This window comes from Paenibacillus sp. GM2 (genome assembly GCF_900069005.2).
In the GTDB taxonomy this organism is placed as follows: domain Bacteria; phylum Bacillota; class Bacilli; order Paenibacillales; family Paenibacillaceae; genus Fontibacillus.
The window spans coordinates 558,243-612,869 of the sequence record NZ_LN831279.1; the positions used below are offsets into that span (position 1 = coordinate 558,243).

Below are 54,627 nucleotides of genomic sequence, written 5' to 3' on the forward strand. Positions count from 1 at the left end.
GGAGAAGAGTAAGCAGAAGCCTTCTTACAGGGAGGGGACGCCGCAGATTGAGAGCGTCTCTACGAAACTCAGACTGCTGAAGTTCACTCCGGAGCAGTTCCTTGAACCGCCTGTTTCACCAGAACGGGAATTAGGCAGTAGGGGATACCGGTTACGAGCCGTTATTCGTTAAAGTGAGAGCATTATTGCTGTAACAGTGATACGCCTGGAGCGTGTGCTGCACGCTGTAGGCTCTAACAAGGGTGGTACCACGGTCTTTTCGTCCCTTTTCGGGAGAAGAGGCTTTTTTTGTTTGCACCAACATGATTTTTAATGTTTAGGGAGGATAAGTTCATGAAAGAACGTTTGGAAGCACTCAAGCAGGATGCATTGGAACAGCTTCACAAGGTTGCAGATGGAAATCATCTGAATGAGCTGCGTGTTAAATATTTGGGCAAGAAGGGTGCGCTTACGGAAATTTTGCGCGGTATGGGAGCTTTAAGCGCCGAGGAACGTCCGGTTATCGGTCAAGTGGCCAACGAAGTTCGCGGGGCTATTGAAGCGCTTGTGGAGGAGAAGAGCGACCTCTTTCAACGTCAAGCAACTGAGCAGCGTCTGGCAGCCGAGCAGATAGATGTGACCTTGCCTGGCCGTCCGATGAAGCAAGGCGCGGTTCATCCGCTGAATCAGGTGATTCAGGACATTGAAGATATCTTCATCGGAATGGGCTATCGGATTGCTGAAGGTCCTGAGGTGGAGACCGATTATTATAACTTCGAAGCGTTGAATTTGCCGAAGGATCATCCAACTCGCGATATGCAGGATTCTTTCTATTTAACGGAAGAGCTGCTGATGCGTACGCAGACTTCTCCGGTCCAGGTGCACACGATGGAGCAGATGAAGGGCGAGGTGCCAATCAAGGTCATTTGCCCGGGAAGAGTATATCGCCGCGATGATGACGATGCGACTCACTCCTTCCAATTTCATCAGATCGAAGGTCTGGTCGTCGGCAAAGGGATCCGGATGAGCGATTTGAAGGGAACCTTGCTCGAATTCACGAAGAAAATGTTTGGCCCGAATACGCAAATTCGTCTGCGTCCAAGCTTCTTCCCGTTTACCGAGCCCAGTGTGGAGGTTGACGTAACCTGCGTGAAATGCGGCGGCAACGGCTGCCGGGTGTGCAAGCACACCGGATGGCTCGAAATTCTGGGCAGCGGCATGGTACACCCTCGCGTACTGGAGATGAGCGGCTATGATCCTGAGATTTATAGCGGTTTTGCATTCGGTATGGGTGTGGAACGAATCGCAATGCTGAAATATGGAGTGGATGATATTCGTCACTTCTTCAGCAATGATCTTCGTTTCTTGCAGCAGTATGCCAGAATTTAATAGCGGAAAGGGGAAAGTCAGATGAAAGTATCAGCCGAATGGTTATCTAAATATGTATCGCTTGAGAATGTAGATATTACTGAGCTTGCAGAGCAAATTACGCGCTCGGGCATTGAAATTGATTCGATCGAAGACCGCAACAAAGGGGTGACAAAGGTTGTTGTAGGTTATGTGAAGCATAAGGAGAAGCATCCGGATGCAGACAAGCTGAACGTGTGTACAGTAGATGCAGGAGAGGGTGAGGATCTGCAGATCGTCTGCGGAGCCAAGAATGTGGACGCTGGCCAGAAAGTTCCGGTTGCGCTCGTGGGCGCCGAACTGCCCGGCGGCTTGAAGATCAAGAAGGCGAAGCTTCGTGGTGTTCCTTCCCATGGTATGATCTGTTCTGCGAAAGAGCTGGGGCTGAATGATAAGCTGCTGCCGAAGGAACAGCAGGAAGGAATTCTCGTACTGCCGGAGCAAGTGGAGATCGGTACGCCGATTGCCAGGCTGCTCGGACTTGATGACCAGATCCTCGACTTTGATCTGACGCCGAACCGTTCCGATTGCTTGAGTATGCTGGGTGCAGCCTACGAGGTAGGCGCGATTCTCGGAAGAGAAGTCAAGCTGCCAACGCCGGAGAAGGAACTGGTAGAAGTGCGGAAGCCAGCCAGTGAATATATCGCTGTGAAGATCGATGCTCCGGCAATGTGCGATCGCTATGCGGTTCGCTATATGACAGGCGTTCAGATTGCCCCTTCACCGCTATGGATGCAGAATCGGCTGATGGCTGCGGGAGTTCGCCCGATCAACAATATCGTTGATATAACGAACTACGTAATGCTGGAATATGGTCAACCTCTGCACGCTTTCGATGCCGACAAAATCGCTGGCGGTGTGATCGGCGTTCGTGAAGCCAAAGCAGGGGAGAGCCTAGTTACGTTGGATGGACAGGAGCGCAAACTGGAAGCGGGAACGCTCTTGATTGTGGATGGCGAAGATCATCCGATCGCTCTGGCCGGTGTCATGGGTGGGCTTAACTCGGAAGTAACCGAACAGACGACGAATATTGTGCTGGAATCGGCCAAATTCAGCGGCAGCTCGGTCAGAGTGACGTCTCGTCATTTAGGACTTCGTTCAGAGGCGTCCCTCCGATTTGAGAAAGAGGTGGATCCGAACGCTGTAATTCCGGCTCTGAACCGGGCGGCTGCACTTATGATGAAGCATGCTTCTGGCAGCGTTCATCAAGGCGTAGTTGAGACGGTTGTCAATCAGCCGAAGGAGCGGATTATTTCCTTGTCCCTCAGCAAGCTGAATGCTTTCCTTGGTACGGATATTTCGTCGCTTGAGACGAAGACGATTCTGAGCCGTTTGCATTTTGATTGCGGCGATGTGGCCGGTAATACTATTGAAGTGCGTGTGCCTACACGTCGTGGGGATATTACCCGCGATGTTGATCTAATCGAAGAAGTGGCCCGCTTGTATGGATATGACAATATCCCGACTACTGTAATTGAAGGGCCAACGACGGCTGGCGGTTATACGAAGCCGCAAGCTTTGCGCCGTTCCTTGCGCAAACTGCTGGTGCATGGCGGTTGGCAGGAAGCAATGGGATATTCCTTCGTGAAGGAAGGAAGCATTAAACGATTCCCACGTCTGGGCGAAGGAGAATATGAAGTGAAATTGGCAATGCCGATGAGTGAGGAACGGGGCGTGCTGCGCAGCAGCCTGCTGCCGGGGCTGACTGAGATCGCGGTATATAACCGTAATCGCAAGCAGGATAATCTGGCATTGTTCGAGATCGGCAACGTATTCTTATCTAAAGAGCAAAAGCTGACGAAGCAACCCCAGGAGATGTCCGTGCTTGGAATGCTGCTGGCTGGAAATCGTCATGAGAAACGCTGGAATGTGCCTCTGGAGAAGGTGGACTTCTTCGATATTAAAGGAGCGCTGGAAAGTGTATTTGAAGCGCTGGGTCTAAGTGAAAAAATCTCCTATGAAGCGAACAAGCCAGTCGGGTTCCATCCAGGACGTTCTGCTTCCGTGTATCTCGATACAGCGGAAGGAAAGCTGTGGATAGGTACTTTGGGACAGCTTCATCCAGAGCTGCAGCATGAATTGGATCTAGAGGATACGTATGCGGCAGAATTGCTGCTTGAACCGATCTACCGTCATGCAGGGGCAACGGTGGTATACCGTGATTTACCGCGTTTCCCTTCGATGCAGCGCGATATTGCTGTTGTGGTCAGTCAGGAAGTTCAAGCTGGCGACTTGATCGGGTCGATCCGTAAGACCGCTGGCGAATTGCTGGAAGCCGTTGAAGTATTCGATGTATTCACCGGCAGCAAGCTGGGAGATGACAAGAAGAGTGTGGCCTTGTCACTTGTGTACCGTCATAAGGAGCGGACATTGACGGATGAAGAAATTACGGCAGTGCATGGATCTGTGGTGAGCGCGCTTGAGCAAACTTTTGCTGCTGAATTAAGAAAATAGCAGGAATTGTACAAAGTCACATCGAATCAAGTACAAGTAAACGATTCGATGTGACTTTCGTGCAAAAAAATGCATATTTCAGACACCTAGAACAAAGCGCAATAAAGGAGGCACAAAGTTTGAATACCCCTGACCGAATTAGTGTAAACGTAGATATTTACGGTACTTCTTATAAAATTGTTGGCAGTAATGAAGCGTATATGAAACAGATCGCTAAGCGCGTGGACGAGCAGATGCGTTCCATCTCCAAGGCGTATTCACATTTGGATACTCCTCGTTTGGCGGTCTTGACCGCTGTTCGGATGACCGAAGAGGCCGCCAGAGTCGATCAGCTTCAAGGTGAATTGAAGAGTTTGCAGCAGGAGAAGGCGTCCCTTGTTCAGGAGCTTGAAGTGCTCAAGACATTAAATGTCAAGCAAGAAGAGCAGCATGCCAAGCTTCAGGAGGAGTATGGCAATTTGAAGGACGACAGAAAGGCGTTGTCTGACAAGCTTGCGGCTACCGAAGCGGCGTTCAAGCAGCATGAAGCCGAAAGCGCCAAGCAAGCCAAGGAGCAAGAGGCTGAGAATCTGAGGCACAAGAACAAAGTGCAGGAGCTGGAACGTCAGCTGAGTGAACAGCGGAACAGCAACACTCAATTGCAGAATAAGCTGCGTGCTACGGAACAAAACGCACAGCGGGAGAAGAGTGAGCATGACAAGCTTAGCGCTCAATTGAAGGCTGTGCAGCAGCGTGAAGAAGCGGCTAAGGTGGATGGACAACAATTAAGAACGACCGTAGATAAGCTGGAACTGCAGAAGAAAGGTCTGCAGGAATCGCTACAAAGTGCAGAAGCAGAGGCTAAGAAGCTGCAGCAGCATGCGCAGGAAGCGAATGAGAGGGAGAACAAGCTCCGCTCCGAATTAGATGGTGTTCTGCAGAACGAGAAATCGTGGCAGAAGCTGGCTGAGAAACGTAACGAAGAGCTAAGCGTACTCGAAGCAAAGCTGCTTGCGGTATCCGAAGAACTGGAGAAGAACGAGCAGCAGCTGCAATTCGCCACGAAGGAAACGAATGCCGCTCGACAAGGTCTACAGGTTGAGCAGGACAAGTTTAAACGGGCGGCCGGTGAGTTGGAAGTGCTGCGCATGAAATTGAAGCAAGCGCTGTCTGATCGGGGAACCGCTATAATGAAAGCGGAAGCGAGCGAAGCGGAGAAGATTCGTCTGCAAGATGAGATTCAAAGCATGGGTGAACGCATAAATGAGCTGACAGAAGAGTCCAAGGGTTATGCTCAGCTAGCGGAAGCGAGCGAAATAGAGAAGAATCGTCTGCAACAAGAGATTCAAAGCCTTGTCGATCGCATTCGAGGTATGGAAGAAGAGGCTAGAAACTATGATCAGCTTGTAGAATCTGGCGAAGCAGAAAATGAACAGTTGCGGCAGAAAATCCATAATCTTGAAGATCGGATCCGGACTCTTCAGGAGGAGTCACAGGACTATGCCCTGCTTGCAGAGACGAGTGAAGCCGAGAAGAATCATCTGCAAGTGGAAGTTCAAAATCTTGAAGAACGTATCCGTGTACTGAAGGAAGAGACTCAGGTCCATGCTCAGCTTGCAGAAGCAAGTGAAGCTGAGAAGAAGCGTTTGAGTGAGAAGATAGAGAGTCTTGGTGAGAAGAATCAGAGCTTGCAGGAAGAGTCCAGGGAGTACGCTCACCTCGTTGAGGCTGGCGAAGCCGAGAAAGAGCAGCTCCAAGCGGAGATTCAGAGCCTGGAAGAACGTATCCGGGAGCTGAAGGAGCAGTCCGGGGACTATGCCCTGCTTGCAGAAGCAAGTGAAGCGGAGCAGAGCCGCTTGAACGAGGAGATTCAAAGTCTAGGCGATCGTATTCGTTCCTTAGAGGAAGAAGCCAAAGGTTATGCCCAGCTTGCGGAAGAGCAAGAACAGGCGCGCAAGGAAGCCGAGCAGCAGGAGCAGGCCTGGAGGACCCAGTTGGCTTCAGCAGAACAGGAACTGGCATCCTGGCGGGAGATCGAGGCGGATTTGCAGCGACAATTGAATACATGGCAGCAGGAATGTGCGGCCAGCTCGGAGAAGGTTGAGGACCTGAACGAGCAGCATGCTGCTCTGCTGCAAGAAAAAGAGCAGATGTCAGAGCAGCTCCGGCAAATTTCCGAAGGCTACGAAATTGTGTCACATGAGTATCATTTGTTAAAATCAGCCAGAGAGCTGGACCAAGAGAATACGCAGAAGCTTGAGCAGGAATATAAGCGGCTGAAAGAAGATTATTCGAAGCTGCAGACGGAGTATGACGAGTGGATCGAATTGATTGAGCAGGATAACAACTAGCTCTGTGAATAGTCACGGTACTGAATAAGGGTCCTTAGGCGATTCGCCCAAGGACCCTTGCTGTGCTTATTGACTAACTTCAGCTGATTCTATTCTTCTACAATAATTTTGGAGATCATGGTTGAATGTCCGGTTCCGCACATAATGGAGCAGGCCAATTCAAATTCCCCGGCTTCCTGTGGGATGATTGTCTTGGACTGGCTTTTGCCGCTTAGCTGCAGCTTGAGTCCAGGCACGAGCATGCCATGATTGCCTTCCTTGCTCTTGAAAGTGATCTTCACCGGGACGCCCTTCTTCAAATGGTACTCAGGCTGATCAAATTGATAATCAGTCGCTTCGATCGTGAGCTCGGCTTCCGGTGTAATGTTGTTATTTTCAGAACTGGTATTGGAACCGCTGCCACAAGCAGCCAAGACGAGAAGTAGCACAGATGTAGCCATAAATGCAATGGTTTTCTTCATAATCATCACCTGCAATATAGTATTATTGTGACAAATTTAAGAATATTATAGCGCAGGTTTTTAATCAAAAGAGGGGGACGGTATGAATAATTAGTGAACATTTTCCAAATTTTTCAGATTTCCGAATATACGTGTCATCGGGAAATGAGTCCATATAGAAAACTACCCCGAAGCCTCCAGTTGTTAGGGCACGGGGTAGTTCTTGCTGCATCTTGTAGCTTTTAATGAAGAAGCTTATCGAGAGCCATTATCTCGGCCTGCCTCAAAGGGCGTAGATACGGGGATGAACAAGTCGATAATCCCGATCACTAGCGCTGCCAGTAAGGCGCCGATTACAGACACGGAGACTCCGGATACGACGAATTGAGCGAGCCAGATCACGAGTGCACTGGCTAGAAAACCGACGATGCCGCGTCCAAATGGAGTAACCTTCTTGCCGAATATGCCCTCAATGGCCCAACCCAATAAGGCAATTACAAGAGCGAGCACAAGAGCGCTCCAGAACCCTCCTACACTGAATTGTGGAACGAGCCAGCCCACAACCAGCAGTACCAGGGCGGAGACGATAAAACGGACAACATGCCCAAGAAAATGCACGGTATTTGCCTCCTTTTTTAATGAAATACATGTGGCAACTCGATATTATGATGTTCATGAAAGTCGGTTCTTATGTGCCTTTATTTTTAAATTAAGGCTAAATAGCGAAATTTGAGCGGTTTCGATATAATGTAACCATAGCTCGAGAGAGGTTGTGAAGTTTCTTGGATCAGAAAATACTGCATACAATGGAATATCCCAAAATAATAAATCAATTAGCCCGTTATACGCAGACCTCACTAGGCAAGCAAATGGCGGAGGAATTACAGCCGGTGACACGCTTGGAAGATGTGAAATTGCTGCTGCAGGGGACGGAGGAATCGTTTACGGTTGACCGGCTCAAGGGTTATCCTTCCTTCGGGGGAATTGTAGATATAACGTCGGCTGTGAGACGAGCCCGCGTTGGCGGCACGCTGAATCCTCATGAACTGCTGGGAATTGCGACAACGCTTGAAGGTTCAAGGCGGATCAAACGCTATCTGTCCGCAGTGCATGAGGACAATCCGGTGGAAATCTTATTTACACTGAGCGATTCCTTGAGTGAGCAGAAGCCGTTAGAGGATGCGATCAAACGCTGCGTGGATGACAGTGCGGAGATTATAGACTCGGCAAGTGCGGAGTTATCGCAAATTCGCCGTGAACTGCGCGGTGGTGAAGTGCGGATCCGCGAGAAGCTGGATTCGATGATCCGTTCGTCGACGGTGTCGAAGATGCTGCAAGACCAGATCGTTACAATTCGCGGCGATCGCTTTGTTATCCCGGTTAAAGCGGAATACCGCTCGCATTTCGGTGGAATCGTACACGACCAGTCCGGCTCAGGGGCAACCCTGTTTATTGAACCGGAGTCGATTGTTGCGTTAAATAATAAGCTGCGCGAGACGAAGCTGCGCGAGGAGCGGGAAATCGAGGTTATTCTGCAGAAGCTAACCGCGCTTGTCGGTGAGCAGGCGGAGCTGCTGTTATATGACATCGATATTCTGGCCCAGCTTGATTTTATGTTCGCCAAGGCACGTCTGGCCCGCGAGATGAAGGCCACGCTGCCGCGAATGAATGACCGCGGCTTCATTAAGCTGCGGAGAGGACGGCACCCGCTCATTTCGATCGACAAGGTTGTTCCGATTGATGTTGAGCTTGGCAATCACTTCTCGACGATTATCGTCACCGGCCCGAACACCGGCGGTAAGACGGTTACGTTGAAGACGATCGGCCTGCTCAGCTTGATGGCAATGTCCGGGTTGTTCGTTCCGGTAGAAGAAGGCTGTCAATTATGCGTATTTGATGCAATCTATGCGGATATCGGCGATGAGCAGAGTATAGAGCAGAGCCTGAGTACCTTCTCCAGTCATATGACGAACATCATCTCCATTTTGAAAAATATGACGCCGAAGAGCCTTGTTCTACTCGATGAGGTTGGGGCGGGGACAGATCCTGCCGAAGGCTCGGCACTGGCGATCGCAATATTGGAGCATATACATTCGCTCGGCTGCAGAATGGTGGCCACAACACACTATAGCGAGCTTAAGGCTTATGCCTACGAACGTAAGGGTGTCATCAACGCCAGCATGGAGTTTGATATCAATACACTTAGCCCAACCTATCGCTTGCTGGTAGGTGTGCCTGGCCGAAGCAATGCATTTGCAATAGCTGAGCGGCTTGGGCTTCCGGCTCCGATTCTTGAATTTGCCCGGGGCGAAGTTAAGGAAGAAGACCTGCGGGTGGAGAATATGATTGCCAAGCTCGAAGAGAATCGGAATATTGCGGAGCAAGAGCGTGAGAACGCTGAGAAACTGCGCAAGGATTTGGAAAGCCTGCGCGGCAAGCATGAAGCCGAGCTGGAAAAGCTGGAGCAGCAGAAGGAACGTTATCTGGAGAAGGCAAATGAGGATGCGAGAGCGATTATCGCTAAGGCTCGCAGCGAAGCGGAGAAGATTATCGATGAGCTGCGCTTGCTTGCCATGGAAGAAGGGGCCTCGGTGAAGGAGCATAAGCTGATCGCTGCCCGCAAGCAGCTTGACGATGCTGAGCCGGCGATGCGCAAGAAGTCTGTTGCTCCTAAAGTTGCCAAGCCAAAACGTTCGATCCAGCCTGGGGATGAAGTGAAAGTGCATAGTCTGAACCAGAAGGGGCATGTTGTCGAGCTGTCCGGCGACAAGGAAGCACTTGTTCAGCTGGGAATTATGAAGATGAAGGTTGCGCTTGATGACCTCGAGCTGATTGGTTCAGCTCCCGTTACGAAGCCGGTTCAACGAACCGCGGCTAATGTGAAGCGTACGCGGGACGAGCATGTGCGGACAGAGCTGGATCTGCGTGGAGCGAATTTGGAAGAGGCGTTGATTGAGGTGGATCGCTTTATTGATGAGGCTTACCTGAGCAATCTGGGGCAAATCTACATCATCCACGGTAAAGGTACCGGTATTCTGCGCAGCGGAATATCCGACTATCTGCGCAAACATAAGCATATCAAGAGCTACCGTCTTGGAAATTACGGAGAAGGCGGCACAGGAGTTACGGTGGCGGAGCTTAAATAATTCGTTTGGAACGAATAGATCCATGTAGGGGGAGTAAGATCATGCTGAAGAAACTGGTCAGGGTTTTATTCGCAGCCGCCGTATGCTTTATTGTCGCTGGAATTATTTATCTCTGGGTGGCGTAACTCGCATTGAAGTGCATGTTTCTAAAATCAAGCGTTCAAGGGATTTTCTGATAATCTTTATATAACGAAAGGATGGGAACAATGGAGACCACGATTTGTCCATGGTGCCAGACAGAAATTGTCTGGGATGAAGAAATAGGGCCCGAGGAGTACTGCCCCTATTGCAACAATGAGTTGAAGGGATACCGGACTTTGAATATCGGAATCGATGAGATTGAGGAGGAAGAGAACGAATACGACGGGGATGAGGATCAGAAGGTTTTCTGGGAACATGAAGAGAGCGGACATCTCGATGCGATTCGTAGAGTAGAGACCTTTGCCAAGGCAGGCGGAGATTTGTTGGCTTATGACTCCGGAGTGGAGAAAGTACTGGATGGACAGGAAGAGGTCCCTGAGTGCCCTCATTGCCGTGAGTACATGTTATTTGCCGGCAGCCAACCCTTGCCGGACAGCTTCGTACCTGCAATTCCGACCGGTCTTTCGAAGCCTTTAGTGCAGAAGGCAGCGAAGCTGGATATTTATATTTGCTCAGCCTGTTTTCATGTGAGTCATTTCTTGACAGAGGATGAGAGGATGCATCTCATCCGTACTGTTACTGAAGAAGAATAAGAGCAGACTTAAGTAGAACCTTCATTTCCGTTGATCGGAATTGAAGGTTCTTTTTTATTTGTAGTAACTCTTAGCAGAATACCATTCGGAATCTAATGGTGTTCAGGAGTAGGGCGGGAGGTGCGCGTTAGAGAGAATAACTGCATGTCCGGCCGTTCAATTCCGCTGAGGATATCCGTAATCATCTCCGCGGCAATCGTGCTGCATACCGTACCGTTGCCGCCGTATCCTTCAAGAAAATAACAATGCGGATAATCAGGGTGGGTTCCGATATAAGGAAGCCCGTCATGAGTATGCCCGAACACTGCGCCCCATCTATACTCTGCTTGGATTGCAGCGGACCGCGGGAACATTTGATGTACATAATCAAGCAGCTGTTTGCTCTTGGCTAGATACCGTGCTTCCACCAGCTTGCCTCCAGGTAAAAGTTCATCCAAGCCTCCGGCAATAATTCTTCCGTCCCGGGTAGTTCGCAGATAGTAATATGGGCGGGCTGTTTCCCAGATCAGGCATTGTTCATACCAATCCCGGAAGTCCTTAAGCGGTTCAGTAACGATGACATAGGAGCTTGTTAATTCTGCACCTTTCTCGCGTTTGTATTGCTGTGTTTCATATCCGGTTGCAAAAATAACATGCTTGGCAGTGATCTGTGACTGTCCGCAGCGACAGATCACCCGGTCTTGAGTAAATTCGCAGCCGCTAATAGCAGATTCTTCATAGATCCTCGCTCCCTCCCGGGCTGAAAGTTCGATCAGGCTATGAACAAAGGCGTAAGGATTAACCTCAGCGTCCCCTTTGGTATAGATAGCAGCTGGCTTTTTGAAGGGGAAGTGGGTTGAGATTTGGTCTTCCTCCCACCACGATGCATCAAAACCATAGCGCTGCAAGGTTATATGCTCCTCTCGGAGCATATCGACATCCTCAGGCGTGCTGGCGAAATATAAGCTCCCACGGGTAAGCAGGCGTGCTTCCTCGGGAAAATCCTGACTAAGACGGATTAAATGCTGAATTGCATCACGGCAGAGTTGATAGAAATGCACGGCTTCCTGCTCCCCAAACGTATGAATCAGTGAGGTTAAGGTCTTGTCATTGGAGAATTGAAGTAAGCCTGTATTTGCCAGGGAGCTGCCGGATGCAATTTGATGACTTTCAACCAGCACAGTGTCGATATTCTTCTGGGTTAAAAGAAATGCAGTGATTGCCCCGCCCATCCCGCCTCCGACAACCAAAACATCGCAGGAAATATCCGTGTTTAGGATAGGGTATTTGTTTGGTTTGGGGGATACGGTGGGCCAGTAGTAATGACCGGAATGCAGCTTCAAATTAAGCCACTCCTTTAAAGGAAATTCAAAAAGTTTGCTTTTGATCTCGAGGTGAATCGAGAAGTAAGTCGACATCGAATCTTGAATTCAGCCGGTCCTTCCGGTGCTCACGTACCCACAACGTACGCTCCGCTCCTCAGTCCCTGGCTTCATCCAATCTTCTTGGAGCTGAAAACCGAACTTTTTGAATCTTATTTGAATGAGGAAATTCAAAAAGTTTGCTTTTGATCTCGAGGTGAATCGAGAAGTAAGTCGACATCGAATCTTGAATTCAGCCGGTCCTTCCGGTGCTCACGTACCCACAACGTACGCTCCGCTCCTCAGTCCCTGGCTTCATCCAACCTTCTTGGAGCTGAAAACCGGACTTTTTGAATACGAATTAAAATAAGAAATTCAAAAAGTTCTCGGTTGTTCACGAGAATGTCGTTAGTATGTCCAATTAGAGACATCATAAAAAATCACTTGCGGGAGCATAATAGGCAAGAAATGAATCAAAAATCAGGAGGAATAGGCATGAACAATATGCAAATGAAGCCTCTCTCAGGCAAGGAATTGGATTACATCGCCGATTCATTGTCGAATGAGAATATGCTTATCAAGCTTTGTGCGACAGCAAGAAGTGTATCGGCCAACGCGCAGATCAGCCAGGTCATAGATCAGCATCTGCAGGTTCATGAGCAGCATACGCATCAGATGATTGAAATGCTGAAGCAGCACCAGTCAATGGCACCGACACAAAGTCATTAACCCACAATTCTTTGATTAAAACATCTAGGAGGATAGGAATAATGAATCAACAACAGAATCAATCACAGGGTCAACAAATGTTGAACGAGTCCGATTACCTGAATGTTATTCTGTCCGATCTGAAGAGAACGGTGCGCGAATACACAACCGCTACGACAGAATCGGCCTGTCCTGTTGTCAGACGCATGTTCACGGATCTGACTAACAGCACGCTGCGTTTACAGGGTGAATTATTTCAGGTGATGGAGCAGAATCAAATGTATACCGCGCCTTCTCCAGCACCGCGTCAAATGATTGATAAAGAGATTCAGACCGCGCAGCAGGATCACCAGCAGGCCCATCAGATGAGCCAGCAGCACGGGATGCAATCCGATGCTTTCTACCATCAGAGCAATGTGCAAAACCACAATTCAAACGTACAGAATCCATACTTAACCTAACCGTTCAAGCGGCTGGAGAAACGATGAGTTTAATTTTCCGGCTATAGTTCAGCGACCGTCCGTCCAGGGGAGAACTCCTCCCTATGGCGGGCGGTTTTTGTTTGCAGATGCATGAAATTCATGTAATATTAGTATTAAATTTAGTTTTCGGCAGGCGGCGCGTGGAGCAGGCTTACGATCTACCGCCCTGGCATTTGCCGGAACAGCGCTGGAGGATGAAGGATGAGACAAATAAGCGAGCTTAAGCTGAAAGTGCTGGATCTTCTGAAAGAGGACGCAAGGCGTGACCCAGATTTGCTGGCGACATTGCTCGGCGTGACTTCTGAGGAGATAGCGGAGGCGATTGCGGAACTGGAAGAGGATAACGTGATCGTAAAGTACGCTACGGTGGTTAATTCCAGCAAGCTGGACGATGAGAAGGTAACGGCGTTAATCGAAGTGCAAATTACGCCGGAGCGCGGAAGAGGATTTGAGACGATCGCCGAGCGTATTTATTTGTTCCCGCAAGTAATGAGTGTCTACTTAATGTCCGGCGCATATGATCTGTTGGTTGAGGTGGAAGGCCGAAACCTGAAAGAAGTGGCAAGCTTCGTATCCGACAAGTTGTCTACACTTGAGTCCGTACTGTCTACCAAGACGCATTTTATTTTGAAGAAATATAAGCAGGACGGCATTATTTTCGAAGATCCGGAAGAGGATCGCAGGCTTTTGATATCCCCGTAAAGGAAGTAATAATATGAGTGTAAATTCACAGGATGTAGAGAACAATAGCAAATCGATGACATCTTATCTGTCTCCCGTCGTTAGGGAGATACAGCCTTCGGGTATTCGTCGTTTTTTTGATTTGGTGAGTGGAAATAAGGATATTATTACTCTAGGCGTCGGTGAACCGGATTTTATAACTCCCTGGCATGTGAGAGAAGCATGCGTATATTCGCTGGAGCGCGGGTTTACGAGCTACACCTCCAATGCAGGCATGCCTGAGCTTCGCGAGGCCATTGCAGAGTACCTATATAATAGCTATGATCTGAAATACGATCCCAAAGAGGAAATGATCGTAACGGTGGGCGGGAGCGAAGCGATTGATCTTGCTCTTAGAGCTTTGATCGAGCCGGGGGATGAGGTTCTTGTGCCGGTTCCGTGCTATATTTCTTATTCCCCGATTACTTCAATTGGCGGAGGAGTCCCGGTAGAGGTTGAGACCTTTGCCAAGGACAGCTTTAAGCTGAAGGCCGAGCATCTTCAAGCAAAGATTACGCCGAAGTCCAAGATATTAATTTTAAATTATCCGAGCAATCCGACAGGTGGTATTATGACCTATGAGGATTGGCTGCCGATTGCCAAAGTGGTGGAAGATAATGATCTGATTGTGATCGCGGACGAGATCTATTCGGAATTGACCTACGACCACAAGCATGTCAGCTTCGCATCGATCCCTGGCATGAAGGACCGTACCTTGCTCGTTAACGGCTTCTCAAAGGCTTTTGCCATGACAGGCTGGCGCATGGGATATGTATGCGGACATCCTGACCTTATCTACGCAATGCTGAAGATCCATCAATATACCGTGATGTGCGCTCCAGTGATGGGTCAAGTGGCTGCGCTCGAGGCTCTGAAGAACGGCCTTGGGGAGAAGGATCATATGGTAGAATCGTATAACCAGAGAAGACGCCTGATCGTACAGGGCTTGCGGGATATCGGCTTATCCTGCCATGATCCTCAAGGGGCATTCTACGCCTTCCCAAGCATCCAATCGACTGGACTTAGCTCCGAGGAATTCTCGCAGAGATTGCTTATGGAAGCCAAGGTAGCAGCGGTCCCTGGCAACGCCTTTGGCGGTGGCGGCGAAGGCTTCCTACGTTGTTCCTATGCGACATCGGTCAGTCAACTTAATGAAGCGCTGCACCGAATGGGCCAATTCGTCCATAAACTGAAGCAAGGCTAGGACTGGGGCTGTGCCCATCAACTATTCACCCGGGAAAATGGTTCTATTTAACATTTCTTTCATTTATTAATTGATCATTGTCCAATTAATATGGTATAATATGTTTTCGGAGGAAGGTTATAGTTTCTCAGGGAGGGATAACTTTTGGGTTGTGGTGAATACAATCTAGTATATGATATGGCGGGGCTATTGATCGCTGAAGACAATGAATCAAACAAGTGGATGGTAGAAGCGAGCCGTAATACTTCACCACAAGCAGTGACCTTGGAGGATGAAATTCATATACTTCGTAATAGAATGGAAAAGATGTTCTTGCAAGAGAAGTCTTTTACCTCGGATATTGTAATCGAAATCAGTCGTTTGCTGGATCTGAAGATTAATGAATTTATGAAGAAGCGAAGCAAAAGACAATAATCAATTAATGGCCTGACAGAGTCAGTCGATGGAAGAAGATCTTTTACAGATCTTCTTTTTTTATGTGATATGGGTCGTCGAAAAAATGCATGAAGGCTGAAATGGTCTAGTAATCATCTGGAAAAGCCCTCAGCACTGTTTTATGGTATATTGGAAATATCGAGTTCTAAGGATAGGGGGAGTTTTTCTAATGGCGATTTACACACGTACTGGTGATCAGGGGCAGACCTCAGTGATCGGCGGAAGAGTATATAAAGATGATGAGAGAGTGGAAGCTTACGGCACGATAGATGAATTGAACTCTTTTGTTGGGCAGGCCGCGAGCCTTGCGGAAGGAGAGAAATTTGCCGACCTGCGCGAGGATTTGCTGCAAATTCAACAAGAGTTGTTCGATTGCGGCTCCGATCTGGCCTACGTCAAGATCAAAGAGAGCAAATATAAAGTAACGTCCGAGCTATGGGAGAGATTGGAGCAGTGGGTAGACCGCTATGAACAGGAAAATCCTAAGCTTGAGCGTTTCATTCTGCCTGGCGGTTGCCAATTGGCCGCTGTTCTTCACGTCTGTCGTACCGTCTGCCGCCGTGCTGAACGCCGCGTAGTAACCCTGAGCCATAAGACGGACATTAACGAGGAAGCTTTGAAATATATCAATAGGTTATCTGATTTCTTCTTCACGGTGGCCAGGACAGCCAACGCGCGTCTGGCAGTTCCCGATGTAGAATATATGCGCAGTCGGAAGGTGTTCGGCAATAAATCATGACAGACTACTATGAACCGATTACTTATCAAGTAACAGAGCTGGAAGAAGGTTGGCTGGTGAAGACGGTATTGCAGCGGCGCTTAGGCGTATCGCGGAAGCTGCTGTCACGGATCAAGTTGACGGAACGCGGTGTAATGCTGAACGGGGAACGAATATATATCAGCATGCCGGTAAGAGCGGGGGATATCGTATCCATCTCCTTGGAGCAGGAGATGTCGGAGGATATTTTGCCCCAGCCGATTTCATTCGATATTGTGTATGAGGATAAAGCACTGCTGATCGTCAACAAGGAACCGGGGATTATTGTTCATCCAACACATGGTCATTATGTGAACACGCTAGCCAACGGAGTTGTGCACTACTGGGAAGCCAAAGGCGAGAAGTATCGGTTTCGTCCGATCCATCGTCTGGATCAGGAGACGAGCGGGATTATTGCAATCGCCAAAAACGCCTATATCCACCAGCATATTTCCGAGCAGCTTATAGCGGGACAAGTTTCCAAGAAGTACATCGCTCTCGTTCACGGTTGTCCGCAGCCTGCGAGCGCCTCGATTGACGGTCCGATCGATCGTGATCCTCAGGAGCCGCATCGCCGCATCGTAACCGCGGATGGATACCCTGCATTAACTCATTATGAGGTAAAGGCTTGCTATGGACAAGGAGCTCTGGTAGAGCTTGGGCTGGAGACGGGGAGAACACATCAAATCCGCGTTCATATGACCTCAATCGGTCACCCGCTGATTGGCGACAAAATGTACCGCCATTTGGGTTACGACCAGCTGGATGAGCAGGAGCGGACAAGCATGCAGGCGCTGGATGCTCTGATTGACCGGCAGGCGCTCCATGCTGCTGAACTGGGGTTGATCCATCCGTTAACAGGTGAGCAAATGATGTTCACTGCACCGCTGCCCGCAGATATGGCTTATTTGCAGAACAGGCTGACATCGCAAGCGTTTGCTTAAGATCGGCCGGCTGAATTCATTTCGATGTCGAATATGTTTTAGAGAGGAACTATATTTATGAGTACACTTACAGTTTATCATTACCCTAAATGCGGTACATGCCGCAAAGCGGTTAAATGGTTGGAGGAGCGGGGTCATCATTTGGAACTGCACAATTTGAAGGAGACAACTCCATCAAGTGAACAATTGTCAGAGATGATCGACCGCAGCGGGCTTGAGCTTAAGAAGTTCTTTAATACGAGCGGTGAGGTATATAAAGAACTGGGACTTAAGGACAAGCTGCCGGGTTTGTCGCGCGAAGAGGCGATCCAGTTGCTTGTCTCTAATGGGATGCTGATTAAGCGGCCGCTTGTGACGGACGGACATAAGGTTACCGTAGGCTTTAAAGAGGATAGCTATGAGCAGTCATGGGGAGACAAGTAGATTTTAATAGGGGAGCTTATTTACGATTATGGAACAAACAAAACAACGTTTATTATTGGTTGATGGGATGGCATTGATGTTCAGGGCTTTTTATGCTTCAGCGGCAACCGGATATATCCGGCGCACCAAGGAAGGTCTGCCTACCAATGCTGTCTATGGATTTATGCGTTATTTCTGGGATGCTGTGCAGAAGTTTGGGCCAACCCACATTGCCTGCTGCTGGGACCTAGGCAGTAAGACTTTTCGCACCGAGCAATTCTCGGCCTACAAAGGCAATCGCTCGGACGCCCCTGATGACCTGATTCCACAGTTCAGTGTGATTCGTGAAGTAATGGATAGCTTGGGGATTCCTAATGTCAGTTCGCCTGGGTTTGAGGCGGATGATTGCATCGGATCGCTGTCCGTCAAATTCAGCGAGGATATGGATGTGTTCGTCCTGACCGGTGATCATGACATGCTTCAGTTGGTGACTGACCGAATCAGCGTAATCATTATGAAAAAAGGTCATGGCAATTATATGGTATATACGCCGGAAAGTCTGATGGAGGAGAAGCAGCTAAGACCGGCGCAGATTATCGATGTAAAAGGTTTAATGGGCGACCCAAGCGACAATTATCCGGGGGTTCGCGGGATCGGCGAAAAGACTGCGATGAAGCTGGTCCAGGAATATGGCTCTGTGGACGGTATTTTGGCCAATCTGGAGGGGTTGTCCACGTCGGTTCGTACGAAAATCGAGAATGATCTGGAGATGCTTCATCTCTCCAGGCAGCTTGCCGAGATCCGTTGTGACATAGAATTGGAGTGTACGCTGGAGGGGTGCTGCTTCGAGTTGAACCCGGCGCTGGTTGTATCCAAATTTGAAGAGCTCGAAATGGCGAGCGTCTCTTCATGGATGGGATTGGCGGTAGCCAGATAGACAAACAGCTGTTATGGCTTGTGGAAATTTCCGCTGGCTTGTCGTTCACTCATGACAGCATGCGTAATTGGATTTGCCAGGGCACTAGGAGAATTCGAGCCACACTTGATGACCGCCAGCCATATACCCGGCAGAACGAAGATGCTGCTGGCGGTGATTTATATGGCGGTCGAATCCGGGGATACGAAACTCGGCTTGGCTATGGGCAGGCCTTAAGATATTAATCTCTTTCGCATTGCTAACAGTCACCAGCCCCCGTTCACAGTGAATGGGGGCCTCTATTATTTATTGTGACGTTGGTTGGCTGTTTAATCCGTAAAGTAAGGGTCTCCTACGACTTGATATAGGAAGCTGCGCATTTCCTCGCCTTCTTGTTCTTCCAGTGAGAAGATATGCTCAAGGTAGCCTTCCTCTTCGAGGTCGTCGGTACCCAGGATGGCTGTACGCCCATTTTGCAAATCGGTGACAAGCTTCTTGCCGTAGAAGCGGTTTGTCGTCGTTACAGCAAGATCAAAGCGCTTCAATGAATGCCCGATGAAGGTTACAAATCTTGTTGAAGTGCTCTCTGTACTGTCGGATAAGAAATCAAGATCATTTGAGCCAGTCATAGTATAGCCCTCCTTAAAATGCAATGTCTTTTGTCATTATATCTGAAAAAACGGCATTTGTGGGAAAACAGCATTCCTCGTTGACAGCGCTTTGAAAAATGGTACAATTAGGAATAACAGTATACGTCTAGGGGAAGCACCTCTCTTGCTATTAGCAGGGGAGGTGTTTTTTGTCGTTGTAAGCACCCTGCCGTGTTGCTGAAAACATTGAGGAGGCGAAATTGAAGGATGCGGATCGTATTTTTGAACAGCTTGGAGAGAAAAAACCAGGAGGACAGGACGGTTGAGGCGCAGATTTGGATTGGTGAAAATGAGGGTGTATGGCATATGGGCTGGAATGAGCTGGAGCAGGAGGGGCAGAAGGAGACGATCTGGTTCGAAGGGGCATCGTGGTCGGAAATGCTGCTCGTGTATCGTCATCGTCTGGCAGCCAAGCTGAGTGAAGGCTTCAGGCCGATAATCGATGGCATATGGGATGAGCAGGATCTTGCGCACGGTCGGGGAATGGCCGCACAGAGGCTGATCTGTTATAGTGAGCTGCACCCCAACGAGGAATTTTATACTGAACTGGCCTCTTGGCGTAGAAGGAAGGCGTCCATGGAACGCAAAGCCCCTTATTTGATCGCCAGCAATCGTCTGCTTAAGCTGATTAGTGTATTTTGTCCGCATAGCAAGGAGGAATTGCTGCAGCTTCCTGGTGTTGGCGAGAATAAGGCGAATGAGTATGGGGCCGAACTACTAGAGCTGTCGAACGTTCGTGAACAACCTAGAGCCTTTCCGCTTGATTGGGTGGAGGAGAGGATCGACGACGAAATATTCCGGTCCTGGGTGTACAAGCAGAAGGAGGCTAAATACCGCGCTGAAATGGAGAAGTTCAGTCTGCGTCGCAAAGTGCTGGAATGTTTGGCAGATGGACAGGATCTCAACGATATCTGTATTCATAGCGGACTCGAACGCAGGGAGGCGTTAGAGCTGCTGGAGAATTTGGAGAAGGACGGTTATCAGATGGATGAGCTGATTAAGCTGGAGCTTCAGAATATGCCCGAGCAAGAGCAATCGGCAGCATGGCAAGCGTTCGAAGAGCTGGGGGATCATCTCCTTAAGCCGGTGTTATTGCGTGTATTTGGAGCAGAGGCGGCAGAGGATGAACAAGTGGACCAACTGTATGAGCGTCTGAGACTGATTCGTCTCTCTTTCAGACGCAATGCGGGTTCGGTTCAAAGAGCGGTGTGATTTGACCTATAGTCGAGTGCAAAAAGTCAGACTTTCAGCAGCGAGAAGGTGGATGAGCGCTATAGAATCTGCACGTTATCAGCGGAAGCTGATATAATTCCAGATCACAAGAAATCTATCTTTTAATCGCGGCCGCTCATCTTCGAAGGGCTTCGATCAGGCTTGCTTATTTAAGGGTGCTTTTTGGACTACCTCTCAAAAAAACGAGGAATATTCATCAAGGGAAAACCCGTTGGTGAATATTCCTCGCTATCTGTTCAAATCCAGTCCCGCTTGCGGAAGAGATAGAACATCCCGGCCCCAAGCACGGCCATGATGCCAAGTACAACATAGTAGCTGTATTTCCAATGCAGCTCAGGCATATTGTCAAAGTTCATTCCGTAAATCCCCGTTATCAGGGTTAAGGGAATAAAGATCGTCGTAATTGCCGTAAACACGCGCATGATTTCGTTCGCCCGATTGGCGATTGAAGCCTGGTAGGCTTCTCTTAAGTTTCCGACCAGTTCGCGGAACGTATCGAAGTTTTCAGCGATTTTTACCGCGTTCTCATAGATGTCGCTAAAGTATTTTTGCAATTGATCATCGATCAGCCGCAAATCTTTTTTATTTAAAATGTTGATAACTTCTTTTTGCGGGCCAAGCACTTTCTTCAGCCATAGTATTTCGCTTCGCAGACCGATAATTTCATTCAGGTGCGAACGTTTTGTATGCATCAGTATATCTTCTTCCAAATTTTCAATCTTCACTTCGATCCGGTCGCCAACGGTAAAGTAGTTATCAACGACAAGGTCGATCAGCAGATAGAGGAACCAGTCTGGCGAACTGACCTCCTGCTCCCATAGAAGCGGCTTGACCGCGCGAAGTTCATTGATTTTCTGCTTGGTAACTGTAATGATATAATGCCGTCCAAGAAACACGTTCAGTGCACGCAGGAAAATTTCCTCATCATCGTAACGGATGCTGTTCACAACGATGAAATAGTGATTCTCATAGGTTTCAATCTTTGGCCGCTGTTCTTCTTCAGACAGGCAGTCTTCCACTGCCAGATCATGCAAAGAGAACAGGGGCTGAAGCAGAGCGAGATCCTCGGCATCTGCATCAATCCAATAGAACCCTTCCTCCGGAGGGGTTGTCGTAATTTCCACGTCTTCTATAGGTGTGAATACACCTTCCTTGACATGACGAATTTTCATATTAAGTTCACTCCCTTTTCCTGGCTGTTGCGTCAGGTAAGCTCTCTTTTAGGTCGAGCACAGGAAAAGACAGCGTCAGTTGAGCAGACATGCGAAAGAGGCGCCACTACATAAAGCTCCGTGACAAGAAAGTGCCCGCGCTAATTCCACAGGTCGCCTGCTGACCGTTTTTCCTATGCGATTGTATCCTATAACTCTGCGGACTCGGGTCGCCTTCCATCTCGGATTTTTCACCTCTTTGTTCCTGATTTTAAAACACTTGTCTAGTATAACGCTGTGCCATCAAATGTTTCAAGACAAAGTTCATTCCGAGGGCGGGGGTTCGTGATTTAATCAACTGAAAGAAATGAAAGTCTTGTGAAAATGCAGAAATGATGTATAATAAGATCAGTAAATTCAAATTTAAAACAACAGAATACAAAATACATTTTTTCTTATCAAGAGTAGGTGGAGGGACTAGCCCGATGATACCCGGCAACCGGCGAATTTTGCACGGTGCTAATTCTTGCAGGATCAAATGCCCTGTCGGCGGATGATCTCTGAGAGATGAGAGAGGTATATTCAGTCAGATATCAATGGCCTTTCTCGATTTATACGAGTGAGGCCATTTGTTGTATCTCCGGCTATTAAATGAGTGTTCAAAAAATCCGGTGTTCAGCATGGAGTAGTTGATAAAGCCAGGGTCTGAGGAGCGGAATGTACGTATTTCGTACGCGAGCACCTGAGATGTTTCCGGAGGAAACATGAATTCATAAGCCTGCGCTTAGATTCGGCTGAATTCAAGATTCGATGCAGACATGATCAAAAGCGGATTTTTGAAGTTCTCTTTGAGATGACAAATGATTTGTATTCAAATCCAATGAAATGAGGAGTGGGGAAATTATGCCAATCAAGATCCCGGATTATTTGCCGGCCAAGGAAGTATTGAATCAAGAGAACATTTTTGTGATGGATGAAAGTCGGGCATATCGTCAGGATATTCGGCCACTCCGCATTGCGATACTAAATCTTATGCCCACAAAAGAAACAACGGAGACACAAATCCTCCGCTTGCTCGGAAATACACCGCTGCAGGTCGATATCGTGCTCTTGCATCCAAGCTCCCATACGTCGAAGAATACATCGGCGGAGCATTTGGAAATGTTCTATAAAACTTTTGATGAAATCAGGCATCGCCGCTTTGACGGTTTGATTATTACAGGGGCTCCGGTCGAACAGCTCGAATTCGAAGAAGTGAACTACTGGAAGGAATTGCAGGAGATATTCGATTGGAGCAAAACACATGTTACTTCGACACTGCATATATGTTGGGCTTCACAAGCCGGTTTATATCATCATTATGGCGTGCGCAAAATACCTCTGGGCCAGAAATGCTTTGGCGTGTTCCCTCATACGGTGAATAAACCTCATGTGAAGCTGCTGCGCGGCTTCGATGAAGTGTTCCAGGTGCCACATTCCCGTCATACCGACGTATTGCGAGCTGATATTGAAGTTAGAGAGGAATTGGAAGTGCTTGCGGAATCCGAGGAGGCTGGTATTTATCTTGTAGCTACCAAGGATGGCAAGCAGATTTTCGTAACCGGTCACTCCGAATATGACCCGGACTCTTTGAAGTGGGAATATGACCGCGATGTTGCCAAAGGGCTGGAAATCGATCTTCCGCTTCATTACTATCCAAATGATGATCCATCCAAGACGCCGGTGTCTACCTGGAGATCTCATGCAAACTTATTATTCTCCAATTGGCTCAATTACTATGTGTATCAAGAGACACCTTATGACATTGATGAGGCGAAAGATTTCGTATATGAGATTTAATTTGCGATAAATAAATAATGAGGGGAAAGATCGGCATGGATAAGAAGTGGCATATTGAGAGTAAGCTGGCACAAATCGGCTCGGTGGAGGAACCGGTGACGGGAGCGGTGAATTATCCGATTTACCAAGCAACGGCGTTTCGTCATCCGCGACTTGGCCAGAGCACGGGATTCGATTATGCGCGGACAAAGAGCCCGACCCGGGCGGTGCTTGAGCAAGCGGCGGCTGAATTGGAATGCGGAGATGCCGGGTTTGCCTGTAGCTCCGGTATGGCGGCACTGCAGACGGTATTTATGATGTTCGCCCAAGGCGATCACTTGATCGTATCGCTTGATTTGTACGGGGGTACATATCGGCTGCTTGAACGGATATTGACGAAATTTGGAGTCACGGCCTCCTATGTGGACACGAATGATCTGGATGAGCTGGAGAGCGTACGTCAGCCGAATACAAAGGCTGTGTTCATCGAGACGCCGACGAATCCATTGATGATGGTGACCGATATCGGTAAGGTAGGCAGCTGGGCAAAGCAGCATCAATTGCTGACCATCGTCGATAATACGCTGCTAACGCCGTATTTCCAGCGGCCGCTTGAGCTTGGCGCAGACATTGTAGTTCATAGCGCGACAAAATATTTGGGCGGGCACAATGATGTATTGGCCGGAATTATTGTGACCAAAGGGGAGGTATTGTCTGCCGAGATGTTCTTCCTGCACAATTCTCTGGGCGCTGTGCTGAGCCCTTCTGATAGCTATCAGCTGATGAGAGGAATGAAGACGCTGGCGCTGCGGATGGATCGTCATCAGAGCAATGCGCTGGCGATCGCAAAATATTTGCAGAAGCATCCGCAGGTGGCTGAGGTATTCTATCCCGCTCTACCAGACCACCCGGGCTATGAAATTCAAAATCAGCAAAGCAGCGGAAACACGGGAATCTTTTCTTTCAAAGTGACGGATGCCCGTTATGTTGAGCCCGTGCTGCGACATCTTAAATTGATTGCCTTCGCAGAGAGCCTCGGCGGTGTTGAATCGCTGATGACCTATCCGGCGGTACAGACCCATGCTGATATTCCGGTTGAGATTCGCGAAGCGGTTGGCGTTGATGATCGACTGCTAAGATTCTCGGTAGGGATTGAGCATGTGAACGATCTGATCGAGGATTTGGACCAGGCTTTGGAGGCAGCTAGAACCGAGGTTGAGGGAGGAGAGACTCATGAGTAAATTCTTTTCAGGCGATGAACAAGATCGTAAGTTTGAGACTAAACTGATTCATTTTGGCTGTGAGGTAGATCGCAATACCGGAGCTTCGAGCGTACCGATCTATCAGGCTTCCACGTTCCATCATCATGATATTTATAATCCTCCGGAATACGATTATAGCCGTTCGGGGAATCCAACCCGCCAGGCATTAGAGGATTATATCGCGGTATTGGAAGGCGGGGTAAAGGGCTTTGCTTTTGCAAGCGGCATGGCTGCGATATCCACCACCTTCATGCTGTTCTCGGCGGGAGATCATCTGATCGTAACGGAGGATGTCTACGGAGGAACTTATCGACTGTTATCGACTGTGCTGAGCCGGATGAATATCGAGACGACTTTCGTTGATATGACGGACCCGGAGCAAGTGAAAGCGGCTTTAAGACCAAATACGAAAGCTGTATATATGGAAACCCCTTCTAATCCGACGCTGAAAATTACCGATATGGCCGAGATTGCTGCCTGGGCTAGAGAACACGGCTTGCTCAGCATTGTTGATAATACGTTTATGACCCCTTATTATCAACGCCCCATTGAGCTTGGGGTAGATATCGTGCTGCACAGCGCAACTAAATTTCTTGGCGGACACAGCGATGTGCTGGCAGGGCTCGCGGTTGCACGTGACGAGGAGCTGGCCCAGCGCCTGAAATATGTGCAGAACGGGCTTGGCACAGTCTTGGGTGCGCAGGATTCGTGGCTGCTTATGAGAGGGATGAAGACGCTGGGCGCTCGCATGGCGTACAGTGAGGTCAGCGCCCGCAAACTGGCGGATTGGCTGCAGTGCCGAAATGATATTGAAGCAGTTTACTATCCGGGGCTGGAGCAGCATCCTGGACGGGCCATTCAGGAGAAGCAATCAACAGGGTATGGCGCGGTTGTCTCCTTCGATGTCGGCTCGGGAGAACGCGCAAAAAAATTGCTCAGTGAGGTTAAGCTGCCGCTCGTCGCCGTGAGTCTTGGTGCTGTCGAGAGCATCCTGTCCTATCCGGCCATGATGTCGCATGCTTCGATGCCGCGCGAGGTCAGACTGGAACGTGGAATTGGTGATGGGTTGCTGCGCTTTTCAGTGGGGCTTGAAGACATTGATGACCTGATCGCTGATTTAGATCAAGCTCTTGGCAGCAGCAAGATTTAAGGAGTCCCAAGCTTAGCACCTGATCCTATATCGGGTGCTGTTTTTATACGCTTGAGTGTGTTAGGATAAATTTATCTGATAATTAATTACATTTGTGATTGTTTTATATTGAGATAAGGGAGGGCACTTATATGACAGCTATTGACCATATACTTGATAAAGCACTTAAAGGGGAGCGCGTTAATCTTGAAGAGACGATCGCCTTGTTCGAGTCTGAAGAAGTTGAGAAGATGGGACATGTGGCGAACATTCTGATGGAGCGTAAACATCCTGAGCCATTGACGACATTTGTCATCGGCCGCAACGTGAACTACACCAATATTTGTGATGTTTATTGCCGTTTCTGTGCATTTTATCGTCGACCTGGATCAGAAGAAGGTTATGTTCTGCCAACAGAGGCAATTCTGCAAAAAATCCAGGAAACCATTGATGTTGACGGAACGGAGATTTTAATGCAGGGGGGAACGAATCCTAACCTGCCATTCAGTTATTATACGGATCTTCTAAAAGAAATTAAAACTCATTTCCCGGATATTACAATGCATTCCTTCTCTCCAGCGGAAATTATGAAAATGAAGGAAGTTTCGGATGGACTTTCGCTTGAGGAGGTATTGCGGCAGATACATGCGGCAGGCCTGGATTCCTTGCCAGGCGGTGGCGCTGAGATTCTTGATGACCGTACCCGGCGGAAAATTAGCCGTTTGAAGGGCTCCTGGAGAGACTGGATGGATGTAATGCAGACCGCTCACAAGATCGGCATGAACACGACGGCTACAATGGTTATCGGATTTGGAGAGTCCATGGAAGAACGTGCACTTCATTTACTGCGTGTGCGTGAAGCTCAGGACGAATGCATCCAGAATCACTATCCTTCGGAGGGCTTCCTGGCCTTTATTCCTTGGACCTTCCAGCCGGATAACACAAACTTGAAGAAGGAGCGGCAAACCCCGGAAGCTTACCTGAAGACGGTAGCGATCAGCCGGATTGTCCTTGATAATATTAAGAATCTGCAGTCCTCATGGGTTACGATGGGGCCTGAGGTGGGCAAATTATCCCTGCAGTATGGCTGCAACGACTTCGGCAGTACGATGATTGAAGAGAATGTTGTCTCATCGGCAGGTGCAACGTATAAAGTAAATATTGAAGCGATTCTTTCCATTATTCGTGAAGCGGGGAAAATTCCGGCACAGCGTAATACGAAGTATGATATTCTGCGTGTATTTGATAAGGAATCTCACGTTGAACGGGATTTTGTGATGCAAAATTAGGCTGGTGCCAGGCCGCAGTTAACCAGCTCCTGACCTGGTCTAGGTAACATTGGAAAGTCTGCCTTTCATTCCATGGGCTTGATCCGTATATCCGTTTTCTCCTCACCATATACTTGTGAAGAGGAAGCGGAAGGGGGAAAGTCCATGGATTTTTTTACAATTCGGATCAATATTGACGGTACAGACTCGGGTGCCCGCTTTACAGAGTGCTTCTCAGGACAAGATCTGTATATTGACTCAGGTCAGTCAGCAATCAGCTACTCCACAGACGGAAAAATCATGGATGTTCTCGTTGGGATATCTGGTGAGACTTCACACGGACACAAGTATCCGGACCCGGAATGGGGCGAGGGATATGAACGGTTAGCAGAGGGAATCGCACGATATGTAGTTGAGGTGAAGGAGGCGGGGATTCTGTCCGCGATGTTATCCAGGAAATATTCCTTCGCTTCAGCTGAAGATTATGAAGCGGTATCGAAGCTAAGTCTACGCTTGCTTGGAACGGATGAAGCCGGTTTTTCTGCCAGACGCACGCGGATGTCCATTATTAAGAAGGAATTGAAAAATTATTTGCAGCAAAGCGCTTTTGTACATTTGGACGGTCTGATTACTTTTCGGCTAAGGGAATATAGGGACAAACTGGATGAGATTATCGATTATGCGGTGGATGAGCTTCTGCTTGATAAGCAGTATGAAGAATTTATCGGCCTGCTCCAGTATTTTGTTCATTTTCAAGAGCCATTGACCCCACTTGTCCATTTGATGCATAAGAAGGATCAGGAATTCGTTGTTTTGGATGAGAAATTTACATCGATCCATATTCCTGCTGGCGGGGGGATGGTCGCACGAATCGCTGATCAGGAGCTGGAGATGGAAAATGCCGTTGTCAGCTCTTTGATTTCTCTGGCACCGGTTCGTATTTTAATCCATACGCCATGGCCGGAAATGCAGATGATCTCAACGATCTGCCGCATTTTTGGGGAGCGGGTGGAGATCTGTTCGCAGTGCCCGCAATGCACCTTGTTCCATCAATCGGATAGATCGAGGGATCAGTGTACCTAAACCGCCAAAACCAGCCTATTTCCTTGACTGTAGGACAGGATCGCTATATAATTTACACATTAGTTGTAATTAAAGCAGGATTCAAAAAGTCGGTTTTCAGCACCGAGAAAGTTGGATGAAGCAGGGCATAAGGAGCGCAGCGTACGTGGTGTGTACGTGAGCACCGGAAGGCCCGTTGAATTCAAGATTCGATGCCGAAAAACTTCCTGACTCACTACGTGATCAAAAGTGACTTTTTGATTAACCTCTAAAAGCGATGACAAAGATATGAACCAGATTTTGAACTGTACAGAGAGAGGGAACTTGGCTGGAATTCCCTTCGGATTCATTCTTGGTTTACCCCTTTGTAGCTGCTGTTCCGAACCAAGGAAACAACGGGCTTATGGGTTGATTCAACTGTTGCCCGGTTATCCGGTATTAGGAATCGCCGGTTCATTACCGTTACACAATGCTTAATTAAGGGCTTGTCTTGTATTGGGACAGCCGAATAAGGGTGGAACCACGGGTAAATCACGCTCGTCCCTTTTACGGGACGGGTGTTTTTTGTATGTCCGCTTCCGGCGGCCAAACAACGAGAGGGAGGAAATGAAAGTGGCACTATCGATTACTTTGCCGGACGGATCGGTCCGGGAATATGCAGAAGGTAGTACTTTTGAAGACGTAGCGGCATCGATTAGCAGCGGTCTGCGCAAAAATGCGGTGGCTGGCAAGTTGAACGGGGTGGCCGTTGACCTGAACACGAAGCTGGAGGACGGCGCGAAGATAGAGATTATAACGCTGGATTCGCAGGATGGTCTGGAAATTATGCGCCACAGCTGCGCTCACTTGATGGCTCAAGCCGTAAAACGATTATTTGGCGGCAAAGAGGTTAAGCTTGGTGTTGGTCCTGTGATTGAAGACGGATTTTACTATGATATGGACCTGGAACACCCGCTGAATCCTGAAGATCTGCAGAAGATTGAGAAGGAAATGGAGCGGATTATTGGCGAGAACCTGCCGATTACACGCCGCGAAGTAAGCCGTGAGGAAGCGATTGTGATCTTCACTGAAATGGGCGATCCTTACAAGCTTGAATTGATTCGGGATCTGCCGGAAGGCGAGACGATCTCCATCTATGACCAAGGCGAATTTACCGATTTGTGCCGCGGGCCGCACGTGCCTTCCACCGGCAAGATCAAAATCTTCAAGCTTCTTAGCGTGGCTGGCGCTTACTGGCGCGGCAACAGCGACAACAAGATGCTGCAGCGCATTTATGGTACAGCATTTGTGAAGAAGGCTCAGCTCGATGAGCACTTGCATATGCTGGAGGAAGCGAAGAAGCGCGACCACCGTAAGCTGGGTAAGGAGCTTAGCATCTTTACTTTTAATAATTTGGTTGGACAAGGCCTGCCGATCTGGCTTCCAAAAGGGGCGACTCTGCGCCGCACTCTGGAGCGCTATATTGTTGATATTGAGGAACGCCTTGGCTATCAACATGTCTATACTCCTGTACTCGGTAGCACAGAGCTGTACAAAACCTCCGGACATTTGGCTCACTATGAAGAGGATATGTTCCCAAGAATGCAGGTCGATAACGAGGAATTCGTTCTTCGTCCGATGAACTGTCCGCACCACATGATGGTATTTAAAAGCGATATGCGCAGCTATCGGGATCTTCCGATCCGTATCGCAGAGTTGGGGATGCAGCACCGTTATGAAATGTCTGGGGCATTGACAGGGCTGCACCGCGTGCGTTCGATGACGCTGAATGATGCGCATATCTTCTGTCGCCTGGATCAGATCAAAAGCGAGTTCTCCCGTGTGCTTGACTTGATCAAGCAAGTATATAGCGATTTCGGCATCGGTGAATACCGCTTCCGTCTGTCCTATCGCGATCCCCAGGATACAGAGAAGTATTATCAGAATGACGAAATGTGGAACACTGCACAGCGTATGCTGCGCGAGGTTGTAGAAGAAGCAGGCTTGCCGTTCTATGAAGCAGAAGGCGAAGCGGCGTTCTATGGTCCGAAGTTGGACGTACAAATCAAAACCGCTCTGGGCAAGGAAGAGACTCTATCCACCGTTCAGATCGACTTCCTTCTGCCGGAACGCTTTGAGCTGGAATATGTTGGAGAAGATGGAGCAAAGCATCGCCCCGTGGTGCTGCACCGCGGTATTCTCGGTACAATGGAGCGGTTTACAGCGTTCCTGCTTGAGAACTTTGCTGGCAATTTGCCGCTCTGGCTGTCACCGGTACAAGCGAAGGTCATTCCGGTCTCGGCACATTTTGAGGAATATGCACGTCAGGTTGAGGATAAATTGCGGGCTGGAGGCATTCGTGCCGAGAGCGATCTGCGCAATGAGAAGCTTGGATATAAGATTCGTGAAGCTCAGCTTGAGAAGATTCCATATATGTTCGTTGTTGGCGAGAATGAGAAGAATGGCGGTACCGTCTCGGTGCGCAAACGCGGCGAAGGGGATCTGGGCGCGCAGCCATTGGAAGACGTGCTTGACTCCTTGAAAAATGATATCGCCAACCACACTATTTAATTGTTGCTTGTAGTGAGGTTAGAGACGAGAGCAATGGCTTTTTGAAAAATGAAATGTATAAATTGCGGCGCATATGGAAAACCTCTTGGAATAAGGGGGAGGTTTTTCGTATGCGCCAAATTATTTTATGGCAAAAAATTGTATTGGTAAGTATTTTGACGGGCATGCTTCTGCACGGAATTTCACTGGATCATATTCCTGCGGCAGCCAAATCGGCAAATGTGACAAATATATCGTATGCAGATCCGTACTATGAACAGAAGAAATATTTTGAGAAGATGCGTCTGCTGGACACTCAATCAAGGCAGGAATCATTTGGTAATCCAGCTGTCAAGCAGCAAACGGTCATGATACCTAAGTCGATGGAAATGATGCAAAGGCCGTTACAACCGAAGGTTGATAAGGCGGAAAAGGCCGAATCAGTCAAGAAGAAAGTGAAGACGGTCAAGGTGATGGCTACGGGGTATACCGCTGGTTATGAATCGACTGGCAAAAAGCCCAACCATCCGGAATATGGCATCACGTACTCCGGAGTCAAGGTACGCCGCGATAAAAATACAGTCTCTACGATTGCGGCGGATCTGAAGGTATTCCCGCTTGGAACGATTCTGTACATTCCTGGCTATGGCTATGGGGTTGTAGCGGATAAGGGCTCGGCGATCAAAGGCAAGAAGATTGATCTGTATTTTAAAACGACGAAGCAGGTTTATAAAGAATGGGGCAAAAAGGAAGTTGAGGTTCAGGTCATCCGCAATGGTAACGGTAAGTTGACGGAGGCTATGCTGCGTGAACTGGGCGAGGCGATGGAGGTTGGTAAGGAGATCCCCGAAGACCTCTGGAACAAAGCCGTATAGAGGTCGTTCAAAAATTCGCTTTTGATCACGAAGCAGCACTGAGTGCATATTCAGCATCGAATCTTGAATTCAGCTGGGTCTTCCGGTGCTCACGTACCCAAACCGTACGCTGCGCTCCTCGGCCCCTGGCAGTGAGTTATGAGGTAGTTTTAACCTGTTTGAAAGTGCATAGTTTCCCTGAGGTCCTTGCATAATAAGGTTGGTTCGTTCTGAAAGAACGTGCCGTTAAGTCGATAATAAAGACTTCTTATCGCGAAAGTGCAAGGGAGGTGAAATCTGTGCCAAATCAAAATAAAAACAAAGCAGCTTCTCCCGGCTATAAGACTCCTAACGAGAAGTTTAATGCCGAGTTTGCTGAGGAGAACTTGACAACAGCTACGGCTAAAAAAGTTTCCCGTAATGTCAAACATAAACAAGGTTCTCATGTGCAATAACTGAGAGATACAACGAGATCTACAGGGCGCCCGTTCGGGTTGCCCTTTTTTGTATAAGCTGCCTGCTGGTTGCTTTAGAATTCCTATCCAGTCCTATCTCAAAGGATTCGCTTGGCAAAGTTTCAAATTAGTCTGTAAGAAAAAGTAAAACGACTCGGTCTCGAGACTGATAGCATGTTCCATCCCGCGCCGCTGTTGCTTGTCATTGAAATGCGTTACACTGTTGATACAGTAGATGACGAGTAAATGGAGGGGAATGAAAATGAAACATAACTACATAGGTCGCTTGATCGGCGGTCTTGTATTAATATCAATCGGCAGTATCTTTATAATGAATATGATGGGCTACACCGATATCAGTATAGGCTATTTGTTCGGAACATTTTGGCCGGTATTTCTTATTCTTGGCGGTATCGCGAGTTTTGCTAATGGAGACAGACGTGGAGGCAGCTTGATCGGCAGTGTTATTCTGATTGTGATCGGCGGTTATTTCCTGGCCAGGAATTTGGACTTGGTACAGGTTGACCCCGGGCAGTTCTTCAAGTTTTTTGTCCCACTAGCATTGATTATCGCCGGTATAAATCTGCTGTTCAAGCCGCGTTCTCCGCGGTTCAAGCAGCCTCCGTTCCCGCCTCCGGCACCTCCAAAGCCGCCGGTTCCTCCCATTTCGGAGATGGAATCGTCGCTGGACTCGATCTTTGAAGCGATGGAGAAGCCTAAGAAAGAGAAGAAAATGGGACCGGGCAACTTCGATTACAATCATTTTGGCGACAGTCCATTCGATAAGAAGCAGCAAGGAAATGGAATGCATGGATCCTACGATTCAGAGGAAATGGATAACAAATCAGGTTGGAAGGAACAGTTCCATAAGAAGTTCAACGATTTTGGTTCTAAAGAGACGCTTAACAAATCAGGTTTCGTTGGCGATGTTCATATGGGCCAGGAATATTTCCAGCTGCAGCCGATGAACATCTCCCATTTTATCGGAGATACCATTATCGATTTAACCAAGGCCCAGATTCCTTACGGTGAGACAAAGATTAATATTTCAGCATTTATTGGCGATGTGAAAATTTTTGTGCCTGACGATATGGATGTCGCCGTTGTAGCTGTGTCGAGTGCATTTATCGGCGACCTGTCTGTCTTCTCCCAGAAGCAGGGCGGTTTCATGAGCAATATCAAGGCGCAGACTCCATATTATAATGAGGCTAACAAGAAAGTGAAGCTGATCATCAGTGTATTTATCGGGGATGTCAAAGTAAATATGGTGGGTTGATAATATGATCGTTCAACGGATTCTAAAAAATACAAAATGGGAGCTGCTCGGATTCTTTCTGCTGACAGGCAGTTTGGCGGCCATTGCTTCCTATATCGGCGTTAGGGCGGGGATCATCATCATTGGTGATCCCCATGTCTGGTTCTATGAGACGATAACGATCGTCGTATTAACACTAATCATTGGCTATATCGCTGGCCGTCGTATTCAGGGACGGATTGATCTGCTGCATCTAAATATGCTTCAGGCCGCCAAGGGGAATTTATCCATACGAATGCCCGAAACACTGGATCAATCCTTTGCCGGGGTATATCAAGAGTTCAACAATATGACGGATGCGGTGGAAAAGAAGATGAAGCTCCTGCAGCAGCTTGGCGAGCAGGAGGTTGTCGAGAAGGAGCAAGCAGCTGAGCTTGCGGTACTGGAGGAACGGCGCCGACTGGCCCGTGACCTGCACGATACGGTCAGCCAGCAGCTATTTGCCATTCATATGGCCGCCTCCTCGCTTCCCAAGGTGTTGGAGATTAATGAAGCCCAGGCACAGACCGTGATGGAGCAGCTGATTCTAATGTCGAATACGGCGCAGAAGCAGATGCGCGCACTCATCGCCCAGCTTCGCCCGATGGAGCTTGTTGGCAAGTCGCTTGCAGAAGCGCTTGATCAGTGGTTTCCTGATTATTGCCGACAGAACGGGCTGAAAGGGATGAAAGACCTTGATATTCAAGGAGGCATATCGGAAGCCAAGGAACATCAATTGTTCCTGATTATTCAAGAAGCAATGGCCAACATTGTCAAGCATGCCGGTGCAAAAGTAGTCAGCATGTCGCTCAAGGAAGGTCCAAGACAGGTCATTCTCAGTGTTAGCGACGACGGCCAGGGGTTCAGCAGTAGTACTGCTCAGAGACCAGGATCTTATGGACTAACCACCATGCGTGAACGGGCTGAGAAGCTTGGCGGTCATGTCGAGATTATAAGCAAGCCAGGAGCGGGGACAACCATCCGTGTGCATATTCCGAAATTTGAGACGGGAAAAGAGGCGGCTGTAAATGAGTGATAAAATTAAGGTGATGATTGTTGATGATCATGATATGGTTAGAATGGGACTTAAAACTTATTTAATGATGGATCCCCTTTTTGAGGTTATTGCTGAAGCAGGAAACGGAAAAGAAGCGGTTGATTTTATGAACGCTAACCCGGAGAATGCTCTGCCTGATATTGTATTAATGGATCTTATGATGCCGGTGATGAACGGAGTAGAAGCAACAAGGGCCGTACTGGAGCGTTATCCGCAAATCAGAATCGTCATCCTGACGAGTTTCATAGAAGACGACCTGGTCGTGCAGGCGGTAGAAGCCGGAGCGGTTAGCTATTGTCTCAAGACGGTGTCTGCAGATGAACTGATCCATGCCCTGCAGCAGGCTAGCCGCGGCATGCCGGTGATGACCGGGGAGATCGCTCAAGCACTGACACGCGGCCTTCGCCAGCGGACGGTACAGGGCGATGATACTGATCTGACCGAGCGTGAAAAGGAAGTACTGCTGCTTATTGCTGAAGGAAAGAGCAACAAAGAGATTGGAGAAGAACTGCATATCAGCATCAAGACAGTCAAGACTCATGTCAGCAATTTGCTGATGAAATGCGATCTCGAAGATCGTACGCAATTGGCCATTTTTGCTCATCGTCAAGGGTGGGTTAGCTAACTTCCAGCTTTTATCTCCTTTTTAATTGTTTTTAAGGTATGTTTAAGGTTCTTGGTACAAAATAATAAATGTAAACGAGATAACAACCCAAACAATCAATTACCCCTGTAGCATCAAGGGGAAGGAGGTATATTAATCATGGAAGAGGATAAAAACAAATCGGGTCAACCCTTCAAAGAGGATGAAAGCGATAGATCACAAGGAACCCAGGATTCCGGCGCTTCCTACTATTATTCTTACGGTCCGTTCCAATCCTATAGCAAGGAGCCGGAAGGAATTAGCACCAGCAGCAGTTACTCGGGCAGCGAAGGCCCGTCGCAGGATGTTGAGATTACAAGACCGCAGCCGGTGAAGCCGCTCCCGAACGCATATGGTTACCGTTCCTCAACCGAGGACGCTGGCGCATTAAATGGTGGAGGAGGAGGGGCACTACCTCCCAAAAATTCAGGCAACTGGCAGTTCAATAAGCCGAAGAGGAAATCCTCTGCCAAATCCATCATCGCTGCTTTCCTGGCAGGTATGCTGATCATGGGGGGCGGGATGGCGTTTGCTGACTATGCTCATGTTTTTACAGGAAATCCATCCCAACCAACCGTAGCTGAACAGAATATGAATCAAGGCAGCAACGATACTACAGCTTCGAAGGCGTCGACCACTTCCTATCCGGTGGCAGGCTCTACAGATGTGGCGGGTGTTGTGAAGGAAGCCGGACCGGCGGTGGTTAAGATTGAGACGCTGGTCAAAGCTGGCAAGCAGTCAAGCCGCAGCAATTCCTACAGTGATGATCCGTTCTATCGTTTCTTCTTCGGTGATGATTCGAGTAACGGAGGTTACGGTAATGGAAACGGCAATGGCACTGATGGCAGTGGTTCCTCATCCAACTCGAACCAATTGGTTCCAACCGGTATCGGTTCCGGGTTCATCTTCGATAAGAGCGGCTATATCCTGACCAATGAACATGTGGTCCACAATGCCGATGTTGTTCAAGTCACGGTACAAAATACCGAGAAACCCTATGAAGCCAAGGTGCTTGGCACGAGCTATGAGCTTGATCTCGCCGTGCTGAAGATCGAGGGCAATAACGACTTCCCGTCCATCCCGCTAGGAAGCTCTGACAACTCGCAGGTCGGCGATTGGCTGGTAGCTATCGGGAACCCGAAAGGCTTTGACCATACCGTTACTACGGGCGTACTTAGTGCAAGAGAGCGCAGCATCACCATCGCTGGCGAGAATGGGGAGAAAGACCGGGAGTATGAGCACTTGCTGCAGACGGATGCCTCGATCAACCCCGGCAACTCTGGCGGTCCGCTCTTGAACTTGAATGGTGAGGTTGTAGGGATTAACGTTGCAGTTAGCGCGGATTCTCAAGGTATTGGATTTGCGATTCCGACCAGTACGGTCAAAGAAGTCATCGATAAGCTGAAGAATAACGAGAAGATTCCGGAAAAACCGGTTCCATTTATCGGCGCCACACTGATGACGATGAGTGATGAAGTCGCTGCGCAAATGGGTTCAGATGTGAAGGAAGGCTCGGTGGTATCCAGCGTTGTGTTCAAGTCTCCGGCCTATAATGCAGACCTGCGCCCGTACGATATCATTACAGGAGCCGATGGCAAGAAGTTTGCCACCAAGGAAACGCTGATTGAATATATCCAGAAGCAAAATGTCGGTGATGAGGTTACCTTCAATATTGTCCGTGATGGCAACAAGATGGATCTGAAGATTAAGATTGGCAATAAGAATGACTTTGCGAACGTTCAGTAATCGCGTGTATTCAAAAAGTCTGGTTTTCAGCACCGGTAAGGTTGAATGAAGCCAGGACTTTTTGAACTACCTCTTATCGGCAGGTCGATGCGTCTGATCCTGGGCGTTAAAGGAGGCGGCGGGCCCTTGGGCCTGCCGTCTTTTTGCGACAAGTTTAAGTTTAGGTTTGAATTTTGATAGAATATAGGTAAAGACTGGGGCCATAATTGCTTGATCCTGACATATGGTTCTTGATCAGAGGAGGTTGCTTATGAGGTCAGTTATTCTAGTTATCGATGATGATGAGAAGATCACTTCAATGCTGCGGCGTGGCTTGGCATTTGAAGGGTACGATGTATATACGGCCCAAAATGGTGCGGAAGGCTTATCTATGGTGATGACGGCAGAGCCGGATATGATCATTCTGGATGTGATGATGCCGAAGGTGGATGGCTTCGAGGTATGCCGAAGATTGCGCGAAGGCGGGAGTACGGTGCCGGTGCTGATGCTGACGGCCAAGGATGAAGTGGAGAGCCGTGTTAAAGGGCTGGACACCGGAGCGGATGACTATTTGGTGAAGCCGTTTGCGCTTGAGGAGTTGTTGGCCCGGGTACGCGCGTTGCTTCGACGGAAGGATCATGGGAGCGGAGAAAACGGTGAACATCGCTTGATCTTTGAGGATATCATCATGGATCTCGATTCACGAGAAGTGATTCGTGGCGGGGAGAGACTGGAGCTGACCGCGAAGGAATTCGATCTGCTGCATCTGTTCATGCAGAACCCGAAGCGCCTCCTGACTAGAGATCTGATTATGGATAAAATTTGGGGTTATGATTACAGCGGCGAGTCCAATGTACTTGAGGTTTATATTGCCATGCTGCGGCAGAAGACGGAGGAGTTCGGCGGTAAACGCATTATTCAGACGATTCGCGGAGCCGGTTACATTCTGAGAGGAGACTAAGAGCATGTCGATAAGATTACGGCTCACGGCTTGGTATACTAGCATACTAGCAGTCGTATTGATATTGTTCGGTGCTTCGTTCTATGGATTGGTACGCTTCTATACGTATCAGGAAGTAAAGACCCGGCTGGAGGAGCAGGCTAACCGGATTCAAACTTTGATTCTGGATCCCGTGAATTTAGACATCTCTTTAGAGCCCAGCCAAAACAATCGTTTGGAGGATGCGCAGATTTATGCGCAAATCTATAACGATGTGAAGAAGACGATCAACCGATCGAATAATATGCAGGAATTAAATCTTCAATTTCCGCTGCCCAAGGGGGCGCTTAAAAATGGCAATGGATATCAGAGCATTCGGATCGGTGAGAATTCATTTTTACTGTATCAGACCATTTTACAATATAAAAATACGAATATCGGTCTGCTCCAATTAGGTGCCTATACCGGGGCTGAAGAGCGTTTGCTGGGTCTGGTCAGAAATGTGTTATTATTCGGATCATCGATTTCGCTTATTTTTGCCGCAACGCTGGGGATGTTCCTGGCCCGTCAGTCTATGGCGCCGATCGGCAAGGTTATTGAGGCGGCTAACGGGATCCAGACTGGGAATGATCTGAGCGTACGAATCGATTATGAAGGTCCGGACGATGAGATTGGTCAATTAATTGGCACGGTCAATCGGATGTTAGAGCGCACGGAGGGATTCTATAACGAGCTGGATGAAGCCTATTTAGCTCAACGCCGCTTTGTCTCCGATGCCTCCCATGAATTGAGGACGCCGCTGACGACGATTCGTGGCAATGTGGATCTGCTGCAGAAGATGTGGGGCGAGATCGGAGAAAAACGCGTAGAGCTGGATGAGGAGCAGAAGCGGATCTATACGCTGGAGGCGATTACGGACATCGCGGATGAAGCGCGGCGGATGAGCAGTCTGGTTAACGATTTGCTGTCGCTCGCCCGGGCTGATGCTGGCAAGACTATAAACAAAGAACCGCTGGCTCTCTCTCCGTTAATAGAAGAGGTCATACGCAGAGCACAATTCCTTCCCCGCAATGCAGCCTGGCTGCAAGGAAATCTGGATGCTGTCAGGGGGGCTGCTGTGATGGGGAATAAGGATTATTTGCAGCAGCTGTTATTCATTTTTATTGAGAATGCCTTTAAATACACGCCGGAGGGCAGCGTAACGATTGATGCGGCCAGACAGGGGGAACAGATTGGTATTCGCATCACGGATACAGGCATAGGCATGGATAAGAGCGAGATTCCGCATATCTTCGAGAGATTCTATCGGGCCGATCCTTCCCGCGGTGTTATCCAGGGGGTTGGGCTCGGATTATCCATTGCAAAATGGATTATTGATGAGCATGATGGATCGGTTGAGGTGGTTACCAAGCTGGGCGAAGGGACTTCTTTTATCATCTGGCTTCCGGCTCTCTTTAATGCCTTGCCGGAATAGGCTATAATAGGGAGGATTCGTATTATCCGCTTCTCTCGCTAGTAGAGGTTGCTCAAAAGTCCACTTGTGATCAGAAAACGGATCGAAGCCGTTCAAGGATGACTTTTGAATACACACTAGAAGGGACGCACGGAAAGAAGGGAATAATTCATGGAAGTGCTTAAAATTACGCCGCGCGGTTATTGCTATGGAGTTGTCGATGCGATGGTGCTGGCCAGACAGGCTGCGCAAAATCTCGATCTTCCACGGCCTATATATATTCTGGGCATGATTGTTCACAACAGTCATGTGACTCAATCCTTTGAGGATGAAGGCATTATTACGCTGGATGGCCCGAATCGGATGGAAATTCTGAGTCAGGTAGAGAGCGGGACTGTGATCTTCACGGCTCACGGGGTATCTCCGGAGGTTAGAAAGCTGGCTCGTGAGAAAGGGTTGACCACGGTGGATGCGACTTGTCCAGACGTGACCAAGACCCATGTATTGATCAAGGAGAAGGTTGCCGAAGGCTACGAAGTTGTCTACATCGGCAAGAAAGGCCATCCGGAGCCGGAAGGGGCAATCGGCGTCGCTCCTGATAAGGTTCATCTGATTGAGAAGGAAGAGGAGATTGCCGATCTTCAGCTGACGTCTGACCGAATTGTGATCACGAATCAGACGACGATGAGCCAGTGGGACATTAAGCATATTATGAAGAAGCTGTTGGAAAAGTACCCGGCGGCCGAGGTGCATAATGAGATCTGCCTGGCTACCCAGATGCGCCAGCAAGCAGTTGCTGAGCAGGCCAGTCAAGCGGACCTGGTTATCGTTGTAGGCGATCCGCGCAGCAATAACTCCAATCGGCTGGCACAGGTATCGGAGGAGATCGCCGGCGTGACGGCATACCGGATTTCTGATGTGACTGAGATCAAGCAGGAATGGCTGCAGGGAGTCGGCAAGGTAGCGGTGACTTCAGGAGCTTCTACACCAACGCCGATCACGAAGGAAGTCATCAATTATTTGGAGCAGTATAATCCGGACGATCCGTCCACCTGGGAGATCGTCAGAACGGTTAATATGCAGAAGCTGCTTCCTCCGGTTAAGGTTGCCAAGAAATAAAGCTTCCTAATCATATACGATTTATCACGGAGCTCTTTCGTCACTTGAGGCTTCGGGATCGGGAATTTTGCATTCGAGCCGCAGCTCGAATGTATGGTCATCGAATTCTCGTATTCCTGCAGCCTTCGGTCGAACGGGCTCCTTTGTTATGCATGTTTTTAGTACGAGATTCACATTTCTACTTGCTGTTATGAGGCAATCTTGACGGAAGTGGTCCAATAGAGTATATTTTCTTTAACGATTAAAAGCTTAAAAGCGAACAAGCGTTTAAGCGCGACAGTGAAACATAGCTGGGAGCTATATAAATATCCCTAAATGATATCAATGGATAAGGAAAGGATGAAATGATAATGATCGTAGTAACTTCAAATCGAACATCTGAGGAACGGATTCAGGAGATTATAGCCGTTATAGAGAAAGAGGGATTGCAGGTTCATATTTCACGTGGGGAGGATCGTACAGTGATCGGTCTCATTGGAAGTATTGAACCCAAGCTTGCTGAGCATCTGCGGCAGATGAAGGATGTTGAGAATGTTATCAAAATATCCAAATCGTATAAATTAGCGAGCCGTGATTTTCATCCTGAGAATACGGTCATCACAATCGGTGATGTAAAGATCGGCGGGGGAGACCTGGTCATCATGGGTGGTCCTTGTGCCGTTGAATCTCCGGAACAAATTGATGAAATCGCCGGCCTAGTCAAGGCGGCTGGGGGTCAGGTGCTGCGCGGGGGCGCATTTAAGCCGCGTACAGGCCCTTACAGCTTCCAAGGAATCGGTGTCGAAGGACTTGTAATGATGGCCGAGGCGGGCAAGAAGCATGGCCTGCTGACGATTACGGAAGTCATGACACCGGAATATGTTGACGTTTGCGCGGAATACGCTGATATTCTCCAGGTGGGCACAAGAAATATGCAAAACTTTGATCTCTTGCGCAAGCTGGGGTCTTGCGGCAAACCGGTATTGCTCAAGCGGGGATTCAGCGCTACATACGATGAGTTCCTGAATGCTGCCGAGTACATTTTGGCAGGTGGGAATCCGAATGTAATGCTCTGTGAACGCGGTATTCGTACTTTTGAGACCTATACCCGCAATACCCTCGACTTGTCAGCCATTCCGGTGCTTCAATCGCTTAGCCACCTGCCGGTGATTTCGGACCCGAGCCATGGCACCGGACGACGCGAGCTGGTTGAGCCAATGACAAAGGCTTCGGTTGCAGCCGGGGCGGATGGACTCATTATTGAGATGCATACCGACCCTGACAATTCGATGACCGGGGATGGCGTGCAGTCCTTGTTCCCGGATCAATTTGCCGCCTTGCTGCAGGATCTCGAGAAGTTGGCTCCGATTGTAGGCAAGAGATTTGACACGCCAAAGGCTGCACTGCAAAGCAGATAGTTCGTAAAAGATCCATGCTTGGCCATGAAATAAACAGGGTCCTCTGTCTTTATGACGGAGGGCCTTTATACTATTTAGCCATAAGTTTGTACTAGGTGTAATAATACCTTATTTATGATGTAAAAATACCTGACATCACTATTGACGACATAATTTCACGGTTTTATAATGACCTCAGAATAAATCGTAAGCATGAACATTTAATGTAATTATAGCAAATAATGTTCGTGATCTGGGGAGGAAACAACATGTCAGCAGAGCTTGTAATGAGAACTATCAAGGAAAAAGGGATTGAATGGGTGGATTTCCGGTTTGTTGATCTGTCTGGCCGGGCTCACCATATTACGCTTCCAGCGAAGCAAGTTGACGAGGATACCTTCGTTAATGGAGTAGCTTTTGACGGCTCATCTATTCCCGGATTCCGCGGGATTGAGGAATCTGATATGGTGATGATGCCGGATCATGGCGCAGTATTCGTAGACCCGTTCACCGCTCATCCGACGTTAAACGTATTTTGTGATATTTTCACGCCGGAGGGAGAGCGATATGAGCGTGACCCGCGCAGCATCGCGGTAAGAGCCGAAGAGTATTTGCAAGCGAGCGGCCTCGGTACAGCAGCTTACTTCGCACCTGAATCGGAATTTTTCATTTTTGACGATGTTCGCTATGAGAATAAGATTAACGGAACCTTTTATTCCGTTGATTCCGAGGAGGCCTCCTGGAATTCGGGACGAACTGAGGAAGGCGGCAATACGGGCTTCAAAATTCCGGTAAAGGGCGGTTATGTACCGGTGGCGCCGGCTGACAAGCAGCAGGATATCCGCAGCGAAATGTGCCGCCTGCTTGAAGAAGCTGGACTTGAGGTGGAGCGTCACCATCATGAAGTGGCGACTGCCGGCCAGGCCGAGATCAATTTCCGCTTCGACACCCTGCTGAAAACGGCGGATAATCTGATGGTCTATAAATATATCGTTCACAATACGGCGATTCAGTACGGCAAGACAGCGACCTTTATGCCTAAGCCGCTATTCGGCGATAACGGCAGCGGGATGCATGTGCATCAATCGATCTTCAACGGCGATAACCCGCTATTTTATGAAAAAGGGGCGTATGCCAACCTGAGTGAGACTGCGCTGCATTATATCGGCGGCATTTTGTACCATGCCCCGGCGCTGATCGCTTTTACCAATCCGAGCACCAATTCCTTTAAGCGTCTAGTTCCGGGGTATGAAGCTCCGGTCAACCTCGTATATTCCAAAGGCAATCGTTCTGCGGCTGTACGGATTCCCGTCGCCGCTGTAACGCCAAAAGGCTGCCGCATCGAGTTCCGGACTCCGGATTCCACGGCTAATCCATACTTGGCTTTCTCAGCGATGCTGATGGCAGGACTGGACGGGATCAAGCGCAAGATCGATCCGGTTAAGGAAGGCTACGGTCCTTTTGACAAAAATATTTACGAACTGTCCAAAGCGGAGAAGGAAGGCATCCGCAGCGTACCGGGTTCGCTGGATGAAGCATTGAATGCACTTGAGGCGGACAGCGAGTTCCTGACCGCAGGCGGCGTGTTCACGAACGAATTCATCGCCAACTATATTGAATTCAAGCGTGCTGAGGCCAGAGCGGTAGCGATTCGTGTTCATCCTTATGAATTCGGCTTATATTTTGATTTGTAAAATTGCATCCAGCTTCCTATGATAGAAGGGGTTGAAGCTCTCCATGAACCGGAATAGAAAGAGGTTCAGGGGAGCTTCTTCTTGTATGTCCAGATCGTGGCGATTGAGGGATAGCAGTTCTCGGATAATGATGTTGCAGATTCGTGAACATCCCTTTACATCAGAGAGGCGGAAATGAGATAATAGACAAAACGAAACCGGTTTCGAAATAGAGGGCGACTGCGTGATAGAAAATCCTCTCTTTCAGCCGATAAATGACTGCAATTCAGCTTACAGGAGGTACAGCATCATTCTCGCTTCGAATGAAGTAATAGGTACTTTATCAGCAACTATTCATGAGGAGGAAGATGGGATGAAGGCAAGAGGATGGCAATATGCGGGGAAGCAAGGGGAGTTCAAGCTTGAGCAGCCGGAGAGTTACAGCTATTTGTATTTTCCGTTAGTGAATGAGGCAGGGATGATGTCGTCGATCACCCCGAATTTGCATGGACAGATCACAACCGGACATAACAGCTTTCTGACGGAGCCTGTATCAGCCGAAACCCTGCACAATTCAAAGGCAGCACGGAATTTTTGGATTTACACGGAGAAGGAAGGGGCCTGGTCGGTCAGCGGCAATTCCGCGCGGCAGAACGCTCAACAATTTGCCAGGGGCCGAGAGTACAGTCAGATGGAGGCCGGATTTCTATGGCATCGCATCACACGCAGGCATGGCATGCTGCCGCTCACTGCCGAGACGACGAACTTTGTCCCGGTTACTGAAGATCAAGTTGAATTGATGAAGGTGAAGCTCACGAATACGGGGGATACGCCTGTCCGCTTCACCGCTACAGCGGCGATTCCGTTGTATGGACGTTCGGCCGATGACCTTCGCGACCACCGGCATGTGACCTCTTTGCTGCATCGCATTTATACTTCTACATATGGCATTGAGGTACAGCCTTCGTTGTCCTTTGATGAACGGGGACACCGGGTCAATAAAGTTACCTATAGCGTGCTTGGGGCAGAGGCACAGGGTCGGAGACCTTCGGGCTTCTTTCCGGTGATTGAGGATTTCATTGGAGAAGGCGGGGCCTTGGATTGGCCAGAGGCTGTCGTTCTCAACCGTGAAGCGCAGGCAGGCCCTGACGTTCATTTAGAAGGTTATGAAGCGGTTGGAGGTTTGAGATTTGAAGAGGTCGAATTAGGCGCAGGCGAGTCGAAATCCTATATTATTGCAATGTTGATTACCGGGGAACGAGTGAACGGTGAAGAGTACGCGGCAAAGTATTTGTCCGAGGTCAGCTTCGATAAATTGCTTGCGCAGAACGAGGGCTATTGGCGCGAGAAGCTGGATACGATCATTTTCCACTCCGGAGATGAGGAACAGGATCTGTGGTTGAGATGGGTGACCTTGCAGCCGGTACTGCGGCGCCTCTACGGTAATTCATTTCTGCCTTACCATGACTATGGCCGCGGTGGCCGGGGCTGGCGCGATTTATGGCAGGACTGTCTGGCGCTGATGGTGATGGAGCCTGCGGAGGTCCGTTATTTGCTGCTGAACAATTATGCCGGGGTACGTACCGATGGCAGCAACGCGACGATCATCGGGGCTAAGCCGGGGGAATTCATCGCTGATCGCAACAATATCCCGCGCGTATGGATGGACCATGGTGCCTGGCCGCTGCTCACAACAATGCTGTATATTCATCAAAGCGGGGATCTTGATTTTTTGCTGCAGTCTCAGACCTATTTCCGGGACAGCTTTATTCAGCGCTCCAAGGGACGGGACACAAACTGGCTGCCGGAGCAGGGCAATAAGCTGTTGACCCGTGAAGGGGATATCTATGAAGGGACGATTTTGGAACATATTTTGCTGCAGAATCTGGTTCCGTTCTTTAATGTCGGGGAACACAACAATATTAAGCTGGAGGGAGCGGACTGGAACGATGGGCTTGATCTGGCCCCGAACCGCGGGGAGAGCGTCGCTTTTACCGCCTTTTATGCCAGCAACCTGCTGGATTTGTCCGACCTGCTCTTGCAGTTGAAGCAAAGATCGGGAATAAACACGATCCAGTTAGGCCAAGAAATCGCTGGGCTGCTGGACAGCTTGTCACATCCGGTCTCTTACGATAGCACAACATCGAAGCTCGCTCTGTTGGACAGCTACTATCAATCGATCGTACCGGCCGTAAGCGGCAAGCTCGTCGAACTAAGCATCGAGGATGTGGCGCAAGACCTTAGGCTTAAAGCTGAGTGGATGATCACGCATCTTCGCCGCAACGAATGGGTGACTAGCCAGGAGGGTTATGAATGGTTCAACGGCTACTACAACAATGATGGCGAGCGTGTAGAGGGGGACGATCCTGAGGGAGTCAGAATGACTTTGACGGGGCAAGTATTTACCATTATGGGCGGGGTAGCAACCGATGAACAGGTCGATAAAATCCATGCTGCAGTAGAGCGATATCTAAAGGATGAGCGCATCGGCTATCGCCTGAACTCACGATTTGGAGGCATTCAGCAAAATCTCGGCCGCGCCTTTGGCTTTGCGTTTGGTCATAAAGAGAACGGGGCGATGTTCAGCCACATGACGGTTATGTATGCCAATGCCTTGTATAAACGCGGATATGTACAAGAGGGCCACCAGGTTCTCGATTCGATATATCGATTGTCCAGTGATTTTGCCCTTAGTAAAATGTACCCGGGTGTCCCGGAGTATATTAACGAACGGGGCAGGGGGATGTATACGTACTTGACCGGCTCGGCCAGCTGGCTGTTGTTGACACAGCTTACGGAAGTGTACGGGGTAAAGGGATACTACGGTGATTTACTATTGGAACCGAAGCTGATGAGAGCGCAGTTTGATGCTGAGGGCGCTGCTTCTGTCGAGACATTGTTTGCCGGGCGAATGTTGGAGGTTGTCTATCACAACCCGCAGCAGATCGATTACGGCCAATATCGTATAGGTGCGGTAAAAATAAATGGCCAGCAGACAGACCTCAAAATGAGCGGAAGAGGTTGTCTCATTTCGCGGGAGCTGCTGGACGTGCTGCCGAAGCAGGGCAATCAAGTCATCGAAGTGCTGTTGGAACGAATCTCTTAGTATGGAAGCGCGGAGAGCGCAGTCTGTTAGGACTGCGCTCTCTCTTCAAATTTCCGGATAATCCCGACGATAACCTCAGTCGCTTTGATCATACTATTCACGGAAATATATTCGAATTTGCCGTGGAAATTCTCACCGCCGGCGAACAGATTCGGCGTAGGCAGTCCCATATAAGACAGCTGGGAGCCATCCGTACCGCCGCGAATCGGGGTAATGATCGGTTCGATCTTCAATTCTTTCATAACTTCGGCGGCTACGTTCACGATATCGATAACAGGCTCGATTTTCTCACGCATATTGTAATATTGATCGCGCAGGTCAAGGGTAATTCGCTCAGGACCATATTTCGTCTTCAGCTCGTCGGCGATGCTCTGCATTTTGGCCTTGCGGGCCTCGAATTGTTCGCGGTCAAAATCGCGAATGATGTAATGCAGCCGTGTCTGCTCGACATCGCCCTGGATTGAGGACAGATGGTAGAAGCCATCATAGCCAACGGTATGCTCAGGGGCTTCCGCCGCAGGCAGCATGGCGTTAAATTCCATTGCTATCTTGGCGGAATTGACCATCTTGCCCTTGGCTGATCCGGGATGAACACTGACCCCTTTGCAGGTTACTTTGGCTGCAGCTGCGTTAAAACTTTCGTACTCCAGCTCGCCTAATGGCCCGCCATCCACCGTGTAGGCAAATTCTGCCCCGAAGGCATCAACATCGAAGCGGTCTGGACCGCGGCCGATCTCCTCATCCGGCGTGAAGGCAACGCGGATCGTGCCATGCTTGATCTCCGGATGCTGGATCAAATAATTCATCGCGGTCATAATCTCGGCGATGCCGGCCTTATCATCCGCGCCAAGCAGGCTTGTACCATCGGTCGTAATAAGCGTATGGCCTTTGTAATGACTTAGCTCGGGGAAGTCGCGCGGAGACAATATGATATCACCGGGTTCATTCAACAGGATATCTCCGCCATCATAGGATTCTAAAATCTGCGGCTGAACGTTAGCGCCACTGAAGTCGGTAGCGGTATCTAGATGAGCCAGGAAACCGATGACGGGAACATCTTTTACCGTATTGCCAGGCAGGGTTGCCATGACATAACCGTTGTCATCAAGACTGATATCCTCCATGCCGATGGTTTCCAGCTCCTCCACGAGCTGTCTGGCTAACGTAAGCTGCCCTGGTGTGGATGGGCAGACCAGATTGTCCTCGTTGGACTGTGTATCGACTTTAACATAGGATGTAAATCTGTTGATAAGCTCGTCTCTCATCAAATTAGCCTCTTTTCATCGATTTAATCACAAAGTGTACGTGTTCAAAAAGGGTCGGTATTCGCATCAAAGCCTATTTCATCTATGCAGGGTGCGTTTCTTGAGGATGCCGCTTCCTGATTTCATTATATGATCACCAAGCGACTTTTTAAGCAACCTTTATATAAATTGTATCAAACCGGGCAGGCGGATAAAAGCGGGACAGAAAAACCCCCGGCTCTATTAACGAAAAGAGTGGAGGAAGGTATACTTATTTAATAGGGCTGCCGGAAGTAAAGGAGCCTAAATGAAGCTCGAAAAGATCAAGATATGGGCTGAAGCTTCAGTCCTTTGAAAGGAAGGAAAGAATAGATGGGGTATCAATTAAAAAACGATCAGCTAATCATAGATTTTGCTGAGCAAGGATTTTATCAGGGCAAGCGTTTTGATTGGAGCGGTTTTATTACGGGGGTGACCCTAAGGCAGGGCAATCATAGCTTTTGCGTACCGGAAAGCCTTGTTCCCGGATTCGGTACCGGGGGCGCTGGACTGTGCAATGAATTTGGCATCGCCGATCCGATCGGCTATGAGGATGCCCAGGTCGGCGAGCAGTTTCCCAAGCTGGGAGTAGGTCTGTTGACTCGGGTGGATGAAGAGCCGTATCAATTTCACAAGGAATATCCCCTGATTCCTTATCGGCAGGAGGTCAGGCAGGAAAGCCCGTCTAAACTCGGCTTTACGGTATTTCCGGAGGAGTGCCGCGGCTACGCGGCCCGGCTGGAGAAACAGATCTATATCGAAGGCAACCGTCTGATACTGGACTATACATTGCATAATGAAGGCAGCAAGGCGATCTCTACAACCGAATATAATCACAATTTTCTCGGCATTGACCAGCGTGGGATTGGAACGGGTTACACTCTGAAATTCCCGTTTGAGTTGGTTCCTGAAGTAGATGAAGAGGGATCGATGGACAGCCTGTTGTTTCAAGGCAATGAGATTCATTGGAGCGGAAGCCAGGATAGCTGGTTTTATTTCCGTTTGCAGAGCGTAGGCCAAGCCAATGAGTCCCAGGGTTGGATCTGGGATTTGTATCATCGTGAGAGCCGGGCCGGAGTCAGAGAAATCAGCAGCTATCCGGTTGATTCTGTCGCAGTATGGGGGGAGAAGCATGTTATTTCACCAGAAATATTTATTAAGCTGAATGTTGCTCCCGGTGAGAGCTATAGCTGGTCCAGAATCTATGAGTTTTATACTAAATAATCAATTTATCTCTATATCTTGGTGAAGCGTTAATGTGTCAATTCTGCGAATTGGTGATATATCATGAAATATCAGCTTGCTGTAGAAAAGAATAGTTGCTATGATTATGCTTATCAAAAAACTACGCAGGTATAAGGGGAAATAGGAGAGGATGGGAGAAATGAGTAAGAGAGCTTATAATTTCAATGCCGGCCCGGCTGCACTGCCGCTTGAGGTATTGGAACGCGCGCAAGCTGAATTTGTTGATTTTCATGGTACAGGAATGTCGATCATGGAGATGTCCCATCGCGGGGCTGTGTATGAAGGAGTTCATAATGAAGCGTCCAGCCGTCTGCTGCAATTGCTAGGCAATCCGCAAGGTTATAAAGTGCTGTTCCTGCAAGGCGGGGCATCGACGCAGTTCGCGATGATTCCTATGAATCTCTTGACTGAAGGCAAAGCCGGGGCTTACGTAAAGACGGGAAGCTGGGCTAACAAGGCGATTAAGGAAGCGAAGCTGATCGGCGAGACTTATGTGGCTGCGTCCTCTGAAGAAGACAAGTACATGTCCATTCCTGATCTTGGCAACCTCCAATTGCCAGACCATACAGCTTATCTGCATCTGACCTCCAATGAGACGATTGAAGGCACCCAATTTACACAATATCCGGATACCGGCAGCGTGCCGTTGATTGCGGATATGTCGAGTGACATTTTGTGCCGTCCGTTTGATCTGACTCAGTTCGGCATGGTGTATGCAGGGGCGCAGAAGAATCTGGGTCCTTCCGGGGTAACGGTTGTCATTGCTCGCGAGGAGCTGATCAGCAATTCTCCTAAGCATCTGCCAAGCATGCTTCGTTATGATATTCAGGCGGACAACAATTCGCTCTATAATACACCTCCATCCTTCTCTATTTACATGGTGAATGAAGTATTGCGCTGGATTGAAGAACAGGGCGGGCTGCAAGCGGTTGAGCAGAATAATCGCAAGAAGGCAGACCTGCTGTACGACGCGATCGACAATAGCGGCGGGTTCTTCCGCGGCTGCGCAGAGCTGGGGAGCCGTTCCCTTATGAACGTGACGTTCCGTCTTGCTAATGAAGAGCTGGAGAAGCAGTTCATTAAGCAATCGGAGCAAGAGGGCTTCGTAGGACTTAAAGGTCACCGCAGTGTCGGCGGACTCCGCGCTTCGATCTACAATGCAGTGCCATATGATAGCATTAAGGCTCTGGTTGATTTTATGAACCATTTCCAACAGCAAAATGGCTAATATCGCTTGGATTTATTTACCTTCCGTTGCAAATGGCGACGGAGGGTTTTTCTTTTCATAGATATTCAAAAAAAGTTAGCTTTCAGCCACCGAAGCCGAAGCTTAGGTTTCCGAGGTGCTTTTTTTCAAAATGGCTTTCGTTGATAAAGCTAGGGCCTGGGGAGTGGAGCTGCATGTTTTCGAACGTTCGCAGGCCTTTTCTCATAGTAAAATAACTGTACCTGTGAGGTTTCCGAGGGAAATATGGTTTTGCAGGTATTTGCTTAGGCTCGGCTGAATTCAGAATACGCAGGTCAAGATTACTTTCTACGTTGCTTCGGGTTTAAGTGCACTTTTTGAGCTACCCCTTTTAATAGGATTTTATTTTAAAAACGATTCTTATACTTTGAGAGCTAAACTGTTATAATAGGTGAGGACTACCCTTGGACAGCTATGGAAAGTACAGATTCTACTATTTGATGAGGAGTTAATCAGCATGGCATTGCATATCGTACTCGTGGAGCCGGAAATTCCGGCGAACACCGGGAATATAGCCAGAACCTGTGCGGCAACAGGGGCTCATCTGCATTTGGTGCGTCCGCTTGGCTTCCGTACCGATGATAAAACGATGAAACGGGCCGGTCTTGATTATTGGTATGCGGTAAATATCGAATATCATGATTCGTTCCGGGAAGTAGAAGAGAAATACGCGGGCAGCCGCTTCTTTTTTGCTACGACGAAGGCAAAGCAGTATTATACGGATCTTGAATTCCGTGATGGGGATTTTCTAGTGTTTGGTAAAGAGACCAAAGGACTCGCGCCGGAAATTCTCGAGGCGAATCCGGATACATTAATGAAAATGCCGATGAGCAACAAGGTGCGCTCGCTTAATTTATCTAATTCAGCGGCGATTATTGTCTACGAGGCATTAAGGCAGATCGGCTTCCCCGGCATGGAGTAGGCCTAAACGGGCTGTTTGGCCACCGGGCCGCGCCTGCTAAATTGTCGATACGGTCGGTAGATATTAGTTGGCGTGGTCAATTATATAACGCTACGTCTAACCCGTTCCGGGATCGGAGAATCCAGGAGAAGCATTTTTACTGTCGAGATTAGCAGGAATCTGCAAAAAAATAGCGAAATATATATTATTAGATAGGTATTTCGTTCTATTTTTACATAATAATTTTATGTTGGAGAGGTGTATCATATCATGAAACCAGCTGGAGTGGTCCGGAAAGTGGATCAACTGGGGAGAATCGTATTGCCTAAGTCGCTGCGCAAAAGATATCAAATGAATGAGGGAGATCCTGTAGAAATTCTTGTACAGGGTGATCATATTATTTTGGAAAGATATCGCCCTAAATGTGTATTTTGCGGATCTATGGACAATGTTAGCGACTTTAAAGAGCGTTCGATCTGCAATCAATGCTTGGTCGAGATGAACCATTTGACCTAAATCGGTGTGTTCAAAAAGTCAGGTTTCAGCACCGAGAAGGTTGGATGAAGCAAGGGTCAGAGGAGTGGAGATACGTAGCAGGTATATGAGCGCCGGAAGACCCGGGTGAATCAAGATTCGATGCGAGCTGCTTCTTGATTGACTCCGTCCTTGAATCGCGGCCGCTTAGCCATAAATTTAACCTTGATTGGTTGTATTATCAAAAACGGACTTTTTGAATGTCCTCTAAATGTAATAAATAAGCTTCCCTATGAAGGGAAGCTTATTTATTACAGGCCTTTTGTTTTATCGTCGTTATAGGATGCTGTGAGAATTCCGCACAGGAACATAGCCAGTACAATGGCGATAATCCAGAATGTTAATGAGAAAGACAAGGACGACACCTCCAAGTTAACATCTCTTGTTCCTATTATATCCATCTCTGCGGTAAAAATAAATCAAAATATGATATATTTCACAGACACAATGAGATCACTGGGAAAGTGATCTTTTTTGCTATTTAAAAAACAGAAAATGAGTAGGAACAGGACGAAGCTGCCCATCAGAGGGATGATTCACAATCTGGCCGTTAAAGACGAGCGATGTAGAACCACCGCCGTCCAGATTGTATGCATCGTGAACGCCAAGCTTGTACAGTCTGGTCTGCAGCTCCTCGAGAGTCGCCCCGGAGCCGCCGTTCTCATTATATCCATCCACGACGAGAATCAGCAGCTGATCGTCTTTATAATTGCCGATAACGGTGCGCGGAGCACGCAGAGGCGAGGTTTTCCATTTGTCGGGAATCTGCTTCTTTTGCCCATTCTTGAGCAGAATCGGCACGAAGGAAGCGCCGAAGCTCGGATGGAGTCGGTCCAGCTCCTCTTGCGTGGCGAACTTTCCGCCGATCAATTTGCCGGATTTATTCAATCCCACAAAGAAGAGATCCTTGTAGCTCGGTTCAAATCCGCCCAAATACTTGCCGTCCAGGACGGTTGTACTGAGCGGGAAGCGCCCCTTCTTGGAGTCGGCGAACCCGCCGGCATTGATGCCAGCGATCGCTCCATAACGTTTGGCTGCGGCGAGCGTCGTCTCAGAACTGCCCAGCTTGTCCTTGCCCAGGGTCATCCGCATTGCATCCGGCGATTTCAGCTTTACTTTCATGGCATAGCCGTGATAAGTACCGGGATTGACGGTGAACAGCTCAAGCCTGATCCGGTCGGACTCCACGGTTTTGTAAGGAGAACCAAGCTTGCTTGTAATTTTGTTGTTGTAGATTGTTTCAGGCCGTTTGGCAGCTTTCTGCGACGACTGTACGATTTTCGACATCGTCGAGGTTGTCTTATTGTACAGCTCCGCCGTCTTCTTAATAGAAGATATCGTTGTCTGGGCGGCTTCCTCTGCCTGATCCAGCTGGTCGGAAATAGCAGCAGCGGTGGCAGGAATATCTGTGTCGATTGTAAATGGCGCGGGTATCTGTTGAACATGCAGGCTGGTTCCGCTAATCAGCATGGCGATGAGAAGTCCCAAGAGAGGCCCTGTCACAAGTAAAAAGAAGCGATTGATTTGCTTATGGGACGTTATCATTTTAACAGATCCATCTTTTTCTGCAGCGCGGCGAGTTGCTCTTTGACTTCGTTCAGCTGCGAGTACAGCTTGTTGCTGTTATCCGTCTTATTGCTGGAATTATCTTTCGTGAAGGTGAGCAGCTCATTGAAGGCTTCCACCTTGCTGTTCAGCTCCTGAATCTCAGCGGACAGAGCGGATAGCTGCGTTGTGTAGTCTGTTTTCATTGCGTCCGTGCGGGTTTGTATCTCCAGGTTCATCTGTGCGATCATCGAATCTTTTAAATGGTTGCTGTATAGGTAAGCGGCAGTTACGCCGAGGGCGATAAGTAGAATCCAGGTTAGTAGAATCATCTTAACGGAAGGCCGGCGCTTCTTTCTGCTTGGGACGTTATCTGACATAGGCTCCGTGGAGTAATGCATTATATCACCTCTAGTTATTATTCCAAGATTACATTCTATCATGTGGTATCGTTTCTCGCAAAATGAAGTATTAACGATGAGCAGATGTTTAAAAAATACGCTTTTCTGCTGCTATGCTTCTGCTTCCGATGTATTTTTGCTACAGGCACCTGCGATGCTTATAAGTGAACAACAGCCATATATCAATTTTAACGGACGTCACGGGCCCCCAAATGCTGCGAATATAGCTAAAAAGAGACATTTTCTCTAAATAACTTGCAGGCTGTGCCCGTTAGAGTGAAGGCATTTGAAGTTATCTTCCTAAGCAGCCAACTTGTCCGTTAAAAGATTATTTGTAGCTAGCGTTACCCGTATTGGATCGATGTGATTAAGCACAATACATAAATAACAGATACTGCTTGCTGGGCGAGCATCCGATTCTTGCAGCATATGGGGGGAAAGGCAATCGGAGGGACTATAGAGGAGCTACCTTAGCATTGCGGCTGGTCACCATTGTCGGCCATGTTCAACTTTGCTATCCCATGCCGGATTTGTTGATAGTCTCTAGTGGAAAAAAAGCAAACAATAGATTTGCCGCTACAATTTGTCCTCAGGTACAATCGCCTTAAGGGTGATGATACGGAAGGGGAGGAACAACATGGAAAGGTGGTTGGAGCAGACGATCAGTCAGCTGCCGGAAATATTTCGCAGCGATGTGGAAGGTTTGATTCGTGACGGAGATTTTATATCCTTCGCCGGGAGTTCTGCTGGGGAGTTGTCTTCACTAAACGCTCCTCTGGCGAGGATTGTGGATGAGTTGGGATTACCCGGTGGAAACAAGCATGTTGCCGGTCGAGAACCAGAAATAAAGCGCCCACAGAGAAGAGGGTCAGCTGATAGTGAGATCGATGGAGCGATAAAGGCGGAGGAAGATAAGGCAAGCAGGATCGATAAAGTGGTAAAGCCAGGAGCGGATAGGGCGAGAGAGATCGATGGAGGGATAAGATCAGGAGCAGATAAGGCCAGCGAGAGCGATGAAGTGGTAAAGTCTCGGACTAAAGAGATTGGTCAGATCGATGAAGCTGCGAAGTCAGAAGCCGAGGCTGTGAAGCGGCTGCTGGAATGGTTAGGCTCCGCTTATCGGAAAGCGGAGGGTTGGCATAGAGCAGCAGAGGCGGAGGACCGTCTGCTGCTGGTGGACAGTGCAGCAGAGGCGCTGGAGCTTGCGATTTGCGCATTGCTGAAGCCGGGCGACGCGGTACTGGTGGAGTCGCCCACCTCGCCGGAGGCGCTGTGGG

46 protein-coding genes, 1 pseudogene, 1 riboswitch and 1 other annotated feature (1 of these 49 cut by a window edge) are annotated in these 54,627 nt (G+C 48.7%); of the genes and pseudogenes, 39 read left to right on the plus strand and 8 right to left on the minus strand.

The genetic code is table 11. From position 1 onward, the window contains the following. Positions 1-270 (plus strand) — a binding site (T-box leader); it begins 14 nt to the left of the window's first position. A gap of 63 nt (positions 271-333) precedes the next feature. The 3 genes from pheS (at position 334) to zapA (ending at position 6,170) form a co-directional block, all read left to right on the plus strand. After that, positions 334-1,368, plus strand: a complete 1,035-nt coding sequence (gene pheS / locus BN1360_RS12330; RefSeq protein ID WP_068780146.1) for a phenylalanine--tRNA ligase subunit alpha — start codon at positions 334-336, stop codon at positions 1,366-1,368. Positions 1,369-1,389: 21 nt separating this feature from the next. Further along, positions 1,390-3,840: a phenylalanine--tRNA ligase subunit beta gene (gene pheT / locus BN1360_RS12335; protein ID WP_068780147.1), complete on the plus strand. Its 2,451-nt coding sequence runs from the start codon at positions 1,390-1,392 to the stop codon at positions 3,838-3,840. Between the two features lie 119 nt (positions 3,841-3,959). Continuing rightward, positions 3,960-6,170 (plus strand): cell division protein ZapA, encoded by a 2,211-nt coding sequence (zapA, locus tag BN1360_RS12340; protein WP_068780148.1) that lies wholly within the window; start codon positions 3,960-3,962, stop codon positions 6,168-6,170. A gap of 89 nt (positions 6,171-6,259) precedes the next feature. Here the strand turns inward: zapA and BN1360_RS12345 are convergent, their stop codons facing one another. Together BN1360_RS12345 and BN1360_RS12350 are read right to left on the minus strand one after the other, a co-directional pair. Beyond that, positions 6,260-6,631, minus strand: coding sequence for a cupredoxin domain-containing protein (locus tag BN1360_RS12345; RefSeq protein ID WP_068780149.1), 372 nt, complete (start codon positions 6,629-6,631; stop codon positions 6,260-6,262). Between the two features lie 234 nt (positions 6,632-6,865). Beyond that, positions 6,866-7,228 (minus strand): phage holin family protein, encoded by a 363-nt coding sequence (locus tag BN1360_RS12350; RefSeq protein WP_068780150.1) that lies wholly within the window; start codon positions 7,226-7,228, stop codon positions 6,866-6,868. Positions 7,229-7,392: 164 nt separating this feature from the next. Here BN1360_RS12350 and BN1360_RS12355 point away from each other — a divergent pair, with 164 nt between their 5' ends. Both BN1360_RS12355 and BN1360_RS12360 read left to right on the plus strand, forming a co-directional pair. Continuing rightward, entirely contained in the window at positions 7,393-9,756 is a 2,364-nt protein-coding gene (locus BN1360_RS12355) for an endonuclease MutS2 (RefSeq protein WP_068780151.1), read from the plus strand. A 206-nt stretch (positions 9,757-9,962) separates the two neighbouring features. Beyond that, complete coding sequence (locus BN1360_RS12360) at positions 9,963-10,490, plus strand: hypothetical protein (protein WP_068780152.1); 528 nt, start codon at positions 9,963-9,965, stop codon at positions 10,488-10,490. Between the two features lie 92 nt (positions 10,491-10,582). Here the strand turns inward: BN1360_RS12360 and BN1360_RS12365 are convergent, their stop codons facing one another. Continuing rightward, the gene (locus BN1360_RS12365; RefSeq protein ID WP_068780153.1) at positions 10,583-11,812 is read right to left on the minus strand and encodes an NAD(P)/FAD-dependent oxidoreductase; all 1,230 of its coding nucleotides are present in this window, start codon (positions 11,810-11,812) and stop codon (positions 10,583-10,585) included. A 513-nt stretch (positions 11,813-12,325) separates the two neighbouring features. Here BN1360_RS12365 and BN1360_RS12370 point away from each other — a divergent pair. From BN1360_RS12370 to BN1360_RS12415, 10 genes are all read left to right on the plus strand, one after another. Next, positions 12,326-12,559 (plus strand): hypothetical protein, encoded by a 234-nt coding sequence (locus BN1360_RS12370; protein ID WP_068780154.1) that lies wholly within the window; start codon positions 12,326-12,328, stop codon positions 12,557-12,559. A 41-nt stretch (positions 12,560-12,600) separates the two neighbouring features. Further along, positions 12,601-12,999: a spore coat protein gene (locus BN1360_RS12375; RefSeq protein WP_068780155.1), complete on the plus strand. Its 399-nt coding sequence runs from the start codon at positions 12,601-12,603 to the stop codon at positions 12,997-12,999. A gap of 222 nt (positions 13,000-13,221) precedes the next feature. Beyond that, complete coding sequence (locus BN1360_RS12380; protein ID WP_068780156.1) at positions 13,222-13,722, plus strand: Lrp/AsnC family transcriptional regulator; 501 nt, start codon at positions 13,222-13,224, stop codon at positions 13,720-13,722. A 13-nt stretch (positions 13,723-13,735) separates the two neighbouring features. Continuing rightward, the gene (locus BN1360_RS12385; protein ID WP_068780157.1) at positions 13,736-14,944 is read left to right on the plus strand and encodes an aminotransferase class I/II-fold pyridoxal phosphate-dependent enzyme; all 1,209 of its coding nucleotides are present in this window, start codon (positions 13,736-13,738) and stop codon (positions 14,942-14,944) included. A gap of 177 nt (positions 14,945-15,121) precedes the next feature. After that, the gene (locus BN1360_RS12390) at positions 15,122-15,358 is read left to right on the plus strand and encodes an aspartyl-phosphate phosphatase Spo0E family protein (protein ID WP_148466569.1); all 237 of its coding nucleotides are present in this window, start codon (positions 15,122-15,124) and stop codon (positions 15,356-15,358) included. Between the two features lie 190 nt (positions 15,359-15,548). After that, entirely contained in the window at positions 15,549-16,118 is a 570-nt protein-coding gene (locus tag BN1360_RS12395) for a cob(I)yrinic acid a,c-diamide adenosyltransferase (RefSeq protein WP_068780159.1), read from the plus strand. Continuing rightward, complete coding sequence (locus BN1360_RS12400; protein ID WP_068780160.1) at positions 16,115-17,080, plus strand: RluA family pseudouridine synthase; 966 nt, start codon at positions 16,115-16,117, stop codon at positions 17,078-17,080. Before BN1360_RS12395 ends, BN1360_RS12400 begins: the two co-directional genes overlap by 4 nt. 57 nt (positions 17,081-17,137) lie before the next feature. Next, complete coding sequence (locus tag BN1360_RS12405; protein ID WP_068780161.1) at positions 17,138-17,503, plus strand: arsenate reductase family protein; 366 nt, start codon at positions 17,138-17,140, stop codon at positions 17,501-17,503. Positions 17,504-17,528: 25 nt separating this feature from the next. Next, the gene (locus BN1360_RS12410; RefSeq protein ID WP_195714316.1) at positions 17,529-18,419 is read left to right on the plus strand and encodes a 5'-3' exonuclease; all 891 of its coding nucleotides are present in this window, start codon (positions 17,529-17,531) and stop codon (positions 18,417-18,419) included. Between the two features lie 51 nt (positions 18,420-18,470). Further along, positions 18,471-18,635 (plus strand): hypothetical protein, encoded by a 165-nt coding sequence (locus BN1360_RS12415; protein WP_195714259.1) that lies wholly within the window; start codon positions 18,471-18,473, stop codon positions 18,633-18,635. 92 nt (positions 18,636-18,727) lie between these two features. On the opposite strand, the gene BN1360_RS12420 is transcribed toward BN1360_RS12415, so the two are convergent. Continuing rightward, complete coding sequence (locus BN1360_RS12420) at positions 18,728-19,027, minus strand: DUF3055 domain-containing protein (protein WP_068780163.1); 300 nt, start codon at positions 19,025-19,027, stop codon at positions 18,728-18,730. 228 nt (positions 19,028-19,255) lie between these two features. Between BN1360_RS12420 and BN1360_RS12425 the strand changes: the two genes are divergently transcribed. Next, entirely contained in the window at positions 19,256-20,260 is a 1,005-nt protein-coding gene (locus BN1360_RS12425; protein WP_068780164.1) for an HRDC domain-containing protein, read from the plus strand. Positions 20,261-20,517: 257 nt separating this feature from the next. On the opposite strand, the gene corA is transcribed toward BN1360_RS12425, so the two are convergent. Then, positions 20,518-21,453, minus strand: coding sequence for a magnesium/cobalt transporter CorA (corA, locus tag BN1360_RS12430; RefSeq protein WP_068780165.1), 936 nt, complete (start codon positions 21,451-21,453; stop codon positions 20,518-20,520). 431 nt (positions 21,454-21,884) lie between these two features. After that, a riboswitch (SAM riboswitch) is annotated at positions 21,885-22,006 on the plus strand. Positions 22,007-22,335: 329 nt separating this feature from the next. Between corA and metA the strand changes: the two genes are divergently transcribed. The 18 genes from metA (at position 22,336) to BN1360_RS12520 (ending at position 46,195) form a co-directional block, all read left to right on the plus strand. Then, a complete protein-coding gene (gene metA / locus BN1360_RS12435) occupies positions 22,336-23,271 on the plus strand; it encodes a homoserine O-acetyltransferase MetA (protein ID WP_068780166.1) in 936 nt (311 codons plus the stop codon). A gap of 35 nt (positions 23,272-23,306) precedes the next feature. Then, the gene (locus BN1360_RS12440) at positions 23,307-24,491 is read left to right on the plus strand and encodes a PLP-dependent transferase (protein ID WP_068780167.1); all 1,185 of its coding nucleotides are present in this window, start codon (positions 23,307-23,309) and stop codon (positions 24,489-24,491) included. After that, positions 24,484-25,662 carry a trans-sulfuration enzyme family protein gene (locus BN1360_RS12445; protein ID WP_068780168.1) on the plus strand — a complete coding sequence of 393 codons (1,179 nt, stop codon included), beginning with the start codon at positions 24,484-24,486 and terminating at the stop codon, positions 25,660-25,662. Before BN1360_RS12440 ends, BN1360_RS12445 begins: the two co-directional genes overlap by 8 nt. 131 nt (positions 25,663-25,793) lie before the next feature. After that, the gene (gene mqnC / locus BN1360_RS12450; RefSeq protein WP_068780169.1) at positions 25,794-26,930 is read left to right on the plus strand and encodes a cyclic dehypoxanthinyl futalosine synthase; all 1,137 of its coding nucleotides are present in this window, start codon (positions 25,794-25,796) and stop codon (positions 26,928-26,930) included. Between the two features lie 144 nt (positions 26,931-27,074). Then, positions 27,075-27,992, plus strand: a complete 918-nt coding sequence (gene ytxC, locus BN1360_RS12455) for a putative sporulation protein YtxC (protein ID WP_068780170.1) — start codon at positions 27,075-27,077, stop codon at positions 27,990-27,992. Between the two features lie 591 nt (positions 27,993-28,583). Then, positions 28,584-30,521, plus strand: coding sequence for a threonine--tRNA ligase (gene thrS, locus BN1360_RS12460; protein ID WP_068780171.1), 1,938 nt, complete (start codon positions 28,584-28,586; stop codon positions 30,519-30,521). A gap of 110 nt (positions 30,522-30,631) precedes the next feature. Next, entirely contained in the window at positions 30,632-31,375 is a 744-nt protein-coding gene (locus tag BN1360_RS26320; protein ID WP_068780172.1) for a 3D domain-containing protein, read from the plus strand. Positions 31,376-31,653: 278 nt separating this feature from the next. Beyond that, complete coding sequence (locus tag BN1360_RS12470) at positions 31,654-31,809, plus strand: hypothetical protein (RefSeq protein ID WP_179015141.1); 156 nt, start codon at positions 31,654-31,656, stop codon at positions 31,807-31,809. 262 nt (positions 31,810-32,071) lie between these two features. Continuing rightward, positions 32,072-33,085 (plus strand): cell wall-active antibiotics response protein LiaF, encoded by a 1,014-nt coding sequence (gene liaF / locus BN1360_RS12475; protein ID WP_068780173.1) that lies wholly within the window; start codon positions 32,072-32,074, stop codon positions 33,083-33,085. A 4-nt stretch (positions 33,086-33,089) separates the two neighbouring features. Next, positions 33,090-34,139 carry a sensor histidine kinase gene (locus BN1360_RS12480; protein ID WP_068780174.1) on the plus strand — a complete coding sequence of 350 codons (1,050 nt, stop codon included), beginning with the start codon at positions 33,090-33,092 and terminating at the stop codon, positions 34,137-34,139. Beyond that, entirely contained in the window at positions 34,132-34,785 is a 654-nt protein-coding gene (locus tag BN1360_RS12485) for a response regulator (protein WP_068780175.1), read from the plus strand. Before BN1360_RS12480 ends, BN1360_RS12485 begins: the two co-directional genes overlap by 8 nt. Before the next feature lie 138 nt (positions 34,786-34,923). Next, positions 34,924-36,549 carry a S1C family serine protease gene (locus BN1360_RS12490; RefSeq protein WP_068780176.1) on the plus strand — a complete coding sequence of 542 codons (1,626 nt, stop codon included), beginning with the start codon at positions 34,924-34,926 and terminating at the stop codon, positions 36,547-36,549. Between the two features lie 250 nt (positions 36,550-36,799). Next, a complete protein-coding gene (locus BN1360_RS12495; RefSeq protein ID WP_068780177.1) occupies positions 36,800-37,489 on the plus strand; it encodes a response regulator transcription factor in 690 nt (229 codons plus the stop codon). A gap of 4 nt (positions 37,490-37,493) precedes the next feature. Next, positions 37,494-38,942, plus strand: a complete 1,449-nt coding sequence (locus tag BN1360_RS12500; protein WP_068780178.1) for a sensor histidine kinase — start codon at positions 37,494-37,496, stop codon at positions 38,940-38,942. Positions 38,943-39,092: 150 nt separating this feature from the next. Then, positions 39,093-40,040, plus strand: a complete 948-nt coding sequence (locus BN1360_RS12505) for a 4-hydroxy-3-methylbut-2-enyl diphosphate reductase (protein WP_068780179.1) — start codon at positions 39,093-39,095, stop codon at positions 40,038-40,040. Between the two features lie 350 nt (positions 40,041-40,390). Further along, the gene (gene aroF / locus BN1360_RS12510; RefSeq protein WP_068780180.1) at positions 40,391-41,437 is read left to right on the plus strand and encodes a 3-deoxy-7-phosphoheptulonate synthase; all 1,047 of its coding nucleotides are present in this window, start codon (positions 40,391-40,393) and stop codon (positions 41,435-41,437) included. 248 nt (positions 41,438-41,685) lie between these two features. Then, positions 41,686-43,110 carry a type I glutamate--ammonia ligase gene (gene glnA, locus BN1360_RS12515; protein WP_068780181.1) on the plus strand — a complete coding sequence of 475 codons (1,425 nt, stop codon included), beginning with the start codon at positions 41,686-41,688 and terminating at the stop codon, positions 43,108-43,110. A gap of 352 nt (positions 43,111-43,462) precedes the next feature. Then, the gene (locus tag BN1360_RS12520; RefSeq protein WP_068780182.1) at positions 43,463-46,195 is read left to right on the plus strand and encodes a GH36-type glycosyl hydrolase domain-containing protein; all 2,733 of its coding nucleotides are present in this window, start codon (positions 43,463-43,465) and stop codon (positions 46,193-46,195) included. 26 nt (positions 46,196-46,221) lie between these two features. Here the strand turns inward: BN1360_RS12520 and pepT are convergent, their stop codons facing one another. Beyond that, on the minus strand, positions 46,222-47,460 hold the full coding sequence (gene pepT / locus BN1360_RS12525) for a peptidase T (RefSeq protein WP_068780183.1): 1,239 nt from the start codon (positions 47,458-47,460) through the stop codon (positions 46,222-46,224). 351 nt (positions 47,461-47,811) lie between these two features. On the opposite strand from pepT, the gene BN1360_RS12530 reads away from it, so the two are divergent. The 4 genes from BN1360_RS12530 to BN1360_RS12545 all read left to right on the plus strand — a co-directional run bounded on the left by BN1360_RS12530 (position 47,812) and on the right by BN1360_RS12545 (position 51,386). Beyond that, positions 47,812-48,702 carry a hypothetical protein gene (locus tag BN1360_RS12530; protein ID WP_068780184.1) on the plus strand — a complete coding sequence of 297 codons (891 nt, stop codon included), beginning with the start codon at positions 47,812-47,814 and terminating at the stop codon, positions 48,700-48,702. 160 nt (positions 48,703-48,862) lie between these two features. Then, positions 48,863-49,951, plus strand: coding sequence for a 3-phosphoserine/phosphohydroxythreonine transaminase (gene serC / locus BN1360_RS12535; RefSeq protein WP_068780185.1), 1,089 nt, complete (start codon positions 48,863-48,865; stop codon positions 49,949-49,951). A gap of 475 nt (positions 49,952-50,426) precedes the next feature. Next, positions 50,427-50,891 (plus strand): tRNA (uridine(34)/cytosine(34)/5-carboxymethylaminomethyluridine(34)-2'-O)-methyltransferase TrmL, encoded by a 465-nt coding sequence (gene trmL, locus BN1360_RS12540; protein ID WP_068780186.1) that lies wholly within the window; start codon positions 50,427-50,429, stop codon positions 50,889-50,891. 249 nt (positions 50,892-51,140) lie between these two features. Continuing rightward, entirely contained in the window at positions 51,141-51,386 is a 246-nt protein-coding gene (locus tag BN1360_RS12545) for an AbrB/MazE/SpoVT family DNA-binding domain-containing protein (protein WP_068780187.1), read from the plus strand. A 495-nt stretch (positions 51,387-51,881) separates the two neighbouring features. Here BN1360_RS12545 and BN1360_RS12550 read toward each other — a convergent pair whose 3' ends face one another. Beyond that, the gene (locus tag BN1360_RS12550) at positions 51,882-52,949 is read right to left on the minus strand and encodes a phosphodiester glycosidase family protein (RefSeq protein ID WP_068780188.1); all 1,068 of its coding nucleotides are present in this window, start codon (positions 52,947-52,949) and stop codon (positions 51,882-51,884) included. Then, positions 52,946-53,350, minus strand: coding sequence for a hypothetical protein (locus BN1360_RS12555; RefSeq protein ID WP_068780189.1), 405 nt, complete (start codon positions 53,348-53,350; stop codon positions 52,946-52,948). Before BN1360_RS12555 ends, BN1360_RS12550 begins: the two co-directional genes overlap by 4 nt. A 637-nt stretch (positions 53,351-53,987) precedes the next feature. Here BN1360_RS12555 and BN1360_RS12560 point away from each other — a divergent pair. Further along, positions 53,988-54,627: pseudogene (locus BN1360_RS12560) on the plus strand (hypothetical protein); the annotation flags it as partial.

Excerpts from the sequence above, each read along its gene's own strand:
- BN1360_RS12415 (WP_195714259.1), top strand. The coding sequence starts at position 18,471 with ATGACAGCATGCGTAATTGGATTTGCCAGGGCACTAGGAGAATTCGAG.
- pheS (WP_068780146.1), top strand. The coding sequence starts at position 334 with ATGAAAGAACGTTTGGAAGCACTCAAGCAGGATGCATTGGAACAGCTT.
- pepT (WP_068780183.1), bottom strand. The coding sequence starts at position 47,460 with ATGAGAGACGAGCTTATCAACAGATTTACATCCTATGTTAAAGTCGAT.
- BN1360_RS12385 (WP_068780157.1), top strand. The coding sequence starts at position 13,736 with ATGAGTGTAAATTCACAGGATGTAGAGAACAATAGCAAATCGATGACA.
- BN1360_RS12360 (WP_068780152.1), top strand. The coding sequence starts at position 9,963 with ATGGAGACCACGATTTGTCCATGGTGCCAGACAGAAATTGTCTGGGAT.
- BN1360_RS12550 (WP_068780188.1), bottom strand. The coding sequence starts at position 52,949 with ATGATAACGTCCCATAAGCAAATCAATCGCTTCTTTTTACTTGTGACA.
- BN1360_RS26320 (WP_068780172.1), top strand. The coding sequence starts at position 30,632 with ATGCGCCAAATTATTTTATGGCAAAAAATTGTATTGGTAAGTATTTTG.
- liaF (WP_068780173.1), top strand. The coding sequence starts at position 32,072 with ATGAAACATAACTACATAGGTCGCTTGATCGGCGGTCTTGTATTAATA.
- BN1360_RS12405 (WP_068780161.1), top strand. The coding sequence starts at position 17,138 with ATGAGTACACTTACAGTTTATCATTACCCTAAATGCGGTACATGCCGC.
- BN1360_RS12390 (WP_148466569.1), top strand. The coding sequence starts at position 15,122 with ATGGCGGGGCTATTGATCGCTGAAGACAATGAATCAAACAAGTGGATG.
- BN1360_RS12370 (WP_068780154.1), top strand. The coding sequence starts at position 12,326 with ATGAACAATATGCAAATGAAGCCTCTCTCAGGCAAGGAATTGGATTAC.
- BN1360_RS12505 (WP_068780179.1), top strand. The coding sequence starts at position 39,093 with ATGGAAGTGCTTAAAATTACGCCGCGCGGTTATTGCTATGGAGTTGTC.
- glnA (WP_068780181.1), top strand. The coding sequence starts at position 41,686 with ATGTCAGCAGAGCTTGTAATGAGAACTATCAAGGAAAAAGGGATTGAA.
- serC (WP_068780185.1), top strand. The coding sequence starts at position 48,863 with ATGAGTAAGAGAGCTTATAATTTCAATGCCGGCCCGGCTGCACTGCCG.
- BN1360_RS12445 (WP_068780168.1), top strand. The coding sequence starts at position 24,484 with ATGAGTAAATTCTTTTCAGGCGATGAACAAGATCGTAAGTTTGAGACT.
- BN1360_RS12425 (WP_068780164.1), top strand. The coding sequence starts at position 19,256 with ATGCGGATCGTATTTTTGAACAGCTTGGAGAGAAAAAACCAGGAGGAC.
- BN1360_RS12375 (WP_068780155.1), top strand. The coding sequence starts at position 12,601 with ATGAATCAACAACAGAATCAATCACAGGGTCAACAAATGTTGAACGAG.
- BN1360_RS12530 (WP_068780184.1), top strand. The coding sequence starts at position 47,812 with ATGGGGTATCAATTAAAAAACGATCAGCTAATCATAGATTTTGCTGAG.
- BN1360_RS12495 (WP_068780177.1), top strand. The coding sequence starts at position 36,800 with ATGAGGTCAGTTATTCTAGTTATCGATGATGATGAGAAGATCACTTCA.
- BN1360_RS12480 (WP_068780174.1), top strand. The coding sequence starts at position 33,090 with ATGATCGTTCAACGGATTCTAAAAAATACAAAATGGGAGCTGCTCGGA.
- BN1360_RS12400 (WP_068780160.1), top strand. The coding sequence starts at position 16,115 with ATGACAGACTACTATGAACCGATTACTTATCAAGTAACAGAGCTGGAA.
- ytxC (WP_068780170.1), top strand. The coding sequence starts at position 27,075 with ATGGATTTTTTTACAATTCGGATCAATATTGACGGTACAGACTCGGGT.
- mqnC (WP_068780169.1), top strand. The coding sequence starts at position 25,794 with ATGACAGCTATTGACCATATACTTGATAAAGCACTTAAAGGGGAGCGC.
- BN1360_RS12500 (WP_068780178.1), top strand. The coding sequence starts at position 37,494 with ATGTCGATAAGATTACGGCTCACGGCTTGGTATACTAGCATACTAGCA.
- metA (WP_068780166.1), top strand. The coding sequence starts at position 22,336 with ATGCCAATCAAGATCCCGGATTATTTGCCGGCCAAGGAAGTATTGAAT.
- corA (WP_068780165.1), bottom strand. The coding sequence starts at position 21,453 with ATGAAAATTCGTCATGTCAAGGAAGGTGTATTCACACCTATAGAAGAC.
- BN1360_RS12395 (WP_068780159.1), top strand. The coding sequence starts at position 15,549 with ATGGCGATTTACACACGTACTGGTGATCAGGGGCAGACCTCAGTGATC.
- BN1360_RS12545 (WP_068780187.1), top strand. The coding sequence starts at position 51,141 with ATGAAACCAGCTGGAGTGGTCCGGAAAGTGGATCAACTGGGGAGAATC.
- BN1360_RS12380 (WP_068780156.1), top strand. The coding sequence starts at position 13,222 with ATGAGACAAATAAGCGAGCTTAAGCTGAAAGTGCTGGATCTTCTGAAA.
- BN1360_RS12420 (WP_068780163.1), bottom strand. The coding sequence starts at position 19,027 with ATGACTGGCTCAAATGATCTTGATTTCTTATCCGACAGTACAGAGAGC.
- BN1360_RS12440 (WP_068780167.1), top strand. The coding sequence starts at position 23,307 with ATGGATAAGAAGTGGCATATTGAGAGTAAGCTGGCACAAATCGGCTCG.
- trmL (WP_068780186.1), top strand. The coding sequence starts at position 50,427 with ATGGCATTGCATATCGTACTCGTGGAGCCGGAAATTCCGGCGAACACC.
- BN1360_RS12485 (WP_068780175.1), top strand. The coding sequence starts at position 34,132 with ATGAGTGATAAAATTAAGGTGATGATTGTTGATGATCATGATATGGTT.
- BN1360_RS12345 (WP_068780149.1), bottom strand. The coding sequence starts at position 6,631 with ATGAAGAAAACCATTGCATTTATGGCTACATCTGTGCTACTTCTCGTC.
- BN1360_RS12555 (WP_068780189.1), bottom strand. The coding sequence starts at position 53,350 with ATGCATTACTCCACGGAGCCTATGTCAGATAACGTCCCAAGCAGAAAG.
- aroF (WP_068780180.1), top strand. The coding sequence starts at position 40,391 with ATGATCGTAGTAACTTCAAATCGAACATCTGAGGAACGGATTCAGGAG.
- BN1360_RS12490 (WP_068780176.1), top strand. The coding sequence starts at position 34,924 with ATGGAAGAGGATAAAAACAAATCGGGTCAACCCTTCAAAGAGGATGAA.
- BN1360_RS12520 (WP_068780182.1), top strand. The coding sequence starts at position 43,463 with ATGAAGGCAAGAGGATGGCAATATGCGGGGAAGCAAGGGGAGTTCAAG.
- pheT (WP_068780147.1), top strand. The coding sequence starts at position 1,390 with ATGAAAGTATCAGCCGAATGGTTATCTAAATATGTATCGCTTGAGAAT.